Below are 57083 nucleotides of genomic sequence, written 5' to 3' on the forward strand. Positions count from 1 at the left end.
AGCCCGCTCCCACATTCGATCGAGTTCCACCTTTGGAATGCAGTCGAATGTGGGAGTGGGCTTGCTCGCGAAGGCGGCAGTAAAAGCGCTACAAAACTCAGGGCAGCGGCGAGAATGGCGAGCTGCCATCTGCGCTCTGCAGTTCCTGCAGGTAGTTGCGGAAAATCTGGCCCAGCACCTGGGTCGCGGTTTCCAATTCATTGCGCTGCATGTGCTCGGCGACTTCGTCGGCAGTGTCCAGCGCGTCTTCGGCGCCGTTGACCGCCGCCATCTTCAGCACGATATACGCCTGAACGTTATTGGCCGGCACACCTTCACCTTTGAAGAACATGGTGCCGAGCTGGAATTGCGCCTGCGCGTGGCCCTGCAACGAGGCTTTCTCGAAGTAACTCAAGGCTTTGTTGAGGTCGCGGGCGGGGTTCTTGCTGTCGTGGTAGTACTCGCCCAACTCGTATTGCGCCTGCGCATCTCCACCGTCGGCCTGTTTCTGGCACGCGCTCAGGGCTTCGGCCTGGCTGTCTGGCTGGGTATTGAGGGTGCAACGACCCATCGCTGGGATTAACAACGAGTTGCCGCCTGCTTGTGCATGTGCCAGCAGCGGCTGAAGGAGCAACAGGCAGCCCAGAACCAGGGTGCGGCCGGTGCGTTTCATGGGAATCGACTTACCTCTGACGGGGCGCGCGGATCCTCGGGGGATCCAATAAGCGCGCATTATGAAATAAGCAGGCCTCTGCTTACAAAGTCTTTACTCGTTTTTCTGCTGGTTGGGCAAGTTATCTGCCGGATTGCAGGTGGTTTCTCGAAAAAACTCGGAAATCTCTGTAAACAAAGTAGCAAATCAGACACCGCTGGGGCGGCGCCTGATTTTTTCCGTCGTTTATTTCAAGGCCGCGAAGGCGCGCTCGGCGGCATCGAGGGTCAGTTTCAGCTCGGCGTCGCCATGGGCGATCGAGGTGAAGCCGGCTTCGAAGGCGCTCGGTGCCAGGTAAACGCCGCCTTCGAGCATCAGGTGGAAGAAGCGCTTGAACAGATCGGCATCGCTGCCCATCACGTCATCAAAGGTGACGATGTCATCGGCGCCGCTGAAGTACAGGCCAAACATGCCGCCCGCCTGGGTCGTCACAAACGGGATGCCGGCGGCATCGGCACGCTGTTGCAGGCCGTCGAGCAGGCGGGTGGTGTAGTCGGTCAGCTCGGCGTGGAAGCCAGGGCGGCTGATCAAGCGCAAGGTGGTCAGGCCGGCAGCCATCGCCAGCGGGTTACCCGACAAAGTGCCTGCCTGGTACACCGGGCCCAGCGGCGCGATGTGCTGCATGATTTCGCGCTTGCCGCCGAAGCAGCCGACCGGCATGCCGCCGCCGATGATCTTGCCGAAGGTGCTCAGGTCCGGCGTGACGCCGTAGTGCGCCTGTGCGCCGCCGAGTGCAACGCGAAAACCCGTCATCACCTCGTCGAAAATCAGCACCACGCCGTGCTTGTCGCACTGCTCGCGCAGGCCTTCGAGAAAGCCCGGCGCCGGTGGTACGCAGTTCATGTTGCCGGCCACCGGCTCGACGATGATGCACGCCACGTCTTGCCCGACTTCATCGAGCATCTGCTCGACGGCCGCGATGTCGTTGAACGGCAGGGTCAGGGTGTGTTTGGCAAACGCCGCAGGCACGCCGGCCGAGCTGGGTACGCCCTGTGTCAGCGCGCCCGAACCGGCTTTGACCAGCAGGCTGTCGGAGTGGCCGTGGTAGCAGCCTTCAAACTTGATGATGCTGTCGCGACCGGTGAAACCACGGGCCAGGCGAATCGCGCTCATGGTGGCTTCGGTGCCGGAGCTGACCATCCGCACCATCTCCATCGACGGCACGATTGAGCACACCAGGTCAGCCATCTCGGTTTCCATGGCGGTCGGCGCGCCGTAGGAGAGGCCGTGTTCCAGCTGCTTGCGCACCGCGTCGAGTACGTCCGGGTGGCTGTGGCCGAGGATCATCGGACCCCAGGAGCCGACGTAGTCGACGTAGCGCTTGTCATCTTCGTCAGTGACGTACGCGCCTTCGGCATGCTTGAAGAACAGTGGCGTGCCGCCCACGCTCTTGAACGCACGCACGGGGGAGTTCACCCCGCCGGGGATGTGTTTCTGGGCATTGGCAAACAGGGTTTCGGAACGGGACATGATCGGGCTCTCTAAACTGAATATTTAAGAAGATCGTTGAAGGCGCGGGCGCGACGCGTCACTTCCTGGGTGCTGTCCGCACCGAACAGGCCGTGCACCACGGCCAGCAGGTCAGCGCCATGCGCCACCAGCGGTTCGGCGTTCTCCAGGGTGATGCCGCCGATCACGCAGATCGGCAGCTGCAGGCGCGCGCGGGCCTGGGCCAGCATCGTGACGGTGGCGGCAGAAGCGCCCGGCTTGGTGTTGGACGTGAAGAAGCGGCCGAAGGCGACATAGCTGGCGCCTTCCTTGGCGGCCTGCTCGGCCAGCTCGATCTGGCTGTGGCAGGTCGCGCCGATGATCGCCTTGGAGCCCAGCAACGCGCGGGCCGGGGTCAGCGGGCCGTCGGTCTGGCCCAGGTGCACGCCGACGCCCAGGCGCGCGGCCAGCTCGGCGTCGTCGTTGATGATCAGTTGGGTCTTGTAGCGCGAGCACAGTTCGCGCAGCTTCTCGGCCTCACGCAGGCGCCGGGCTTCGTCGCTGCTTTTGTCGCGGTACTGCAGCAGGGTCACGCCACCGTCCAGCGCCGCTTCGACGTAGGCGAGGAACTTGCCAGCCAACAGTTGGCTGTCGGTAATGGCATACAGGCCACGTAGTTTCATCGGGCAGGCCCCTTCGAGCAGAAAAAGTTACGAGCAGAAATCCAGCGGCAACCGACGCGGTACGAACTGGCCCTGACCGAGTTGTTCGGCGTCACGCAGGGTGCGCCAAGTGTAGTTGAGGGCCGATTGCACCGCGCTGACCAACCCTTCGCCCTGGGCGATCCGGCCGGCCAGGGCACTGGCAAGCGTGCAGCCCGAACCGTGATAGCTGCCGGGCAAGCGCTGGCAGGTGAAGGTCTGGCGCGTGCCGTCACGGCTGTACAGGCGGTTGTGCACTTCATGCTCGTCGCCATGCCCGCCGGTGATCAGCAGGTGCTTGATGTACGGCAGCAGCTTTTCGGCGCATTCGTCTGCCGTGCCCTCGGGCAGTTCGGCGAGGATGCGCGCTTCGGGCAGGTTCGGCGTGGCGATCAGCGACAGCGGCAACAGCCGCTCGCGCATGGCATAGCCGACTTCGTCCTTGCCCAGGCTGCCACCGCCGCCGGCGCGCAGCACCGGGTCGCAGACGACCGGCAGGTGCGGGTGCGCCTGCAGCAGTTCGACCACGGTGTCGACCATCGCGGTGGAACCGAGCATGCCCAGCTTGACCGCCGCCACTTCGGAGTCGCCGAGCACGGCATTGGCCTGGGCCAGCACCCACTCGCGGTCGAGCACGCGGAAATCGCTGACGTTGACGGTGTTCTGCACGGTCAGGGCGGTGACGGCCGGAGCCGCATGGCAGCCCTGGGCGAGCAGGGCTTCGATATCTGCCTGCAAGCCGGCGCCACCACTGGGATCATGGCCGGAGAGACAGAGGACAACGGGGCGAGAGCTGTAGATATTCATGGTGCGCGAGCTTACCACCAAACGCTTTTTGCGTGGCTGTCGGGTGAGGGTTGAATGTTGCCGTGGTTGTGACGCTTTTTTGGCGCTTTTTCACTCGAGAAAACCCGCTGAAACCCGCGTCCTAGAGCCTTTCAAAAAATTATTTCAATGGTGTCCAATGGCCTTTAGCGGCTATGCTAAAGTGGATCCAAACAACTTAATGTACCGCCGGTGTACGTCTTCTCAAAAGGAATGGGGGGCTTTTGACATAACCGGACACGCCACGCTGGGGCTCTATGCGCTATTTGCTGATTTTATTGTTGTGCGGGCTGCCAATGCTCGCCAGCGCCATCGAGTTCAACCAGGACACGCGAAGCCTGCCGCTGGGCCGAGTCATGCAAGTGCTCGAAGACCCCACCGATGCGCTGACCATCGCCGACGTCAGTTCACCCGCCTACGCCGCCCAATTCAAGCCCCATGACAAAGCCACCCTCAACGCCGGCTATTCGCGCTCGGTGTTCTGGCTCAAGGTGGACCTGCATTACCTGGCCAAGGACCCGCGCGCGCCGCGCACCTGGTTTTTGGAGTTGGCCTACCCACCGCTGAATCACCTGGACCTGTACCAGAACGACGGTACCGGCACCTACCGGCTGACCTCCCGCACGGGCAGCGCATTGCCGTTTTCCAGCCGTGAAGTACGCCAGAGCAACTACCTGTTCAAGCTCAACTTTGTGCCCGATCAACAGCAGACGGTCTACCTGCGCCTGCAAAGCGAAGGCTCGATCCAGGCGCCCTTGACGCTGTGGGCCGGCACCGCTTATCTGGAACAACAACCCCTGCGCCTGTCTGTGCTCGGGGTGATCTACGGCGTGCTGCTGGGGATGCTGGTCTACAACCTGTTTATATACCTGAGCGTGCGCGACACCAGCTACCTCTATTACATCCTTTATATCGCCTCGTTCGGCCTCTACCAGCTGTCGGTCAATGGCGTGGCGGTGGAGTACTTCTGGCCGAACAACCCGTGGTGGGCGAACGCGGCGGTGCCGTTCCTGATCGGCTCGGCGGCGCTGTTCGGCAGCCTGTTCGCCCGCAGTTTCCTGCACACCGCGCAGCACAGCCGCTGGCTCAACCGCATCCTGCTGGGGCTGGCGGCCTGCGGCGCGGTCGTCATGGCGCTGGCGCTGCTGACCAGCTATGCGGTGGCCTTGCGCCTGGCCACCGGCCTGGCGCTGGTGTTTACCGTGACCATCTTCGTGGCTGCCATCAAGGCCTGGTATTGCGGCCAGCGCATGGCGCGCTATTTCATCATCGCCTGGTCGGCGTTCCTGCTAGGTGGGGTGATCAATACCCTGATGGTGCTGGGCTACCTGCCGAATATGTTTCTCACCATGTACGCCAGCCAGATCGGTTCGGCGATCGAAGTGGCGCTGTTGTCCCTGGCGTTGGCCGACCGCATCAATTCCATGCGCGAGCAGCAGGCGCAGATCCTGTTCGATGCCAGCCAGAAGCTTGAAGTGCTCAACCAGCAGTTGGCCCGCAGCAACCGGCTCAAGGATGAATTCCTTGCGACCCTGACCCATGAATTGCGCACGCCGATGAACGGCGTGATCGGCTCCCTCGAACTGATGCAAACCGTGCCGCTGGGCGACGACCTGGCGCAGTACCAGCAAACCGCCGCCGGTTCGGCGCGGGACATGATGCGCATGGTCAACGGCATTCTGACGCTGACCGAATTGCAAGCCGGACGCCTGACTCCCCAGCCCAAGGTCTTCAGCCTGCGCGGCGCGCTCGACGGGTTGCGCCAGCAATTCAATGCCAGCGCCCAGAGCAAAGGCCTGGCGTTTTCCATCGACGTGGCGGACGAGTTGCCGGACCGCGTGATGGGTGATGCCGACAAACTCCTGCAGTGCCTGGATTGCCTGCTGGACAACGCTTTCAAGTTTACCCATGAGGGCTCGGTGCGCCTGCGGGTGGTGGGCGTGCCGCAGAGTGACGGTGGCGTGCGCTTGAGTTTTATCGTCACCGACACCGGTATCGGCTTCGCCTTCCTCGACGAGGCCACGCTGTACCAGCGTTTCTTCCAGCTTGATGGCTCGACCACCCGCGAATACGGTGGCCTGGGGATTGGCCTGGCGATTTGCCGGCAGTTGATCGAACTGCTGGGCGGGCGCCTCACCCATCACTCCGAGCCGGGCAAGGGCAGTCGCTTCCAGTTGGAGATGCAGGTCAGCCTGGTGGCGCCGGAGCCAAAGCGGACACCCGATCGGCAGCGTGGCCCGCAGGAGTGCACGGTGCTGCTGGTGGATGACAACAGCGTGGGCCAGCTGGCTGTGCGCGGCATGTTGCTCAAGCTCGGTTATCGGGTAAAAACCGTGGACAACGGGCCTTCCGCATTGGCGAGCCTGCAGGCCGAGACATTCGACGCAGTATTGTTGGATATACCTGAAGGCGGTTTCTCGTTGTGCTGTCAGATTCGTGCACTGCCTGGCTGCGCTGAGTTGCCGGTGATTGCCTTGAGTACGTCGCTGAATGTGTCCGAGCGCGAGCATTGCCATGGCATCGGCGTCTCCGAGCGCCTGGCCAAGCCCGTGCGTTTCGACGCTTTGCAGGCGGTGCTGGAGCGTCGATTGTTGGGGCAAGTAGAGGGCGAAAGCGCCGTACATTCGGCGGGTATGCCACTTTTTTAAGCCCGGTGTCGGTGCTTAACTGAAATTCAGGCCTCAAATCGACGTGGCCTTTTTTCCAGGAGGCCCGTCATGAACCTGCACTCGTTCGCCGAAACCCACGACGTCACCAACCAGCCGCCATCTCTGGATGGCACCAACCTCTACCGCATCGACCTGCCCCTGCAAGAGTGGTCGCGCCGCTTCGGCGCCGGCTGGGCCGAGACGCGCATCGATGCCTACGGGGAGCTGGCCGGCGGGCCGTTGATGGCGGCCGGATTCCTGGCGAACCAGAACAAACCGGTGTTCAACAGCCATGACCGTTATGGGCATCGCATCGACCTGGTGGAGTTTCATCCGGCCTACCACGAACTGATGCGCACCGCCGTCGAACACGGCCTGCCGTCGCTGCCGTGGGCCCATCCGCAGTCCGGCGCGCATGTCGCCCGCGCGGCCATGACCTACCTGCACAGCCAGGCCGAAGCCGGCACCGGCTGTCCGTTGACCATGACGTTTGCCTGCGTGCCGGCCCTGCGCCTGCAGCCGGATCTTGCGCAGACCTGGTTGCCGAAAGTCCTCAGCACCGAATACGACCCGCGCAACGTCGGCATTGCCCACAAGGGCGGTGCCACCATCGGCATGGCCATGACCGAGAAACAAGGCGGCACCGACGTGCGCGCCAACACCACCCGCGCCTATCCGGTAGGCGCCGGTGGCCCGGGGCAGGCCTACGAGCTGGTGGGGCACAAGTGGTTCTGCTCGGCGCCGATGTGCGATGCGTTCCTGACCCTGGCGCAGACTGACAAGGGCCTGACCTGTTTCCTCCTGCCTCGGCACCGCCCGGATGACACGCGCAACGAGTTCTATATCCAGCGCCTGAAAAACAAACTCGGGAATTGCTCCAACGCCTCCAGCGAAGTCGAATTTCGCGGCGCCCTGGCCTGGATGATCGGCGAAGAGGGCCGTGGCGTACCGACCATCATCGAGATGGTCGCCATGACCCGCTTCGACTGCATGGTCGGCTCCAGTGCCCTGATGCGCCAGGCGTTGACCCAGGCCAGCCATCATTGTGCCCATCGTTCCGTGGGCGGGCGTGTGCTCAGCGAGCAACCGCTGATGCAAAACGTGCTGGCCGACCTGGCCTTGGAAAGCGAAGCCTCGCTGGCCTTGAGCATGCGCATGGGCCGGGCGCTGGATCATCTGGATAATGAGCAGGAAGCCAAGTTCGCCCGGCTGGTGACGGCGGTGGGCAAGTATTGGATCTGCAAGCGTGCGCCGGCGATGATCAACGAAGCCGCCGAGTGCATGGGCGGTGCCGGCTATGTGGAGGACAGCATCCTGCCGCGCCTGTACCGTGAGGCGCCGGTGAATTCCACGTGGGAAGGTTCCGGCAACGTGCAATGCCTGGACGTGCTGCGCGCCCTGTCCAAAGAGCCGGGCGTGCTCGAGGCGCTGTTCGTCGAATTGGGCGACGGGCACGGCGACAGGCAACTGGCGCGGCATATCGAGCAACTGAAGTCGGCGTTCATGGACACCCAGGACATCCAGTACCGCGCGCGGCAACTGACCGAGGACATTGCCGTGGCGCTGCAGGCCAAGCTGCTGCTGGAGGCCGGGAATGCGGCGGTCAGCGATGGGTTTATCGCCAGCCGGCTGGGTGAATCGTCCGGCCGCGTGTATGGCACCTTGCCGCGAGGTGTCGATGTGGAGGCCATCGTCGCGCGCTCAACCCCGCAATCCTGATCACCGTCCCGTGTAGGCGCCGGCTTGCCGTCGATAGCGGCCTTGAGACATGTATTGAATTCAAGGGCCTTATCGCCGGCAAGCCGACTCCTGCAAGGTAATGTGTTTCCAAATCGGTGTTTCGGTGTGGCCGGGATACAGGCAAGATAAAGGCCTGCACGTCAGAACACAGGATGCTTACCGTGACCGAAGCTTTTGTTGTCGTTCAAACCGCTGAAGAAGCCGTGGATCGGCTGGCGGCTCTGCATGAGCGTGCTACCGGCGCCCTCAACCAAGCCCTCAAGCAATACCTCAAAGACCGCGTCGAACCCGACGCCGAACAACGCGCGCTGTTTCGCTATCCGGAACTGCGCTTGACCTACCACTGCCACGGCGAAGTCCCACAGACCACCCGGGCGTATGCCAAAGTCCAGTTGCCGGGTACCTACAGCGTTACCGTCACCCATCCGGCGGCGTTCCGTAAGTACCTGCTGGAACAACTGGTGCCGCTGATGCATGACTTCACCGTGACGGTGGAAGTCGGCGTCAGCCAACAGAACATCCCGTACCCGTATGTGGTGGAGCAGGGCGACGAACTGGCCGGCTCCGGCGTGACGGCCGCGACCCTCGCCCGTGTGTTCCCCAGCACCGACCTGTCGGCCGCCACCGATGGCATCGCCGATGGCCTGTACGACTGGGAAAACACCGACCCGCTGCCCTTGGCGTTGTTCGACGCGGCGCGCGTGGACTTTTCCCTGCGCCGCCTGGTGCACTACACCGGCAGTGACTGGCGCCATGTGCAGCCGTGGATCCTGCTGACCAACTACCATCGCTATGTCGACCAGTTCATCTTGCATGGCCTGGAGCAACTGCGCAGCGACCCGCGTTTCATCCGCATGGTGCTGCCAGGCAACGTGGTGATCGACAAGAGCATGGACCACGGTGAAGCATCGGCGATTGCCGCCGGCGTGGTGTGGCATCGCTACCAGATGCCGGCCTATCACCTGCAGGCCACTGATGGCCACGGCGTGACCCTGGTGAATATCGGCGTCGGCCCGTCCAACGCCAAGAACATCACCGACCACCTGGCCGTGCTGCGCCCGCATTGCTGGCTGATGATCGGTCACTGCGGCGGCCTGCGCCAATCGCAGACCATCGGTGACTATGTATTGGCCCACGCCTATATGCGCCGCGACGGGATTCTCGACCGCGTGGTACCGCCGAATATCCCGATCCCGGCCCTGGCCGAAGTGCAGCTGGCCTTGCAGCAAGCGGCGGCCAATGTCACCGGCGAAAAAGGCGAAGAGCTGAAAAAACGCCTGCGCACCGGCACCGTGCTGACCTACGACGACCGCAACTGGGAACTGCGTTGGGCCCAGGAGCGCCCGTTGATCAACCTGTCCCGCGCAGTGGCCGTGGACATGGAAAGCGGCACCATCGCCGCCCAGGGTTATCGCTTGCGCGTACCGTACGGCACCTTGTTGTGTGTGTCGGACAAACCGCTGCACAGCGAAATCAAGCTGCCGGGTTCGGCCAACGCGTTCTATGAACGTGCGGTCAGCCAGCACTTGAAGATCGGCATCGAGGCGGTCGACCTGTTGCGCACCGAACTCAACTCGCTGCACTCGCGCAAACTGCGCAGCTTCGACGAGCCGCCGTTCCGCTAAGCGGTTGGGATGGTCATTTAGCGGTCAGGCCACTAGCATTGTCGGTCCTGACCGTTAGATGTTCCTTTTGCCATGTCCCGTCCTGCTCGTCCCGATTCGCGCCGCCCCGGCGTGAAACCCCCGTATTCCGCTGCGCGTCGAGTCGCCAAGGCGCCACCCGCGGAGCCGAAGTTGATCCTGTTCAACAAGCCTTTCGATGTGCTGACCCAGTTCAGCGACGAAGGCGGGCGGGCGACCCTCAAGGATTTTATCGACATCCCCGGCATCTACCCCGCCGGCCGCCTGGACCGTGACAGCGAAGGCCTGTTGCTGCTGACCAACGACGGCCAGTTGCAGGCACGCATCGCCGACCCCAAGCACAAGCTGGCGAAGACCTATTGGGTGCAAGTCGAAGGCGAGCCGACCGAGGAGCACCTGCAACGCCTGCGCAATGGCGTGGAACTCAACGACGGCATGACCCTGCCCGCCGAAGCCCGGCGGCTGGATGAGCCTGAGTTATGGCCGCGCAACCCGCCGGTACGCTTTCGCAAAAACATACCGACTTACTGGCTGGAGCTGGTGATTCGAGAAGGGCGTAACCGTCAGGTTCGGCGCATGACCGCCGCGGTCGGGTTGCCGACCTTGCGCCTGGTGCGCGTGCGAATTGGCGATTGGTCGATCGATGGCCTGGATCAAGGCCAGTGGAAGGAAGTGCCGGCGCGCTTATAAGGCGCCGGACTCGATCAGGCCGATCACCACGCTCTTGATGATGAATGCAGCCACGCCCAGGCCGAGCACGAAGAACAGGATGAACGAGCCAAAGCGCCCGGCCTTGGACTTCTTTGCCAGGTCCCAGACGATAAAGCCCATGAAAATGATCAGGATGGTGACCAGGCCAGTCATCATCCATTCTTCAAACAGGGCGGGATCGATGTTGTTCATGGGCTCTTCCGACGGGGCAGGCGGCAAGTATAAGGCAGCGTCTTCAACACAACATTGATTTGGATCGAGGTACGGTCCAAATGTGGGAGCCGGTTTGCTCGCGAAAGCGCAGTGTCAGTCAACGCATGTATTGACGGAATCAGCGCTTTCGCGAGCAAGCCCGCTCCCACAGGGGATTTTCAGTGTTGTTGAAATCAGGTACGCAAATGAGTCAGCGGCAATTCGGTGCTGTTGAGCACCTGGTTCAGCACGAAGCTGGAGCGCACGCTGGTCACGCCTTCGATGCGGGTCAGGTGACCCAGCAGTAGCTTCTGGTAGTGATCCATGTCCGGCACCACCACTTTCAGTTGATAGTCGGCGTCCATGCCGGTCACCAGGCTGCATTCCAGCACTTGGGGCAGGGTGCGGATGGCCGCTTCGAAATTCTCGAAACGCTCCGGGGTGTGACGGTCCATGCCGATCAGCACATAGGCGGTCAGGCTCAGGCCGAGCATCTTGCGGTCGAGCAAGGCGACCTGGCGTGCAATGTAGCCGTCGTCCTCCAATTGCTTGACCCGGCGTGAGCAGGGCGAAGGCGACAGGCCGATACGCTCGGCCAACTCCTGGTTGGAGATCCTCGCGTCGCGCTGCAATTCCGCCAAAATACTCAGGTCGTATCGGTCAAGCTTGCTCATTGGGTCGGCCTTTGTCGTAACTATTGCGGTGAATTATCCATGAAGGGTTAAAAATTGCGCAAGCACTGTTTATTGACGCAATCTTCGCAATCATCTGTCGGACGTTGGCGGGTATCGTTATCAACAGAATCACCGCCTGGACAACAGTCCACAGCAGCTCGCCCAATCAGGCCCGCTGCGGCCGCCACCCCAGCAGGGTTGAGTTGGCCTCCAGGCTGCACACTGTCCACAAGACGGCGTGAGGTGAGCCAACGTCAAAAGCGTTGAGCCAGGACGAAGTTCTCAAGGGGTGGCCGACGGGTCACCCCTTTTCTTTTGCCTTGATAAAATTGTTCTCGTGACTGATAACCTGTCTCAGAACCGGGCGCGGCTTTTCCAGTCTTATCTATGAGGCCGGACGTTCTAGGCCCTTATCCGCAGTGAGGAATAGCATGAAGCGCATCTGGCGTATGGCAGGTGTAGGTTTGCTGATGGTGACCGTCGGCACGCAAGTGATGGCAGATGACCCGCGCCCTGAAGGCGGCGGTCAGCATGAACGAGGGCCGGAAGGCGGTCGGCAAGGTAACGAACAGCCGCGACCGCAAAACAACCAGCCTCGCCCGCAGAACAATCAACCACGGCCGGAAAACACTCAGCCGCGTCCGCAGAACCAGCACTTCGAGAACAACCAGCCGCGTCCCCAGAATCCGCATTTTGATCGCGCCGAGCAGCAGCCGCACGGTGGCGGGCAATGGCAGGGTCGCCCGCAAGGGGCAGAACAGCCTCGGCCAGCGCCGCAGCCGGCGAATAACCTGCCGATCCAGGGGCGTCCGGATACCGTGCGCCAAACCCAGGAACCGCGCCAGGGCAACTACCAAGACATCCCACGTCGCAATGATGGCAATCAGCACTGGCAGGCCGGCAATGGTCCCGGCCAACGTCCGGGCGGTGGCTTCAACAACGGTCACCCGAATGACAATCGCTGGCCGGGTCGCCCCGACGGGCATGGCAATGGTTGGGGGCCCGGCCCGCAGTATCGTCCCGGTTATACCGTCGACCGTTTTCCCGACCGCAATTACCGCGTGCCGTACCGTGGCCAGGATTACTTCTTCTCCGGCGGCTACTGGTATCGCCCGCAAGGCCCGCGCTACGTGGTGGTAACGCCGCCGTATGGGATTCGCGTGCGCTACCTGCCGGACTACGCGCGTGAAGTGTGGGTGGGCAGCGCGTTGTTTTTCCTCGCGGCCGGTGCCTACTACACCTACGAAAGCACCTCCCAGGAATACGTGGTGGTGCAACCGCCGACCGCAGTGCCTGGGCCGCAGCCGGCGCCGCAAGGCAACGGGTATGACGTGGTGGCCTACCCCGCCAACGGCCAGTCACCGGCCCAAGTGCAGCAGGACGGTTATGACTGTTATCGCTGGGCGGTGCAGCAAAGCGGCTTCGACCCGCAGGCCGTCACCTACGCGCCCGATCCGGCGGTGGTGCAAACCTACCGCCAGGCACAGGGCAACTGCCTGAGCAGTCGCGGGTATCAAGTGCAGTATTGATAAGCTGCAAGCTGCAAGCTGCAAGCTACAAGCCGCAATCTTCACTCTTGAGGCTTGAGGCTTGAGGCTTTCCGCTTATAGCTTATAGCTGGCTTCTTGGGGTTGATCTGCGGGGTCCGCGTGTACCAGCACTTCGGCACGGGGGTAGGCTTGGTGAATGGCATCGGCGGCCTGGTCGCTGATGCCGTGGGCGACTGACAGGGTCAAATCCCCCGGCAGTTCCAGGTGCAGTTGCACGAACCAGTGGCTGCCGGAAATTCGCGTGCGCAAATCGTGCGCACCCAGCACGCCGGGCACGCCGCGCGCCAGTTCCAGCATATGCTGGCTAACCTCCGGCGGCAGCTCCTCGTCCATCAATACCGCGAAGCTTTCCCGGGCGATCTGGATCGCACTCCACAAGATGTAGGCGGCAATGCCCAGGCCGAACCAGGCGTCGACCTGATGAAAGCCCATGCCCGCCAGCACCAGTGCCACCAGGATGCTGCCGTTGAGCATCAGGTCCGAACGGTAATGCAGAGAATCCGCGCGTACCGCGTTGGAGCCGGTTTCGCGCACCACCCGGTGTTGCAGCATCAGCAAGGCCACGGTCAGCACCAGGGAAAACACAATCACACCAATGCTCAGCCACGGCGCGCCCACTGGTTCCGGGTGTTGCAGGCGCTCGTAGGCCTGGAACGCGATCAGCACCGCACTGCCGCCGATAAACAGCGCCTGGGCCATGCCTGACAGCGATTCCGCCTTGCCATGACCATAGCGATGATCGTCATCGGCCGGGCGCAGGGCGTAGTGCACGGCCAGCAGGTTCAGCAGCGAGGTCACGCCGTCGAGCAGTGAGTCGGTCAACCCGGCGAGCATGCTCACCGAGCCACTGAGCCACCAGGCGATGGCCTTGGTGATAATCAGCGCACAGGCCACGCCGACCGAGGCGCGGGTGGCCAGGCGCAGGAGCCGCGCGTGTTCGGGGCTGGTGGTCATGGGCAGTCCTTAGGCAGCGGGTTGCAGGCCCAGGGACGCGAGCTGTTGCACGCTGCCCTTGAACTGGATCATGCGCGGGTCATCCAGCGGCAGGCTGCGGCCGGTTTCCTTCTGGATGATGCTTTGCAGCTTGGCGTTGTCGACCTTGCCGTCCGCGCCGATGGCCTCGTGGAGTTTTTCCGGGGCGACCTGGGCAGTCTTGCCCGGTTCGAAGTAGATCGCGCCAGTGGCGAAGTCCACGCCGAACGCGATCAGGCCAGGGATCACATAGAACAGCAGGCCCACGGCGTCGAGCACGGCAATCGCAGGGTCGATCTTGCCGTCGATCTGGCCGCGGCGGTCGGGGTAGAAAATCGAGCCGCAGGCCGTCAACTGGCTCAGCAGGGTGACGGCGAGGACACCGCCAATGACACGGGAAGCGATACGCATGAAGACTCTCCTGAACACGGTTGATACGAAACTATAAGCCAGCGCCCACCTTTGAGCGCATCCACAGCGAAAGAGCGGGGTGCTTGTGAGACCAGCACCGGCATCCGGCAGTTCGCCGTTATACTCGCCGCTCTGCTTTGGAGCCAGTATGAATTCGTTGCCGATCGATGATGTTTTACCCGCCCTGCGTGACGCCTTGGCGAATCGCCATGAAGCCGTGCTGGAAGCACCGCCCGGCGCCGGTAAAACCACCCGTGTGCCCTTGGCCTTGTTGAACGAGCCCTGGCTGGCCGGGCAGACCATCCTGATGCTCGAACCGAGGCGCCTGGCGGCGCGTGCTGCGGCTGAACGGCTGGCCAGTGAGCTGGGCGAAAAGGTCGGTGAAACCGTCGGCTATCGCATCCGTCTCGACAGCAAAGTCGGCCCCAATACACGGATTGAAGTGGTCACCGAAGGCATCCTCACCCGTCGCTTACAGGATGACCCGGCACTCGACGGCGTGGGCCTGCTGATCTTCGACGAATTCCACGAACGCAGCCTCGACGCCGACCTGGCGCTGGCCCTGAGCCTGAACGGGCGCGAGCTGTTTCGCGATGAGCAGCCGCTGAAAATCCTGCTGATGTCCGCGACCCTCGAAGGCGAGCGCCTGGCCAGCTTGCTGGACGACGCGCCGATCCTGCGCAGCGAGGGACGTATGTTCCCGGTGCAGACGCGCTGGGGCCGGCCGTACCAGCCGGGTGAATTCATCGAGCCGCGTGTGGTGAACACCCTCCTCGAGGCCCTGCACGACGAGTCCGGCAGTGTGCTGGTGTTTTTGCCGGGGCAGGCGGAGATTCGCCGGGTCCATCAACAACTGGCCGACGCCCTGGGCGACCGCAGCGATGTGCTGCTGTGCCCGCTGCATGGCGAGTTGGACCTCAACGCCCAGCGCGCCGCCATCGACCCGGCCCCGGCCGGCAAACGCAAAGTGGTACTCGCCACCAACATCGCCGAGACCAGCCTGACCATCAATGGCGTACGTGTGGTGATCGACGCCGGGCTGGCGCGCGTGCCGCGTTTCGACCCTGGCAGCGGCATGACCCGCCTCGATACCCAACGCATCTCCCGCGCCAGTGCCACCCAGCGCGCCGGCCGGGCAGGGCGCCTGGAGCCGGGGGTGTGTTATCGCTTGTGGTCCGAGGACCAGCATGAAGGCCTGGCCGCGTATGGCAGTGCGGAAATCCTCGCCGCCGATCTCGCCGGCCTGGCGCTGCAACTGGCGCGTTGGGGTGTCACACCCACGCAACTGGTGTGGCTCGATGTGCCGCCGACCGCCGCCTATGCCCAGGCCCAGGATTTGCTGCAGCGCCTGGGGGCGTTGAATGACGATACGCTGACCGCGCATGGCCAGAAAATGGCCGAGCTGCCGGCCCATCCGCGTATCGCCCATCTGCTGTTGCGCGGCCAGGATCTGGGCCTCGCGGCGACCGCGTGTGAGGTCGCCGCGCTCTTGGGGGAGCGCGATATTTTGCGCGGCGCTGGCGCGGATTTGCACAGTCGCCTGGCGTTGCTGTCCGGTGAAGAACGCGCGCGCGGCACCCAAGGCGGCGTGCAGCGGGCCAAGCAACTGGCGCGGCAATACCGTGGCTATCTAAGAGGCAAGGCCACCCAGCCGGTGGCCGATCCCGACCACCCACGCTGGCTCGGTGCCCTGCTGGCGCTGGCCTACCCGGACCGTGTCGCCCAGCAACGTCGCCCCGGTGGCGCCGAATATCGCCTGGCCAACGGCCGAGCGGCGCTGTTCGCCGAGGCCGACAGCCTGATGAAACAACCCTGGCTGGTGATCGCTGACCTCGGCAGTCGCCAGGGCCAGCGTGAAGAACGTATCTACCTGGCGGCCGATTTTGATCCGGCACTGTTCGACACGGTGCTGGCCGAGCAAGTGCGCACCGTGGACCAGCTGGATTGGGACGAGCGTGAAGGCGTATTGCGTGCCGAACGCCAGCGCAAAGTCGGCGAACTGGTGCTCAGCCGTGAACCGCTGACCGGCCTGGACGAGTCCGCCCGCAGCCAGGCGCTGGTCAACCTGGTGCGCCGCAAAGGCCTGGAGTTGCTGCCCTGGACGCCTGAACTGCGCCAATGGCAGTCCCGCGTCATGCTGCTGCGCCAGCTGGACGCCGGCAAAACCAGCGAATGGCCAGATATCAGCGACACCGCCTTGCTCGCCAGCCTCGAACACTGGCTGATGCCCTACCTGGGCAAAGTCTCGCGCCTGAGCCATTTCGCCCACCTGGATATTTCCAGCTTCCTGCATAACCTGTTGCCGTGGCCGCTGCCCCAGCGGCTCGACGAACTGGCGCCGCAACATGTGAAGGTGCCGTCGGGCTCGTCAGTGCGTTTGGACTACAGCGAACAGCCGCCGATTTTGGCGGTGCGTCTGCAGGAATTGTTCGGCCTGGCCGACACCCCGCGCATTGCCGGCGGGCGCCAAGTGGTGAAGCTGCACCTGCTGTCCCCGGCACGGCGGCCGGTGCAGGTGACCCAGGATCTGGCGAACTTCTGGCGCAGTACCTACGCCGAAGTGAAGAAGGATCTGAAGGGTCGTTACCCCAAGCACTATTGGCCGGATGACCCGCTGGTGGCGGAGGCGACCGCCAGGATCAAGCCGAGAAAGTAGCGACCGCCGGGATCAAATGTGGGAGCCGGCTTGCCTGCGACTGCGGTGCAGCCGACACACCGCGTCGTCTGCATCGCCGGCAGGCCGGGCTCCTACAGGTGTTGGTTATTGCGCGGCGGGCAGCAGGAACCGTGCGATCACCGGCAGATGGTTGGAAATACGCAAGGTATCCTCCTGTCGCACCTTGGCCTGCACCCGTTTGATCCGTGGGCTGTAGAACAGGTAATCGAGCGTGCGATCCGGGCCTTCGATGCCGGGATCATTCGGAAAGTGCGTCAGCCATTTCTCACGATCAATCCCGCTCGATTCGCTGTTACTCGGGATCATCGGGTACTTGTCCCACAGCAGGTGCAACTCGCTGTCCGGCGAATACCGTCCGCGTTTGCCCGCGTCCAGGCGCAGGAATTGCCCCAGGGGCAGCAGGTTGAAATCACCGCCGATCAACCAGGGCGTGCCGCGACCTTCGAACTTATCCAGCAACTTGACCGTGGTTTGCACCTGCGCCTGCACCGCGCTGCGGCCCGGGGCGTCGCCGTCCAGGCGGGTGTTGAGCACTGCCAGCTGGCCGCCATCACTCAGTGGCAAGTAGGTCAGCAGCAAGGCGGGCTTGGGCTGGAACTGACGGCTGATGAAGTTGGCGTCCGGCGCCGGCAATTGCAGGCGCTCGGCGTGTTCGATCTGGTAGCGGCTCAGGGTCGCCAGCTTGCGGCCGACGCTGCCGAAGATATGCCGGTCGGGGACGAAGTCGGCTTTCCAGTCGAAGGTCTGGGCGCTGCAGGGGTAGAGGTCGACCAGGCGTTCCTGGAGCAGGGCCAGTTGGTCCTGGTAGTGGGAGGGCTTGGCGTTTTCGTCGAGTTCCTGCAGCAGCAGGATGTCGGGTTGTTCGTCGCGGATCACCCGCGCCACTTCGTCGAGGCTGGCGGCCATGTCTTCCACGGTGGGGCGGTCGTCGGGGCCGCTGCCGTCGGTGGTGTCGTACCAGAACACGTAGTTCTTGCCGGCCAGGTATTGCACATTCCAGGTCATGACCTTGAGCGCCTGCCCTGGCAACAGGGTCGGCGCACGCGGCGCAACACAGCTCACGGGCAGGATTTCCTTGGGCTCGGGGCGCCAGGTCAGGCTGTAGATCAGGGCCGTCAGCAGGCCTGCAATGATCAACAGGCCCAGCAAGGTTATGCGCAATAAACGGGTCATCGGCTCGGCTTATAGCGTTTCGGGAGTGGCACGGAGCATATCACCGCGCGTCGGCATCGCCACCGATCAGCATGAATAAACGAAACAGCACCACACTGGTAAACAGCTGCAGGAAGCTGTGCGCGCTGTCGATCAGCACGCCGAGCAACGGCGCAGGCTCGGGATAGGCCGCCACACTGGCGCCCTTGAGCAGCCACAGCGGTGTCATCACGCACAACAGGCACACCAGGATCCGCCAGAAATGCCCACGGGTCAGGCGGAAGCTTTCCTTCATTGCCTCCAGCGCCGGCATGCTGCGCAGTACCAGCAGGTACTCGGCAAACGCCAGCACCACCATCAACCACAGGCCCGGCAGGAAATACAGCGACAGGCCAAGCAGAATCAGCAAGGTGCTCATGGCCGTCAGCAGGGCGAAGCGCGGCCACAGGGTCAGCGCCATCGCCCACACATCCTTGGTGCGCGGCGATTCGCCCCGGGTGCGGGCGTCGAGAAACAGGATCAAGGCGCCGGTGTACAGCGGGTACACCAGCAATCCCACCACCACGCTGTAGCCGGGGAAGGCATCCGGGCCCAGCGTGTGGTCGAGCACCTGTTGCAGCAGGGCCTCCAGGATGACCAACGGCAGGCATAGCTGAACGATGGCACCCAGGTTGTTCCGGGTAAAACGGAAAGAGTCGCGCAATACGTCTAACGGATTCATCAGGTTCATCGCAGGCCTGGAAACAAGGGCGACACTTTAACCGATCAGGGTTGCAGGGACGCAAACGTAAACCTTGAGTAAAGACCATTGAAACAACTGGTAACAGCCCCATAACTAGAGTGCACCTGGCCTGATCACAGGCAGGACCACGATTTCTACCGGCAATCTAACGAGGTCGCCATGAACAGCGAAGAGCAAACCCTGATCGATGGACTGTTTTCACGGTTGCAGCAAGCCGAAACGGACTCAGCCCCCCGCGATGCGCAAGCAGAAGCGCGGATCAAGGAGCACATGACTCGCCAACCGGCCGCCGGGTACTACATGACCCAGTCGATCCTGGTGCAGGAACACGCGCTCAAGAGCCTCGACGCGCAGAACAAGCAGCAGGCGCAGCAGATCCAGCAATTGCAGGAGGAGCTAGAGCGCGCCAAGTCGTCGCAGCCAGCCCCTGCAAGCGGCGGCGGCTTCCTGTCGAGCATCTTTGGCGGCGGTTCCCGCGACCCGCAGCCAAGCCAGAGCGCCCCGGCTTCGTCGGGTGGCTGGCGTGAACCGGGCAGGCCTGCGTTTGGCCAGCCTGCGCCGCAGCAGAACTATGGCGCGCCCCAGCAGAACTATCAGCAACCGCAGCAGGCGCCTGCGGCCCCAATCGGCAGCGGCTTCCTCGGCGGCGCACTGAAAACCGCTGCAGGCGTGGCCGGTGGTGTAATGCTGGCCGAGGGCATCAGCAGCCTGTTCCACCACAACCAGCAGCCGCAGGTAGTGGAAGAAATCATCGAGCAACCGGCGCCGGCCAGCGACCAGGGCGGCTGGGGCAACGATGACCAGCGCTTTGCCGGCAATGACAGCGACAGCTGGGGCAGCAACAACTCGGACAGTTTTGCCGACAGCGACTATTCCGACGACTCTTCTTCCTTTGGCGACGACGATTCCTTCGTCTGACCTGCACTCAACCGGGGCGCTGCGTCGCCCCGGTCTGATTTTTCCCGGAAACGTTCTCGCGACTGGCATACTGGCACCCTTTCCGGGCGCTGGCGCCTGGCTGTCATGAGGAAGTGCGGTGAAGAAAATTGCAGTGTTCGCCGATGTACAAAACCTCTATTACACCGTCCGCCAGGCCTATGGTTGCCACTTCAACTACGCCGCCCTGTGGGCTGATATCAGCGCGCGCGGGCAGATCGTCGAGGCCTATGCGTATGCCATCGACCGAGGCGACAGCAAGCAGCAGCAGTTCCAGCAGATCCTGCGCAACCTGGGCTTCACGGTGAAACTCAAGCCGTATATCCAGCGCAGCGACGGCTCGGCCAAGGGCGACTGGGACGTGGGCATCACCATCGACATCATGGACGCCGCCGACCACGTCGACGAAATCGTGCTGGCCTCCGGCGACGGTGACTTCGACATGCTGCTCGACCGCATCATCCACAAGCACGGCGTCGAAGCCGTGGCGTATGGCGTGCCGGGGCTGACGGCCAACTCGTTGATACGCGCTGCCAGCCGCTACGTGCCGATCGAAGGCGCGTTGCTGCTCAAATAAGCGCTACGGCGCAATAAATAGTTAGACGGAGTTGGAACAGGTTTGGAACGTATAGCGGTCATCGACTTTGAAACCACCGGCATCACCCCGAGCAGCCACTGCCGGGCCACGGAAATCGCCGTGGTCATCCTCGAACGTGGCCAGATCGTGGACCGTTACCAGAGCCTGATGAACGCTGGCGTGCGCGTGCCCGGCTTTATCGAACAGCTCACCGGCATCAGCAACGCCATGCTGCGCAGCGCGCCGCCGGCTGAGCGGGTGATGAACGAGGTGAATGAATTCGTCGGCACCACGCCGCTGATGGCGCACAACGCTGCGTTCGACCAGAAATTCTGGGATTACGAACTGGGCCTGATCCGCCGCACCCGCCTGCAGAAATTCGCCTGCTCCCTGCTGCTGGCGCGCCGCCTGATGCCGTCGGCGCCGAACCACAAACTCGGCACGTTGAATTCCTTCGCCAAGCTGCCCCACACCGGCCAGGCTCACCGGGCGCTGGCGGATGCGGAAATGGCCGCCAACCTCACGGCGCACCTGGCCCAGGAACTGCGCCGCACCCACGGATTGCGCGAACTGTCCCACGACCTGCTGTGCACCTTGCAGAAAGTCCCGGCGGCGAAGATCAATGAGCATCTGAAGAAACATCGCGGGTTCTGATAGAACAACGCCGTTCAAATGTGGGAGGGGCGGTGTTCATCGAGGCTGCACACACTCCAGCGCCCGATCCACCACCCCCTTCGCCATCTCCAACAAATGCATCATCGCCCGCTGCTGCACATCCATCGCTTTGCCCGACGAGTGCGCAGAGCCCACCGCGTAATGCAGCACATCCGCCGCGCAAATGAAAGGGAGTGGTCTTGCTGGCCATTGAAGCAACCGCTCTTTTTGGGGGCGCTTATCTGCTTTCTGAATAGTCAGTAGGCTTGGCCTTGCTGTCCTGTCGGACCATTCTGGATTTTCCCTTCTCCCGTCTATACCCCTTCGCTGCGACCTAAGATCCCGGCTGTCATTTACGTACAGGGACTACGTCATGCAGGAAAGCGATCTTCACACAGCAATCAGGCGAAGCCAGTTTGAGCTCCAAGGCACCGGCATCGATTTCGGCTCAACTTCAAGCATGGCGTTTCATTTGGGAAACACGATGACAAGTTGCCCGGCAGTCATGGTTTTACCTCATTCGCCAGGCTGGACCCATGGCGCCAGTTACCAGTTACTCAAGCCCCTTCATGCGGACTCCTCGGTGCCGAGCACCACGTTTGACGAACTCTGGAAATGTACCCAGCAACACTATGGCTTGACGGCCGCAACGGTTCTCACTGGCGTCGCCGGCATACCTATAAACAAAATTGCCGTGGGCACTTGGGTTCATGTTGGTTCTAGCAAAACGACGAACCTGGCGAGTCTCATCGGAATGCGCTTTTTCCCTCGTACATTGATCAGGCAACCCACGGTGGCCAGAATGGCGAAAGCAACGTTTGGCACCGTCCGGGTATTTGGCATTATTGGACGGGGCATTCCTTTCGTTGCTGCGGGGTTGGCTGTCTTTGATCTAATCAGTATTGGTAAGTGCGCCTATGAGGCAAGAAATGGCAGCTAGCCCGACTAGAGCCGAGATCAGCGAAAAGGTGATTCAGCTATTCGTCGATATCATCGGTTTCATCGACCGAAGTCAGGTCACCGAGCAAACGGACTTCATCCATGACTTCAAGATTATTGATGATGATTTGACCTGCTTTGTCATGCAGATCAAGTGGCAATTCAACTTGCAAGCGACGCAGAAAGATTGGGATCACATCACCACCATCGAGCAGGTGGTCGATTTGATTGTTCAACGCTCACAGCTGTGTTGAAGCAACTGACGTCATCGCGGGCAAGCCCAGCTCCCACAGTTGACCGAGTTGCCCGGACTGTATGCGGTCTAGTGTGGGAGCTGGCTTGCCTGCGATGGCGTCGGTAGGGCCTACCTGCAAGTCAGGGAATAAACGCCATCACTGATGCTGGTGATCCCGAACCGCCTTCCAGTCCTAGTACACCTATCACTAACGTGGCGCCCTTGGCCGGAAGCCGGTCGAGGTGGGTCAGGCACTCCAGCACAATCCCGTTTCCCGCCAACACGGCATGGTTTGTCGCGAAGGCGGTGCTTTGCCCTGGATCAACCCCGTGGGTATCAATGCCAACCCCGGCAATCTGGCGCTGTTCGAGCAAAAACCGAATCGCCGCTTCACCAATCCCAGGGAAGTGTGAGCCTTGCGCGTCCTGCCCAAAAAACGCTATCGGGTCGTTCCAGAGGTGTTGCCAGCCGGTGTACATCAGCACCACCGAGCCAGGTTCGATAAGCCCGTGCTGACGTTCCCATGCTTCAATATCCAGTGGGCTGATTTCGTAGTCTGGATTGCTCTGGGTTTTACCGTGCACATCGATCACTACGGCGGGCCGCACCAAGTCTTCGGGTCGATAACCATCAATCCCCATTCCACCAGCATAAAAACTGTTCGGCGCATTCATATGCGTGGCGCTATGTTCACCCATGCTGAACCGACGAAGGAAATAGCCGTCCTTGTCCCGTGACGCGACGTCTTCAAACGCCACCGGCGGGTCCCCCGGCCACAGCGGAATACGCGGGGAGATCGGGTGACTGAGGCTGAAGACCTTGCTGGGCTTATCCACCATTTTTGCCCTCCAACTGCCCCAACGGCACCCGCCGTTCTATCGCGCTCGACAAGATGATCGAGGTCTTGCTGAACCCGAACTTCGCCACCCGGTTGATCAAATTCTCCAACTCCGGCATCGAGCCCACCGCTGCCTGCATGATCACGCACGGATCGCCCGTTACACGATGGCATTCGGTCAGTTCGGGGATTTCGGCCAGGGCATCGTAGACCTTCTGGCTGCCGTGGTTGGTCAGTCTCAGTTCCATCACGCACTGAATCGGCAGGCCGACTTTGGATAAGTCCACCTTGGCCTGATACCCGGTGATCACGCCGCTGGCCTCCAGCTTGGCCACGCGTTCGGCGACGGCGGGGGCGGAGAGGTTTACCGTGCGCGCCAGTTGCGCGTAGGAAGCGCGGCCGTCTTCGAGCAGGGCGCTGAGGAGCATGCGGTCGTATTTGTCCATGATAAGGCTCCAGGAGCGCGTGGCTTTCGAAAGTAGGGGTTATAGCCCTGATAACCATGTTTTGAAAAGTGTACTGGCGGATTAAACAGGTTTTGTAACTTATGTTTAGGCGCCTCCCTTTTTAGAATAAGCCTCTCTCATTTCTGCCATAGAGCTGCCCAATGCCAGGCCCACGTCGCTTTCCCTTACCGTTGATCGCCGCTTTTTTTGCGTTGTATGTGATTTGGGGCTCCACCTACCTGGTGATCCGCATCGGCGTGGAATTCTGGCCGCCGCTGATGCTGGGTGGGATTCGCTTCCTGGTGGCGGGGGCGGTGATGTATGGCTTCTTGCGTTGGCGCGGGGCGCCAGCGCCGACCTGGGAGCAATGGAAAGCAGCTGCCAAGATCGGCATTTTGCTGCTGACCTTCGGCAATGGCGCGGTGAGTGTGGCCGAGCACACCGGCGTCTCGTCCGGTGTGGCGGCGCTGGCGGTGGCGACCGTGCCGCTGTTCACCTTGCTGTGCGGTTATTTCTGGGGCGCGCGTAATACCCGCCTGGAATGGGCGGGCGTAATCCTGGGGATGATCGGCATCGCCATGCTCAACATGGGTAGCACATTGCAGTCGAGCCCGATGGGCGCCGCTTTATTATTGTTTGCAGCGGCGTCGTGGGCGTTTGGTTCGGTGTGGAGCCGGCGTCTGCCGTTGCCGCCGGGGGCAATGGCCAGTGCGGCGGAAATGCTGGTGGCCGGCGTGACGCTGTTGATCGCCAGCGCGCTCACCGGTGAACACCTGCAAGCCATGCCGCCGCTGGAAGGCTGGCTGGCCCTGGCGTACCTGGCCGTGTTCGGCTCGATCATCGCCTTCAACGCCTATATGTACCTGCTCAAGCATGTGCGTCCGGCGGCGGCGACCAGCTATGCCTACGTCAACCCGGCGGTGGCGGTGTTGCTGGGGATCGTGTTCATCGGCGAGACCATCGGCCTGGAAGAAGCCCTGGCGATGCTGGTGATTATCAGCGCGGTGCTGTTGATCAGCCTGCCCCAGTGGCGCAAGCCCAAGCCGGAAATAAGGTAAACTGCCGCGCATTACGCCCTTGCGCTGAATTTTTCCTACGGTAAACACATGACTTTCGCCACACTTGGCCTGATCGAACCCTTGCTGCGCGCCCTTGAGACGCTTGGCTACCAGACCCCGACGCCGGTGCAGGCGCAAGCCATTCCGGCGGTGCTGGCCGGTCGCGACCTGATGGCTGCGGCCCAGACCGGCACCGGCAAGACCGCCGGTTTCGCCGTGCCGCTCCTGCAATTGCTGACAATGGAAGGGCCCAAAGTCGCTGCCAACTCGGCCCGCGCACTGATCCTGTGCCCGACCCGTGAACTGGCCGAGCAGGTTCACGCCAGCGTTGCCGAGTACGCCCAACACCTGCCGCTGACCACTTACGCGGTGTACGGCGGCGTGAGCATCAACCCGCAGATGATGAAGCTGCGCAAGGGTGTCGACATCCTGGTCGCCACGCCGGGCCGGCTGATCGACCTGTTCCGCCAGAACGCGCTGAAACTCAACCAGCTGCAGACCCTGGTGCTGGATGAAGCCGATCGCATGCTCGACCTGGGCTTCTCCGAAGAACTGGCGAACATCTACCGCATGCTGCCGAAGAAGCGCCAGACACTCCTGTTCTCGGCGACCTTCTCCGATGACATCCGCGTGCTGGCCGGGCAGATGCTCAACGACCCGCTGAGCATCGAGGTCAGCCCGCGCAACGTCGCCGCCAATACCGTGAAGCAATGGGTGGTGCCGGTCGACAAGAAGCGCAAGCCCGAGCTGTTTGTGCACCTGATGCGCAAAGGCCGCTGGAAGCAGGTGCTGGTGTTCGCCAAGACCCGCAATGGCGTGGATGCGCTGGTGGATAAGTTGCAGGGCCTGGGCATCAATGCCGACGGCATCCATGGTGATAAACCCCAAGCGACCCGCCAACGCGCGCTGGACCGTTTCAAATCCAGCGAAGTGCAGATCCTGGTGGCCACCGACGTTGCGGCCCGTGGCCTGGACATCGAAGACCTGCCGCTGGTGGTCAACTTCGACCTGCCGATCGTGGCCGAGGATTACATCCACCGCATTGGCCGTACCGGCCGTGCGGGCAACACCGGCGAGGCGATTTCGCTGGTGTGCGCTGATGAAGTGAACATGCTGTCGGCCATCGAGATGCTGACCCGTCAGACCTTGACCCGCAAGATGGAGCCGGATTTCGAACCGGAACACCGCGTGCCGGACACCGATGCCAGCGGGCAGGTAGTGAAGAAACCGAAAAAACCGAAGAAGCCCAAGACTTCCGGTGGTGGCGGCAAGCGCAACCTCGGCAAGTGGGTGGACAGTGGTGAGGTGGCGCCGGCGGAGCCGTCGATCAAGCCGGTGCGCAAGGTCCCGGTTTTTAATACCGGGCCGCGTAAGAAGAAGTAACTGACCTTTGTGGTGAGCGGGCTCGCCCCGCGTTGGGCCGCGAAGCGGCCCTAAAACCTGCAAGCGCGGTTTATCTGTTAAAACCCTGCGGGTTTATTGGGGCTGCTTCGCAGCCTAACGCGGGGCAAGCCCGCTCGCCACAAGCCACTCCAACATCCCGCGCCCGGCTGCTCGTCCGCTGGCAAAACACCCCGTCAGCAAATACCCGCCGGTCGGCGCTTCCCAGTCGAGCATCTCCCCTGCGCAAAACACCCCCGGCAATTGCTTGAGCATCAACCGCTCATCCAACGCCTCGAACGGCACGCCACCGGCGGTGCTGATCGCCTCGTCCATCGGCCGGGTTTTCACCAGGGTCAGTGGCAGCGCCTTGATATCAACCGCCAACTGCGCCGGATCATGAAAGTGCTCGGCCGGGGTCAGCTCGCGCAGCAGCGCCGCTTTCACTCCATCCAACCCCAACTGACTGTGCAAATGCTTGCTCATCGAGCGCGAGCCACGTGGCTTGGCCAGGGCGGCCTGGACCTTGTCCAGCGGCTTGCTCGGCAGCAGATCGATATGCACGGTGGCCGCGCCGTCACGGTTGATGGCTTCACGAATCGGCGCCGACAGTGCGTAGATCAGGCTGCCCTCGATGCCCGTCGCGGTGATCACGCACTCGCCCAGTCGAGGCTTGTCATCCGCCACGCCGATAGCGACGTTTTTCAGCGGCGCGCCGGCGAATTTGCTTACCATCAAATCGCTCCAGGCCAACACCTCGAAGCCGCAGTTGCTCGATTGCAGCGGGGCGTAGGGCACGCCACGGTCTTCCAGCAACTTGAGCCACGCACCATCGGAGCCCAGGCGCGACCAGCTGCCGCCGCCCAGGGCCAGTAGCACGGCATCGCTGTGGATAGTTTTTTCGCCGTCAGGGCTGTGGATAAGTAAGTCGCCCTCGGCATTCCAGCCGAGCCAGCGATGGCGGGTGTGGATAACCACGCCCTGGTCACGCAGGCGCTTGAGCCACGCACGCAGCAGCGGTGCGGCTTTCATGTCGGTCGGAAACACGCGACCGGAGGTGCCGACAAAGGTCTGGATGCCCAGGCCGTGAATCCACTCGCACAACGCCTCGGCGCCAAACGCGCGCAGTAACGGCGCCATCTGCGGCGCGCGCTCGGCGTAACGCGACAGGAACGCCGGGTACGCCTCCGAATGGGTGATGTTCATGCCGCCCACGCCCGCCAGCAGGAACTTGCGCCCCACGGAGGGCATGCCGTCATACAGGTCGACCCGCACGCCTGCCTGGCTCAAAACTTCGGCGGCCATCAGCCCGGCGGGGCCGCCGCCGATAATGGCAACGTGGGAGGGAGCAGTAGCGGACATCAGCAGGCCTGGTGAAAACAAAAGGGCGCCCATTGTAAGCAATGGCGCGCAATTGTGGGGGGGAAGGATCGTTGTGATCGGCGAGCACGCTTCCTGTGGTGAACACCCTTCCTGTGGCGAGCGGGCTTGCCCCGCGTTGGGCTGCGAAGCAGCCCCAAACCCTAAACCCCCGTTCTAACTGACAGAACGCGACGCCCCAAAAAGGGGCTGCTACGCAACCCAACGCGGGGCAAGCCCTCTCACCACAAGGAACCCCCGCATGTCTGATCAGAAAACGTACAGTTTCCTACACGCCATGCGTGGGTTAGCTTTCAGACGCTTACGCTCAACTTATCCACAGGCCGTTCCACAGGCATTGTGGGTAACGCTCACACTTCAATGACAGCCTGATGACGTCCATACCCGTTGTGCGCTGTGATGCAGGATGCCGTGACGACGCGCCAGGGCAGGGCGGTCTTTGCTGTAGCCGCCGCCGATCACGCCCATCACCGGGATGTCGCGGCCCAGGCAGTGGCGCATCACGGCTTCATCGCGGGCGGCGACGCCGGTGTCTGTCAGCTTGAGGTAACCGAGGGCGTCGTCCTTATGCACATCGACGCCGGCGTCGTACAGCACCAGGTCGGGTTGGTACAGCGGCAGCAGGTAGTTGAGGGCGTCATCGACCACCTTGAGGTAGTCGGCATCGCCCATGCCCATGGGCAGTGGAATGTCCCAATCGCTCTGGGCCTTGCGCGCCGGGAAGTTCTTTTCGCAGTGCAGCGACACGGTGATGGCATCCGGGGTGTCGTGGAGGATGCGGGCGGTGCCGTCGCCCTGATGCACGTCGCAGTCGAAGATCAGCACGCGGTTGACCCGGCCGCTGGACAGCAGGTAATGGCTGATCACCGCCAGGTCGTTGAAGATGCAGAAGCCCGCCGGGTAATCGTAATGGGCGTGATGGGTGCCGCCCGCCAAGTGGCAGGCAAGGCCATGTTCGAGTGCCTGCTCGGCCGCGAGGATCGAGCCGCCCACCGCGCGCACGGTGCGTCGGGCCAGGGCTTCGCTCCAGGGCAGACCGAGGCGCCGCTGGTCTTCGCGGGACAACTCGCCACTCATGTAGCGTTCGATATAACCCGGTTCATGAGCCAGGGCGAGAATATCTGCCGGACACAGCTGCGGGCGCAGCAGTTGGCTGTCCTCGGTCAGGCCGCTGGCCACCAGGTGGTCACGCAACAGACGGAACTTGTCCATCGGGAACCGGTGGTCCGCCGGGAACTCGGGGCTGTAGTCATCGTGGTAGATCAATGGCAAAGGCATGGGATTTTCTGACAGGAATCTGCGAAGGATCTTAACAGCGCTGTACACTCACGCACATGGCAAGGGAGGGGACCCATGGAGCCGATACTCGAACTCGAAAGTGCACGCCTGCTGATGCGCCCATGGCGTGACAGCGACCTGCCGGACTTTGCACGCATGTGCGCCGACTCGCAGGTGATGCGCTATTTCCCGGCCAAATTGAGCCACCTGGAAAGCGCTGCGCTGATCGGGCGGATTCGTGGCCATTTCGCCGAATACGGCTTTGGCCTGTGGGCCTTGCAGCGCAAGGACACTGGCGAATTCATTGGCCTGACCGGGTTGCAGAATGTCAGCTTCGAGGCGGCTTTCACCCCGGCGGTGGAAATCGGCTGGCGCCTGGCGCGCGAGCACTGGGGGCTGGGCTATGCCAGCGAGGCGGCGTGGACGGCATTGCGCTGTGGGTTCGACCGCTTGCAGCTGGATGAAATTGTCGCCTTCACCACGGAGGCCAATCTGCCATCACAAAAAGTCATGCAGGCCATCGGTATGCATTACGATCCGCTGGCAGATTTCGAACACCCCAAGGTCGCAGCCGATGACCCGCTGTGCCCGCATGTTTTGTACCGCATCACCCGCGCCCAATGGTTGGACACGCTGCACGGGTAGGAGCTGGCTCCTACAAGTAGAAAAGAATTGCTCTGAGGAGAGTGTGAATGAGCCAAGTATTGGAAGATCTGGTGGACTTGCTGACCCTGGAGCCGATCGAGGAAAACCTCTTTCGCGGCCGCAGCCAGGACCTGGGTTTTCGCCAACTGTTCGGCGGCCAGGTGCTCGGCCAGTCCTTGTCGGCCGCCAGCCAGACGGTCGAAGAAGCGCGGCACGTGCATTCACTGCATGGCTACTTCCTGCGCCCCGGCGATGCAAAATTGCCAGTGGTGTATTCGGTGGACCGCGTGCGTGACGGCGGCAGTTTCAGCACGCGCCGCGTGACCGCGATCCAGAAGGGCCACCCGATCTTCACCTGCACCACCTCGTTCCAGTACGACGAACAAGGCTTCGAACACCAGACCACCATGCCCGTTGTGGTCGGTCCGGAAAACCTGCCGTCGGAGTTGGAACTGACCCAGCAGCGTGCGCACCTGATCCCCGAGCACATGCGCGACAAGCTGCTGTGCCCCAAGCCGATCGAAGTGCGCCCGGTGACCGAGAAAGACCCGTTCAACCCGCAGCCGTCCGACCCGGTCAAGTACGTGTGGTTTCGCGCCGACGGTGCCCTGGCTGACGCGCCGGCGCTGCACAAATACTTGCTGGCCTACGCCTCGGACTTCGGCCTGTTGACCACTTCGCTGCTGCCTCACGGCAAGACCGTTTGGCAGAAAGACATGCAAGTCGCCAGTCTTGACCACGCGCTGTGGTTCCACGCCGACCTGCGTGCCGATGACTGGTTGCTCTACGCCATGGACAGCCCGTGGGCCGGCAACTCACGGGGTTTCTCGCGCGGCAGCGTGTACAACCGCGCCGGGCAATTGGTGGCTTCCGTGACCCAGGAAGGGTTGATTCGCCATCGCAAGGATTGGGCATGAGCCTGACGGACGTTAAGCATTGGGTATTCGACATGGACGGCACCCTCACGGTGGCCGTGCATGACTTTGCGGCCATTCGCGTGGCCCTGGAGATTCCGCCCGAGGACGACATCCTCACTCACCTGGCTGCATTGCCTGCCGACGAGGCAGCGGCCAAGCATGCCTGGTTGCTGGAGCATGAGCGCGAGCTGGCGCTGGGTTCCGTCGCAGCAGAGGGTGCGGTGGAGCTGGTGCGGGAATTGGCGGGACGCGGTTATCGCCTCGGCATCCTTACCCGCAATGCGCGGGAGTTGGCGCATATCACCCTGCAAGCGATTGGCCTGGCCGACTGCTTTGCCGTCGACGACGTGCTGGGCCGCGATGATGCACCGCCCAAGCCCGATCCAGGCGGCCTGCTGAAACTGGCCGCAGCCTGGGATGTGGTACCGAGCGAGATGGTGATGGTCGGCGATTACCGCTTCGACCTCGACTGCGGCCGCGCAGCGGGCACGCGCACGGTGTTGGTCAACTTGCCGCAGAACCCGTGGCCGGAATTGGCAGATTGGCATGCCACAGACTGTGCAGTGCTGCGCCAAATGATCCAGCCCTGAGCCCTGTTGAAGCCAGCTTGAGCCGGGGATGGCGGCGTGTCAGTCGATCTGTTTTCAACTGGCCCACCGCTTTCGCAGGCAAGCCAGCTCCCACATTTTGACTGTGGTTGTCAGGTAGAAAATGGCTCGCCACAGATCTTACAAGCAGCCCCGCGATCCCCTGTGGGAGTTGTCGAGCCCCAGCGAGGCTGCGAAAGCGGCCGCATGGGCGATAGAGGGGTTGGCTGGTCCACCGCTTTCGCAGGCAAGCCAGCTCCCACATTTTGACCGTGGTTGTCAGGTAGAAAATCGCTCGCCACAGATCTCACAGCCCGCCCCGCGATCCCCCGTGGGAGTTGTCGAGCCCCAGCGAGGCTGCGAAAGCGGCCGCATGGGCGATAGAGGCGTTGGCTGACCCAACGCCATCGCAGGCAAGCCAGCTCCCACATTTTGACCGTGGTTGTCAGGTAGAAAATCGCTCGCCACAGATCTCACAGCCCACCCCGCGATCCCCTGTGGGAGTTGTCGAGCTTTAGCGAGGCTGCGAAAGCGGCCGCATGGGCGATAGAAGGGTTGGCTGACCCACCACCATCGCCGGCAAGCCGGTTCCTACAGGGATGTGGGGTTATTGGAAGAGTACTTTCTGGCCTTCAGGCGAGGTAAACATGCCGTCGCCGTTATGCCCAACGCCCGGCACTTCCACCAGTTTCTGGCTCAACTGTGGGTGCCGCTGCTTGAGGTAGTCAAAATAGTTGTGCCCGCGAATCAGGCGATACGCGCCTTGGGTCTCGGCGGCGCAGCTTTTATCCAGCGCCGGGTGGTTCGGGTCGGTGTCCTGCTGGCCCAGCAGGTAGGTGATGTTGCGTGACACGTAGGCCTGCTCAAGCTGCTCGGCGCTCTGGCCCTTGGCGTAATCCGGCAGGTTTTGCATGCCGTATTTCCAGTCGTTGAAGCCTGGGCAACTGGCGGTGTCGAACTTCACCGGACGCTGTGGCGTGAAGTACGCATAGGACGATGGGTTGGCGACCACGTAACGCAGGCTGATGCCTTCGGTCTGCAGCATCGGGTGGTCGTGGCCGGTCAGGGCAAACCGCTGGACCACTTGACCACCGCCGGAATGGCCGGCGACGACGATCTCTTTCAGCGCCGGAAACAGCTTGCGATTGCCCAGGTGCTTGATGATCTGGTCCAGGGCACCGTAGGAACTGACCTGGCCTGGGCCGACGGAGGACTCGCCGGCCATCCAGTCGTTGCCGTTCCAGCGCAGCACCTGGTTGTCCAGGTGGTTGCGCTTGATGTCGGACTCATTCAGAAACTGTGGCGCAATCACCAGCGTGTTGGTCGCCTGGCCCGCGTGCTCGGCGGCGTCTTCACCGCTTTGCAGGTAGGTCTGCGCATTGCGCAGGCGGCCGTGCACGATGATCAGCGCGCGGGTGACCTGGGGCAGTGGCTGGCGCCAGTCCTGGCTCAAGCCCAGGCTGAGGTCGCCGGCATCCAGGTGAAAACGATCGGGACTGACCACCTTGACCCCATGTTCTTTCTCGGCGGCCCAGGTGGATGAGGAACAGGTAATCAACAAGCCCAGCAGCAATCCCAATCGTTTATTCATCTAAAGACTCTTGGCGGTAAAAGTGTCGCATTGAGTGATCTGGCCCTGGGCAAAGCCGGTCTTGAACCAGCGAACCCGCTGCGCCGAGGTCCCGTGGGTAAACGAGTCCGGCACGACGCGCCCTTGACCCTGTTGCTGCAAACGGTCATCGCCGATGGCGTTGGCCGCATTCAGTGCTTCTTCAATATCACCCGGCTCCAGCCAGTTCAGGCGCTTTTGCGCGCGGTTGGCCCAGACCCCGGCGAAACAGTCGGCCTGCAGTTCCTGGCGTACCAGCAGGCCGCCATCGCCTTGCAGTTGCCGGCCCTGCTGGCGCGCGGCCTGGATCTTGGCCGAGATGCCGAGCAGCGTCTGCACGTGATGCCCGACTTCGTGGGCGATCACGTAGGCCTGGGCGAAATCACCGGCGGCCTTGAAGCGTTGCGACATTTCCCGGAAGAAATCCAGGTCCAGGTACACCTGTTGGTCGGCCGGGCAATAGAACGGGCCGCTGGCCGAGGTGGCGCCACCGCAGGCCGAATTCACCCGACCGCGGAACAGAATCAGTTTCGGATTCTTGTAGGCCAGGCCATTTTCCTGAAAGACCTGGGCCCAGGTGTCTTCGGTATCACCCAGCACCGCGCGCACAAAGTCCGCTTGCTCGTCGTTGGCCGGCGGTGCCTGGCGTGGCTGCGTGCTCACGGAGGGCGCCTGTTCCATCTGGCCAGTCAACTGGCCGAGGATCTGCAGCGGATCCTGGCCGGTCAACCAACCGATGCCGACGATCAGCACAATTGCCGTCAGGCTCAGGCCCTTGCCGCCACCAAACCGCATGCCGCCACCGCCGCCGCCACTGTCATCGCGGGCATCCACCACGTTGTCGCTGCGTCGGCCTTTTTTCCATAGCATGGGGCAATCCTCTCGATGAACTCTGAAACAGTGTTGTTGGTGCGTGGGAATGGCGCCAGCCCGGCTGTCCGACAGGTTCGAGAGCTGCGTAGTATCGCTGCTCTCAGCCCGTGCTGGCAGGGGCGCCAGATGAAAGTTGTGTCAGGTTGGACGGCTCAATCGCGGCAGTAGCCTTCACCGCTATCAACCACCAGGCAGTCCTTTTTCTCCGCCAGCCATTTCAGCCCGGTGGCCTCGCCGTTGCCAGCGCGCAGCAGTTGCGGACCATCGGGGCGCGTGAAGGCGATGCCGTCTTCGGCGGCTTCACCTTTGAAGGTGCCGGAGTCGTCGGCGTCGAGGCCGTATTGCATGGTGAGGATGTAGTGACCACGGCCGACGCTGTCGTCCTTGGCGATGGTCAGGTTCAGGCCTTCGACGCCGATCCACTTGCCGACCCACTTATCGGTGGGCGGGGTTTCGGGCACCAGCGTGGCTTGCACAGACGGTGGCGCAGGCTTGGGTGCCTCCTTGGACTCCTGGTTGCAGGCGGTCAGCAGGGCGAGGGCAGAAAGAATAAAGAGGGTTTTCTTCATAGCAGCAAGGCCTTGGTTAAAAAGTGTGCAACGCTGGGACTGAGGTGCAGCGTTGGACTCGAATCCCGTGATTTAGTGCGCTGTTCGCACGGTGTTTGGTTATGCTCTGCGGGCAGACGCATGCCCGGCTGCTAGATTACCGGGTTGAGTGCCACCGCGTTCAGCTCGCCACGCAAGAGAATTCAATGACTGTCAGCACCCCCCTTTCCGGCGTCAACCATCCTTTCAAAGGCATCCTGCTGATTGTGCTGGCGACGTTCCTGTTTTCCAGCCACGACGCGTTGTCCAAATACCTGGCCGGGTTCTACCCGATCGTGATGGTGGTGTGGGCGCGTTACCTGGTGCATACCGTGTTGATGGCCGGGATTTTCCTGCCGCAATCCGGCTTGCGCGTGCTGCGCAGCAAGCGGCCGGGGATGCAGGTGGTGCGGGCGTTGTGCCTGTTGGGCACGAGTTTGTTTTTCACTGCGGCGCTGCATTACATCCCGCTGGCGGAAGCCACGGCGGTGAACTTCCTCGCGCCGATCCTGGTGACCGCACTCTCGGTGCCGCTGCTCGGCGAGCACGTGACCCGAGGCCAGTGGCTGGCGGTGATCTGCGGGTTTGTCGGGGTACTGATCATCATCCATCCCGGTGGCGAGCTGTTCACCCCGGCGGTGCTGCTGCCGCTGTGTTCGGCGCTGTTCTTCTGCTTCTACCAATTGCTTACGCGCATCCTCAGCCAATACGACACGCCCACCACCAGCAACTTTTTTGCCGGGCTGTGCAATACCCTGGTGATGAGTGCGCTGGTGCCGTTCTTCTGGCAGGTTCCGACGCTGTGGCATGGTGCGTTGATGCTGGCGCTGGGCACCTGCGGGATGACCGCCCACTTGATGCTGACCCAGGCGTTCCGCTTTGCGGCGCCGGCCTTGCTGGCGCCGTTCGGCTATTGCCAGATCGTCTTTGCGGGGTTGTTGGGCTGGCTGGTGTTCAGCCATACCCCCGACGTGACCACGGTGGTCGGCATCGGGGTGATCTGCATGAGCGGGTTGGCCGCTGCCTGGCAGCAGCGGCGCAGGTGATCAGACGTCTACGGTGGGAATCTTGCGCGGCGCCATGAAGTACATCCAGGCCAGTGCAATGAAGTACATCGCCGGGATCAGGGTGAACAACACCGTGTAGTTGTTGTTGGTGACCGTGAGGATATGCCCGACGATCTGGGTCATGAACATGCCGCCGATGGCCGCGCACATCCCGCCAAAGCCGAACACCGTGCTCATCATGTGCTTGGGCGTGTAGTCCATCACCAGGCTCCAGATATTCGCGGTCCAGGCCTGATGCGCGCCGATGGCCAGGGAGATGGCAAACACCGCGACCCACAGCTGGCTGGAGCCGGCCGCCATGATCACGCCGACGATGCAGCAGGCAAACAGCAGCATCGACAGCAACCGCGCCTTGATCGAGTTCATCCCACGGCCGATCAGGAACGACGAGAGAATCCCCCCACCCACACTGCCGAAGTCGGCGGTCAAATAGATGATGATCAGCGGGATGCCCATCTGCGTCACGTTGATGCCCAGGTTGTATTGCTGGTTCAGGAACGGCGGCAGCCAATACAGGTAGAACCAGAACACCGGCGCGGTCATCGAGTAGGCGAGGGCGAAGGCCCAGGTGCCGCGCATGCGCAGGATGCGGCTGAACGGTACGCGCGGTTGTTCCGGTTCGACTTCCTGTTGCACGTAGTCCAATTCGGACTGTTTAACCGTCGGATGGTCTTCCGGGTTGTAGTACTTCAAGCCCCAGAACAGCAGCCAGATCCCGCCGAGTGCCGACATGCACAGGAACGCCGCCTGCCAGCCCCACACGTGCAGGATCAACGGCAGCAGCATCGGCGTCATCATCGCGCCGACGTTGGTGCCGGCGTTGAAGATGCCGGTGGCCACCGCGCGCTCGCCGGCCGGGAACCACAGGCGGGTGGTCTTGACGCAGGCCGGGTAGTTGGCGGCTTCGGTCAGCCCGAGGATAAAGCGGCAGACCATAAAGCCGACGGCCGAGGTCGCCAGGCCGTGGGCGCCGGTGGCCAGGCTCCACAGCAGCACCGCGCAGAAGAACACGCGCTTCACGCCGACGCGGTCGATCAAGCGCCCTTGCAGCACAAAGCCGATGGCGTAGCCGACCTGGAACCAGAAGTTGATGTTGGCGTAGTCCATCGCCGTCCAGCTCATCTCCTTGGCGAGGATTGGCTGCATCACGCCCAGGGCGGCGCGATCAATGTAGTTGAGGGTGGTGGCGAAGAACACCAGGGCCAGCATGCCCCAGCGAGTTTTACCCACGGCCAGGGCGCCGCGAATCTTGTCGCCGATGCCGGCGTGCGGGTTGCCCGGGCGCGCGGCCAGGACGGAGTTTTGCGAAGGCATGAGGTCGTACCCGTTTTTTGAAATTTTTATGGTGTGTTCTGGGTCTTGATACGGAATCGATGGTGCGCAGCGGTTAAAAAATCGTCAATTCGTCAACAGCCATTGTGTTCGATAATCGCACTGAAAACTAACCGGTTCGTACATTTCAATTGCTGTGAACAGTTTAGCGGCGAATAATTTGCCGTAAATAAGACGAGCCTCAAATGCCGGGAGTCGCCCCATGCAACGCTCTATTGCCACCGTTTCCTTGAGCGGAACCCTGCCGGAAAAACTCGAAGCCATCGCGGCTGCCGGGTTTGATGGCGTAGAAATCTTCGAAAACGATCTGCTGTATTACGACGGCAGTCCTCGGGAAGTTAGGCAAATGTGTGCCGACCTGGGCATTGCCATCACCCTGTTCCAGCCCTTTCGCGACTTTGAAGGCTGCCGCCGCGACCGCCTGGCGCGCAACCTGGAGCGCGCCGAGCGCAAATTCGACTTGATGCAGGAACTGGGCACCGACCTGGTGCTGGTGTGCAGCAACGCCTCGGCCGATTGCGTCGGCGATGAACGCATCCTGCTGGATGACTTGAGCCTGCTGGCCGAACACGCTGGCCGGCGTGGCTTGCGCATCGGCTATGAAGCGCTGGCCTGGGGCAAGCACGTGAACACCTGGCAGCAGGTGTGGAACCTGGTCCGCCAGATTGATCACCCCAGCCTCGGCGTATTGCTCGACAGCTTTCACACCTTGTCGCTGAAGGGCGACCCGAGTGGCATCGCCGAGATTCCCGGCGACAAGATTTTCTTTGTACAGATGGCCGACGCGCCGATCCTGGCCATGGACGTGCTGGAGTGGAGCCGGCATTTCCGCTGCTTCCCCGGCCAAGGCGAATTCGACCTGGCGGGGTTTCTCGCACCGGTCATAAAAAGCGGCTACACCGGGCCGTTGTCCCTGGAGATTTTCAACGACGGCTTCCGCGCCGCGCCCACTCGTGCGAATGCGGCGGATGGCTTGCGGTCGCTGCTGTACCTGGAGGAGAAGACCCGCCAGCGCCTGGCGCAGGAGCAACCTGCGGTGCCGGTGGAGATCCTTTTCGAAACCCCGGCGGCCAGCGAATACGACGGCATCGAGTTCCTCGAGTTTGCGGTGGATGAAAGCCTCGGCGCCAAGCTGACTCACTGGCTGGAGCGCCTGGGTTTCGTCAAGGCCGGCCAGCACCGGTCCAAGAGTGTCAGCCTGTTGCGCCAGGGCGATATCAACCTGATCCTCAACTGCGAGCCGTATTCCTTCGCGCATAACTTTTTCGAAGCCCATGGACCGTCGTTGTGTGCCACGGCGATTCGGGTCAAGGACAGCGCCAAGGCCCTGCAGCGGGCAGTGGCCTACAAGGGCCAGCCCTATCGCGGCCTCGTGGGCCCGAACGAGCTGGAACTGGCCGCCGTGCGCGCGCCGGATGGCAGCCTGATTTACCTGGTGGACCCGAGCGAGGGCGGTCTCTACGACACCGACTTCAACCTGCAACCGGCCACTGCCGCCAGCGGTGGCTTGTTGCGCATCGACCATATGGCCATGGCGCTGCCGGCCGACAGCCTCGACAGTTGGGTGCTGTTCTACAAGAGCCTGCTGGATTTCGAAGCCGATGACGAAGTAGTGCTGCCCGACCCGTATGGCCTGGTGAAAAGTCGCGCACTGCGCAGCCGCTGCAGCTCGATTCGCCTGCCGCTGAATATCTCCGAGAACCGCAATACCGCGATTTCCCACGCCCTGTCGAGCTATCGCGGCTCAGGCGTGCACCACATTGCCTTCGACTGTGCGGACATTTTCGCCGAGGTACGCCGCGCGAAAGAGGCCGGGGTGCCGCTGCTGGATATTCCGCTGAACTATTACGACGACCTCGCCGCGCGTTTCGATTTTGACGACGAGTTCCTCAGCGAGCTGGCGTACTACAACGTGCTGTACGACCGCGACGCGCAGGGCGGTGAGTTGTTTCACGTGTACACCGAACCGTTCGAGGGACGGTTTTTCTTCGAGATCATCCAGCGCAAGAACGGCTATGCCGGCTATGGCGCGGCCAACGTGGCGGTGCGCCTGGCGGCGATGGCCAAATCGCGCAGCGGTGCAGTGCGTCAGGCACGCTTATGACGGCGGGCCAGGTGCTTCCTTCGGGGAGCGCCGCGGCCCATAATCACCGCCTGCATAACAATGGCCGTGAGCGCACCATGACCTCGAGTCCCGAACTCCCCGCGGTGTCAGACGCACCGCGCAAGAGTCGCAAGAACAATCCGGAAAAGACCCGCGAAAACATTCTCCAGGAAGCCATCGTCGAGTTTGTCCAGCAGGGCCTGTCCGGCGCTCGCGTGGATGCGATCGCCGAGCGCATCCACACCTCCAAACGCATGATCTATTACTACTTCGGCAGCAAGGAGCAGTTGTACGTCGAGGTGCTGGAGAAGCTCTACGGCGATATCCGCAACACCGAAACGCGGATGAACCTCACCGCGCTGGAACCGCGCGAAGCAATCCGCCGACTGGTGGAGTTCACCTTTGATCACCACGACCAGAACGTGGATTTCGTGCGCATCGTCAGCATCGAAAACATCAACAACGCCGAATACGTGAAGCGCTCCGATTCGATCAAGGCGATGAACAGCAACATCCTCGAAGGGCTGGGCGCCACCTTGCAGCGCGGGGCTGAGTTGGGCGTGTTCCGCCAAGGGCTGAACCCGCTGGACGTGCATTTGCTGATCAACTCATTCAGCTTTTACCGCGTGTCCAACCGCCATACGTTCAGTGAGATTTTTCAGATCGAGCTGTCGGATGAGGCGATCAAGCAGCGGCATCGCGAGATGATTTGCGATTCGGTGATGCGGTACTTGCAGGCCTGAATACGCGCGATATTCGGGAAGGAATGCAGTCCCTGTGGGCTTGCTCGCGAAAGCGGTGGGTCAGTCGCTGAAGAGGGTGGCTGATCTGGCGCCTTCGCGAGCAAGCCCGCTCCCACCTTTGGGATGTATTACAAGGTTGGAATCGGGTTGTGCCGCCTGCTCAAATGCCGCAGCACCTCGAATCCCAAGTCAGAACAGCGATCAAGACTGTGGGAGCGGGCTTGCTCGCGAAAGCGGTGGGTCAGTCGCTGAAGAGGGTGGCTGGTCTAGCGCATTCGCGAGCAAGCCCGCTCCCACCTTTGGGATGTATTTCAAGGTTGGAATTGGGTTGTGCCGCCTGCTCAAATGCCGCAGCACCCCGAATCCCAGCCCAAACAGCGATCAAAACTGTGGGAGCGGGCTTGCTCGCGAAAGCGGTGGGTCAGTCGCAGCAGGAGGTGACTGATCTGGCGCCTTCGCGGGCAAGCCCGCTCCCACATTTGGGATGTATTTCAAGGTTGGAACCGAGTTGTACCGCCCGCTCAAATGCCGCAGCACCCCGAATCCCCAGCCCGAACAGCGATCAAAACTGTGGGAGCGGGTTTGCTCGCGAAAGCGGTGGGTCAGTCGCTGAAGAGAGTGGCTGATCTGGCGCCTTCGCGAGCAAGCCCGCTCCCACATTTGGGATGTATTTCAAGGTTAGAGCCGAGTTGTGCCTCCCGCTCAGATGCCGGCGCAGCACCCCGAATCCCAAGCCCAAACAGCGATCAAAACTGTGGGAGCCGGGCTTGCCCGCGATGGCGGTGTGTCGGGTAGACAGCGATCGGCTGGCAAACCGCTATCCCCGGCAAGCCGGCTCCTACAGTTGATCGTGTTTCGACAGTCAGCTATTCATGCGCTGAAAGTGCGCCAGCATGCGCTGCGCATCCGGCACCTCGCCGCTGAACAATTCAAACGCCTTGACCGCTTGAAACACTGCCATGTTGCCGCCATCCAGGGTGCGGCAACCCAAGGCGCGGGCGTCGCGCAGCAGCTCGGTTTCCAGGGGGAAATACACAATTTCCGCCACCCACAGTTGCGCTCGCAACAGCGCAGCGGGCACCGGTGTGCCCGGTAGCTTGGCCATGCCCATGGGCGTGGTGTTGACCAGGCCATCCGCTTCGGCCATGGCGTTTTCCAGGTGATTGCCGACTTGGGCGCGACCGGCGCCGAAGCGCTGCGTGAGGTTATCCACAAGGTCGCGGGCGCGGCGGGCGTCCACATCGAACACACTCAATTGCTCCACGCCTTCGGCCAGCAGTGCGTGGGCCACTGCCGCGCCCGCGCCGCCGGCGCCCATTTGCACTACGCGCTGGCGGGCAACATCACTCAGGTTTCGCCGAAACCCTTCGGCAAAGCCCAGGCAGTCGGTGTTGTGGCCGATGCGTTTGCCGTCCTTGAACACCACCGTATTGACCGCCCCAATGCCGCGGGCCTCGTCGGATAATTCATCGAGCAAGGGCAGGATCGCCTGCTTGCACGGGTAGGTAATGTTCAGGCCGGTGAAGTGCATCAGCTCGGCGGCATCGAGCAAGTCGGGGAGGGCGTTGAGGTCCAGCTTCAGCGGTTCCAGGTCGATCAGCCGATACAGGTAGCGCAAGCCTTGGGCGTCACCTTCGTGCTCATGCAGGGCCGGCGTACGGGAAGCCTGGATGCCGGCGCCGATCAGGCCGGCGAGAATGCGCGGTTTCATTGCGTCGATCCCTTCAGCAACTGGCTGAAATGCTCCAGGGCCAAGTGGTAGCCATGGCTGCCGAACCCGGCAAGCACGGCCTTGGCGATAGGCGACACAAACGAGTGATGCCGAAACGCCTCGCGTGCATGCACGTTGGATAAATGCACTTCGATCACCGGTACTTCACTGGCCACCAGCGCGTCGCGAATCGCCACTGACGTGTGGGTCCAGGCTGCCGGGTTGATCACGATCCCGGCGCAGCGGGCGCGGGCGCCGTGGATCCAGTCCAGCAGCTCGCCTTCGTGGTTGGTCTGGCGAAATTCGATTTTCAGCCCCAGTTGCTCAGCGCTGCGGCCGCACAGGGCGGCGACATCGGCGAGGGTTTCATGGCCGTAGGTGGTCGGCTCGCGGGTGCCGAGCAGGTTGAGGTTGGGGCCGTTGAGCACCAGCACGATGGGCGGCATAAGGGGTGTCTCCACACTTATTGTTAGTTGTGCGGATAAAATGTACTGGATGGTTAATTTGGTCAATTGATGGCAGCGGATGTGTTCGATTACCGAACCGTTAATCAGACCTTGAGACGCGAAGGATCAGATTAGATTTCAATTGAAAATCATTCTCGACAACGCTTAAGATGCCCGCCTGTTTCCTTAACATTCCAGGGAGTCGGTTTGTCGGACGTGGATCTCAAAGGCCTGTTTCTCAAGCACGCCGATACCCTGCGCGGGTATCTGGCGCGCAAGGTACGGGACCCGCAGTTGGCCGCGGACCTGGTGCAGGAGAGCTTCCTGCGCCTGGCGGAAAAGCCGGCCGGCGAGCGCATCGACAACTCCCAGGGCTATCTCTATCGAACGGCGAGCAATCTGCTGATCGACCATATTCGCCAGGAAGCGCGGCGCAAGACAGACTCCGTGCCCCACGAGGCGCTGGCCGAGATTGAAGATGAAGTGGCCGGGTTGGAGGCTCAGGCAATGGCGCAGCAACAGCGACAGGCATTGAAGCAGGCACTGGCGGAGTTGCCGGAGCGCACCCAACAGATTTTCCGCCTGAACCGCATCGAGGGCATGACCCACGCCCAGGTTGCCCGGCACCTGGACATCTCCGACAGCTCCGTGCAAAAGCATCTGGCCAAGGCCTTGGCCTACGTAATGCAGCGCCTGCAGGACGGCGAGGTGGCGCCATCCGACGAATGAATTACCGAAAAACGCCAGGTCAGTCGTCACAGCGTTATATAACGAAAAATTCGAGATTCACACGTGAATAGCCAGGGTCCGCAACAGCACAGCATTACCGAGGTGGCCGCCGAGTGGGCGGTGCGCCTGCACGCCGGTGCCCTGACCGCCCAGGAGCAGGCCGAGCTGCGCCATTGGATCGCCTGTGACAGTCGCCACGAAGCCGCGCTGCGCTTTGCCGAGCAGACTTGGGCTGCGTTGGGCGAGGTGCATAAGGATGAGGCGGTACACCGCCAAAGGCCCCCTGCGGCGCTGCTGCCGGTGCGCCGCTCGGCGCGGCGAAGGCCGTGGCAGCGGGCGGCGGCCGTCGCGCTGGTCGTGATGGCGGCGGGTGTCGGCTGGGTGCGCGGGCCGGATGCCTGGCTACGCCTGCAGGCCGACTATGTCACCCAGAAAGGCGAGGTGCGCACCGTGCACCTGGCCGATGGCAGCACGGTGGAGCTGGATTCCGCCAGTGCGATTCGCCTGGATTACGACGGCGTGCAACGGCGCATCAGCCTGCTCCAGGGCTCGGCGATCTTCGATGTGGCGCCGATGGTCGGCAAGGAGACTCGGCCATTCGTGGTGCAAAGCGCCGGCGGGCAGACGCGCGCGCTGGGTACGCGGTTTGTGGTGGACCGCGAGGAAAGCAGCCAGGCCTGGGTGGGCGTGTTGCAGCACAGCGTTGCGGTGTCCTTGCAAGCCTCACCGAAAAAAGGCCCCAGCGACCGTGTGCTCCAGGAAGGCCAGGCCGCGCGCTACAGCCCTCAGGAAGGCATCGTGCGCCTGGATCAGTTCGATGTGGAGCGCGCCACCAGTTGGCGTCGCGGCGTGTTGATCTTTGATCGCCAGCCCTTGGCCAAAGTCATCGAACAACTCAACCGCTACCGCCCGGGGCGCGTGGTGTTGACCAGTGCGGACCTGGGCGATCGCGAAGTCAGCGGGGTCTTCCGCCTCGACATGCTCGACACCGCCCTCGGTACCCTGACCCAGGAATTGCAAGTGCAACGCCTGGACCTGGCAGGCCTCAGCCTGATCTATTAACGCCCTGCTGGTGGTGGCGTTCGCGAGATCTTTCCCACGCCATCGCCGGCAAGCCGGCTCCTGCGCGTGTCTTTGCCTGCCAATCCCCCTCATTTAAAAACTTTGAAAAAAATCTTACTGACTTCCTGCGCGTCGCACGTCTTGCTAGGTGAGAAGCATTCGCATAAACAAAAACGCTTACGCAGGGAAAAACACAAATGTCAGCACTCAACAAGGGGCGTATCACCGGTACCCGGTTAGCCCTGGCCATTCACCTGGGCCTGTTCGCGGCAGCGGCGCCGGTGTTCGCCGCACAGCCGCAAGTGGCAGCGGCCCAGCCTGCAGTGCTGACGTTCAATATTCCCGCGCAAGCGCTTGGCAGTGCGGTATTGGCCTTCGCCGATCAGGCCGGCCTGCAGGTGTTGTTCGACAGCCAGCGCCTGCAAGGCTTGAACAGCACCGCGCTGCAGGGCAGCTTCGGGGTGCAGGAAGGCCTCGGCCGCCTGCTCGGCGCCGCCCCGGTGGACTACCGCTTTACCGGCGAGCGCCAGGTCACCCTGACCCGCGTCGAGCAGCCGAGCACCCCGGCACTGTCGCTGGCAACCACCACCATCACCGGCCAGCACGCCCAGGATTGGGTGTACTCCTCGCCACGCTCGGTCAGTGTGGTCGGGCGTGAACAGCTGGATCGCAACCCGCCGCGCCATGCCGCCGAAATGCTCGAGGAGGCGCCAGGCGTCTACTCGGCGGTCAGTCAGCAGGACCCTGGCCTGTCGGTGAATATTCGCGGGATCCAGGACTACGGCCGCGTCAACATGTCGGTCGACGGCATGCGCCAGAACTATCAGCAAAGTGGTCACCAGCAACGCAATGGCACCCTGTATGTCGACCCGGAGTTGTTGTCCGAAGTCGTCATCGAAAAGGGCGCTACCTCCACCATGGGCGGTGCGGGCGTGATTGGCGGGGTTGCCAATTTCCGTACCGTGGAGGCGGCTGACCTGCTCAAGGACGGCAAGGAAATCGGCGGGCGCATTCGTCTCACCACGGGGCTGGGCGGGCGCAGCAACGGCACGCACTTTATCGGCAGTTCGGCGTTTGCCGTGGGGACCGACGTGTGGGACATGCTGGTGGCCGCCAGTGAGCGCCACCTCGGTGATTACAAACCTGGCACCCAAGGCAGCATCGGCGATCTGCGCACCGGCAGCTCCTTCCTGCCGAACAGTCAGGAACGGATCAAGAACACCCCCGTCGCTTATTCGGGCTCGGTGATGCGTTCGCGCCTGCTCAAGCTCGGTATCAATCTGCCGGTGGACCAGCGCTTGCAACTGAGCTATCTGACCACCGAGGTTGGCTACGACGACGTGAACATGATGACCGCCGAAAAAGCCCAGTTATGGGAAAAGCTCGGCAGCAGCAATGTCACGGCGCAGAACTTCGCGCTGGACTACAGCTACACGCCGGACAACCCGCTGATCGATTTCAAGGCCAAGCTCTACTACGTCGATACCCGCAATGACCAGAGCACTCCGACCCGTGGCAGCAGCAAAGGTTACGAGGTCACCTACCAGACCAACACCTACGGTTTGCAGGCCCAGAACATCTCGACCTTTGCCTTGGGCGAGCTGTCCGTGCTCAAGGCCAACTATGGGCTGGAGTTCTTCTACGACAAAGTCCGCCCGGACTCCAACCAAATGGTGGAGGCAGGCTCGGCGGTGACCGCTTCTGCGGCGGAAAGCATCACCCCCGAGGGGGACCGGGCACTCGGCAGCCTGTTCGCGCGCCTGGATTACGACTATGACAACTGGCTGAGCCTCAATGCCGGCTTGCGTTACGACCGCTATCGGCTGCGCGGCGAAACTGGCTTGAACACGCGTACCTTCATTATTGGCACCACCCGGCAGGTCGGCTTGCCCATGACCTATGACGTGGACCGGGAAGAGGGGCATTTCTCGCCGACCTTCGGCCTGTCGATCAAGCCTGGCGTGGATTGGTTGCAACTCTTCGCCACGTACGGCAAGGGCTGGCGCCCGCCGGCAGTCACCGAAAGCCTGGTCAGCGGCCGGCCCCATGGCGGGGGCTCGGAGTCGATTTTCCCCAACCCCTTCTTGAAACCGGAGACGTCCACCGCCTGGGAAGTCGGCTTCAACGTGCTGAAGGAAGACCTGGTGTTCGCCGATGACCGCGTGGGCATGAAGGTGTCCTACTTCAACACCCGCGTCGACGACTTTTCCTACATGGCCCTGGGCGTGCAGCCGCCCGGTTATGGCATCGCCAATATCGGCAATGCGGCGTATGTGAACAACCTGGAGACCACGCGTTTTCGCGGTCTCGAATACCAGTTGGATTACGACGCCGGGTTTGCCTATGGCCAGTTCAACTACACACGCATGCTCGGCAGCAACAAGTTCTGCAGCAAGACCGCATGGCTGGGCGGTGTCACCAAGATCCAGAAAGGCCCGGGTAGCCGTGCGCCTGTAGACGCGATGGTGCCGGACGACGTGGCCAATGCGGGGCAGAGCTGCAGCGCAATCCTGGGCTCCTCCGAACATATGCCGATGGACCGCGGCACCGCGACGCTGGGTGCGCGCTTCTTCGAGCGCAAATTGGATGTGGGCGTTCGTGCCCGCTACAGCGGCGGTTACTACGTAAAAGGCGGCGTCGGCGTGACCACGTCGCAAACCGGCGTTTATCCGGCCGACTGGAAGCCCTACACCGTCTACGACCTTTACAGCAGCTACCGCGCCACCGACCAACTGACCCTGCGACTGGCCATGGAAAACGTCACCGACCGCGCCTACCTGGTGCCGCTGGGCGACGTGTTGGCCTTTACCCTCGGGCGTGGGCGCACGTTGCAGGGCACCGTTGAATACCAGTTCTGACCGATTTTGCCCAGTGACGGGCAAAACCACAGCAGGCACTGGCTTGCTGTGGAGATACCACCCCATGACTTGGAGTTTTGCATGAGCATTTCTATTTCATACAGCACGACCTATGCCGCCAACACGGTTGCCGAGTACCTGAGCGACTGGTCCGCTTACTTTGGTGACCTGAACCACCGCGAAGGTTCGGTCAAAGAGGGTTCGAACACCGGTGGTTTCAATCCTGGCCCGTTCGACGGCACCCAATATGGTGTGTCGAGCACGGTCAGCAACGCGGCGGTGGTCGCCAACGGTGACCTGCACTACACCTTGTTCAACCCGCCGTCGCACACCCTGTGGGGTTCGATCGACTCCCTGAACCTGGGCACTATCCTGTCGGGCGGCGCCAGCAGCGGTGGCTACACCCTCACCGAGCAGGAAGTCAGCTTCACCAACCTGGGCCTGTCGAGCCTGCAGTCCGAGGGCCGTGACGGCCAGGTGCACCAGATCATTTATGGCCTGATGAGCGGCGACAGCACGGCACTGGCCTCGGCGATCGACTCCCTGCTCAAGGACATCGACCCAAGCCTGTCGGTCAACTCCACCTTCGATCAACTGGCGGCTGCCGGTGTTGCTCATGTCGACTCGGCGTCGGTCGCCGCTGCCGATGTGGCGCTGGTGGGCGTCCAGGATGTGCCTCAGGACTTCGCCCTGGCAGCCTGATGCCATGAAAAAAGCGAATGGAAGATCGCTCTCCCATTCGCCGCATTACACCGCTGTCGCCAAGCCTTCTAACTCTTCAAGCGACGGCGGTGCCGAATTCTGCGCAGCGTCGCATGGCCTGTCAACGCAACGACGCTGCCCGCTCAACCCTTTGAGAATCCCCAGATGCGCCACGCCGGCAACGAAACCCTGGCCGCCCTCGCGGCTTATAAAAGTGGCTTCTTCAACATCGGCCTGTTCTCGGCGGTGATCAACCTGCTGATGCTGGCCCCGGCGCTGTACATGCTGCAGGTGTACGACCGGGTGCTGGCCTCGGGCAATCAGATGACCCTGCTCATGCTGACGCTGATGATCCTCGGCCTGTTCGGCCTGATGGGCGCATTGGAGTGGGTGCGTAGCCAGGTGGTGATCCGCCTCGGCACGCAGATGGACATGCGCCTGAACCAGCGGGTGTACGACGCCGCGTTCGAAGCGCAACTCAAGGGCGGCACCCAGGCGGCGGGGCAGGCGCTGCATGACCTGACCACCCTGCGCCAGTTCGCCACTGGCCAGGCGCTGTTCGCGTTTTTCGATGCGCCGTGGTTTCCGGTGTACCTGCTGGTGATTTTCCTGTTCCACCCCTGGCTCGGCCTGCTGGCCCTGGGCGGTGCGGTGATGCTGATCGCGCTGGCCTGGCTCAACCACCGCGTCAGCCAGGCGCCAATGGCCCAGGCCAGCCAACTGTCGATCAGCGCCAGCCAGCAGGCCACGGCGAACCTGCGCAATGCCGACACCATCGAGGCCATGGGCATGCTCGCCACCTTGCGCGGGCGTTGGTTCCGCCAGCACCAGGCGTTTCTTGCGCAGCAGAACCTGGCCAGTGAAAAGACCGCGGCCGTCACGGCCTGGTCCAAGGGCGTGCGCCTGGCGTTGCAGTCGCTGGTGCTGGGCCTCGGCGCGTTGCTGGCGGTGCAGGGCGAGATCACGCCAGGGATGATGATTGCCGGGTCGATCCTGATGGGCCGCGTGCTGAGCCCCATCGACCAACTGATCGGCGTCTGGAAGCAATGGGGCTCGGCGCGCCTGGCCTACGAGCGCCTGTCGCAGATGCTTGAGGCCAACCCGGCGCGCCCCGAGCGCATGAGCTTGCCGGTGCCCAAGGGGCAACTGAGTGTCGAGCAGGTCAGCGCCTGCGCTCCAGGCAGTCGGCGCCCGGCGCTGGCCAACCTCGGCTTCAACCTGCCGGCAGGCGAAGTGCTCGGCGTGATCGGCCCGTCGGGGTGCGGCAAGTCCACCCTGGCGCGGGTGCTTGTGGGGGCCTGGGCGCCGCTGGCCGGCAAGGTGCGGCTGGACGGCGCCGACCTGAGTCACTGGGACAAGCAGCAACTGGGGCCGCACATCGGTTACCTGCCCCAGGACATCCAGCTGTTCGCCGGCAGCATCGCGCAAAACATCGCGCGTTTTGACGCGGTGGACGCCGACAAAGTCCTCGCCGCCGCACAAATGGCGGGCGTGCATGACTTGATCCTGCAACTGCCCCAGGGCTACGACACCCCACTGGGGGAGGGCGGTGCCGGCCTGTCCGGTGGCCAGAAACAGCGAGTGGCCCTGGCCCGCGCGCTGTACGGCTTGCCCGCGCTGATCGTGCTGGATGAGCCCAACGCCAATCTCGACGAGGTGGGCGAGCAGGCCCTGCTGCAGGCGATCACCCAGCTCAAGCAGCAGCGCCGCACGCTGATCCTGATTACCCACAAACCCAACGTGCTAACGCTGACCGACCAGTTGCTGATCCTCAAGGACGGCCAGTTGCAAGCCTTTGGCCCGACGGCGCGGGTGCTGGAGGCGCGGCAGAAACCCGCGGCGCCCAAGCCGGTGTCGACCATGAGCATGAGTTACCGCCTCGGTGAAGGAAAACAGGCATGAGCAGCAGTAAACCGGTGTTGGTCAGTGATCAGCCGAACAATGTGCTGGCGCTGGATGACAAAAAATACTCGCGCCTGGGGTGGTGGCTGGTGCTGGGTGGCTTCGCCGGCTTCCTCGGTTGGGCGGCATTGGCGCCGTTGGACAAGGGCGTGGCGGTGCCGGGCAAGGTCATGGTCTCGGGTCATCGCAAGACGGTGCAGCATCCGGCAGGCGGTATCGTCGAACGCATCGAAGTGCGCGACGGTGATGTGGTCAACGCCGGCCAGGTGCTGCTGCGTTTGAAGGAAACCCCGTTGCGTGGGCAGATGCAGTCCCTGCGCAGCCAGTACCTTGCGTCCCTGGCCAGCGAAGCGCGCTTGAGTGCGGAAAGCGAAGGGTTGGCGGCGGTCACCTTTGGCCCCGAGCTGCTTGACGATCCCGAGGCTGCCAACACCCTGGACCTGCAACGCCAGCTGTTCAGCAGTCGCGCCCAGGCGCTGGCGACCGAGCAGCAAGGCCTGCGCGAAACCATCGCCGGGATCGAGGCGCAGCTACGTGGCACGCGCGACTCGCAGGCCAGCAAGGTCCAGCAACGTGCAGCGCTGAGTGAGCAACTGCAGGGCCTGCGCGAGTTGGCGCGCGACGGTTACATCCCGCGCAATCGCCTGCTCGACAGCGAGCGCCTGTATGCCCAGATCGACGGCACCATCGCCGAGGACTACGGCCGTATTGGCCAATTGCAGCGCCAGGTCCTGGAGCTGCGCCTGCGCATCCGCCAGCTCGGTGAAGACTTCCAGAAAGACCTGCGCGGCCAATTGGCCGATACCCGTACCCGCAGTGATGACCTGCGCAATCGCCTGGCCTCGGCCGAGTTTGAGCTGGCCAACAGCCTGGTGCGTGCGCCTGCGAGCGGTGTGGTGGTCGGCCTGGATGTGTTTACCGAAGGCGGGGTGATCAAGCCTGGCCAGGCATTGATGGACATCGTGCCCCAGGGCGAGCCGTTGCTGGTGGAGGCGCGGGTGCCGGTGCAGATGGTCGACAAGGTGCACCCCGGCTTGCCGGTGGAGTTGATGTTCTCGGCCTTCAACCAATCCACCACACCACGGGTGGCCGGCGAGGTCACGCTGGTGTCAGCGGATCGCCAGGTCGATGAGCGCACCGACGAGCCTTACTACACGCTGCGCGCGCAGGTCAGCGCGGCCGGCATGCAGCAACTGGACGGCGTGCAGATCCGCCCCGGCATGCCGGTGGAAACCTTCGTCAAGACCGGTGAGCGCTCGATGCTCAACTACCTGTTCAAACCGTTGCTGGATCGCACCCACATGGCCCTGGTGGAAGAATGAAGGCGTTGTTGTTCACCCTGTGTTTCAGTTGCGCACCGGCGGCGCAGGCCCTGGGTTTGTTGGATGCGTACGACCTGGCCCTGCGCAATGACCCGACCTTCCAGGCCGCGATCCAGGAGCGCGAGGCCGGCGAGGAGAATCGTGCGATCAGCCGCGCCGGGCTGCTGCCGAACCTGTCCTGGAGCTATAACAATTCGCGCAATGAATCCGAAGTAACCCAGAGCACCGCCGTGGGCAATGTCACCAGCGACCGCGATTACCGCAGCTATGCGTCGACCCTGACCTTGCAGCAACCGCTGCTGGATTACGAAGCCTATGCGCGCTTTCGCCAGGGCACTGCCCAGGCGCTGATGGCCGATGAACGGTTTCGCGGCAAGAGCCAGGAACTCGCGGTGCGCGTACTCAGTGCCTACAGCCAGGCGTTGCTGGCCCAGGAGCGTATCGAGCTGAGCCGCGCACAGAAACGCGCGTTTGCCGAACGCCTGCAACTCAATGATCGCCTGCTCAAGGGCGGGGAAGGCACGCGCACCGACGTGCTGGAAACCCAGGCCCGCCTGAGCCTGGCCCAGGCCGAGGAAATCGAGGCGCTGGACACCCAGGACAGTGCCCTGCGCGAGCTGGAAGCCATCGTCGGCCAACCGTTGCAGATCGAAGAACTGGCACCGCTGGCTCGCCAGTTCGCGATTCCGCCGCTGGAGCCCAACCGTTTCGACACCTGGCGCGAACTGGCGATGGCCAACAACCCGGAGCTGAAGTCCCAGCACCACGCGTTGGACGTTGCCGAATATGAAGTGGAGCGTAAACGCGCCGGCCACATGCCCAAGGTCAGCCTCTACGCCAGCAGCCGCCAGACCAGCTCCGACTCCGAAAGCAGCTACAACCAGAAGTACGACACCAACAGTGTCGGCATCCAGGTCAGCCTGCCGCTGTTCGCCGGTGGCGGCGTGTCGGCGTCCACCCGCCAGGCGGCGCACCAACTGTCCCAGGCCCAATATGAACTGGATGCGCAAACCTCGGCGACCCTGGTGGAGCTGCGCAAGCAGTTCAACCTCAACACCAGCGGCGCGGCGAAAGTGCGTGCCTACGAAATGGCCGTCAGCTCCGCCACCGCCTTGGTCACCGCTACCCAAAAAAGCGTCAGCGGCGGCGAGCGCGTCAACCTCGACGTGCTCGACGCCGAACAACAGCTTTACACCGCCCGCCGCGACCTGGCGAACGCGCGGCATGCGTATCTGCTGGCGCGGATTCAATTGAAGTATTACGCAGGATTGCTCAACGAGCAGGACTTGCAGGCGTTGGCAGGGTATTTCCAGCCGCCACCTTTGCCTTGAAATGCAAGCCCCCTGTGGGAGCGGGCTTGCTCGCGAAGGCGTTGTGTCATTCAACACATATACCGACTGACACCCCGCCTTCGCAGGCAAGCCAGCTCCCACAGGGAATATGTGTGCGCGGTGCGATTGCATGCAGCTCGAACCTGCTGCTCGGATGTGGGAGCTCTCGATCCAGAGCGAGGCAGCGATGGCGGTGGTTCAGCCAACCCATATACCAACTGACCCTGCGCCTTCGCAGGCAAGCCAGCCCCCACCTTTGCCTTGAAATGCATGCCCCTGTGGGAGCGGGCTTGCTCGCGAAGGCGTTGTGTCAGTCAACACATATACCGACTGACACCCCGCCTTCGCAGGCAAGCCAGCTCCCACAGGGGATATGTGTGCGCTGCGCGATTGCATGCAGCTCGAACCTGCTGCTCGGATGTGGGAGCTCTCGAGCCAGAGCGAGGCAGCGATGGCGGTGGTTCAGCCAACCCATGTACCGAATGACACCCCGCCTTCGCAGGCAAGCCAGCTCCCACAGGGGATAGGTGTGCGTTGTGCGATTGCATGCAGCTCGAACCTGCTGCTCGGTTGTGGGAGCTCTCGAGCCAGAGCGAGGCAGCGATGGCGGTAGTTCAGCCAACCCATATACCAACTGACACCCCGCCATCGCAGGCAAGCCAGCCCCACCTTTGCCTTGAAATGCATTCCCTTGTGGGGCTTGCTCGCGAAGGCGGTGGCTCAGTCAACACATCTATCAACTGACACCCCCCATAGGCAAACCAACCCCCACAGGCGATCTACGCTGTCCTGCCGACTTATCGGCGGGTCAGCAGCACGCCGGATTCCATATGGTGCGTCCACGGGAACTGGTCAAACAGGGCGCACTTGGTGATGCGGTGGGTGTCATGCAGTTGCGCGATGTTCGCCGCCAGGGTCTCCGGGTTGCAGGAGATGTACAGGATGTTGTCGAAACGCCGGGTCAGTTCGCAAGTGTCCGGGTCCATGCCGGCACGGGGCGGGTCGACGAACACGCTGCCGAATTCGTAGCTCTTCAGGTCGATGCCGTGCAGGCGACGGAACGGGCGCACTTCGTTGAGCGCCTCGGTGAGTTCCTCGGCAGACAGGCGCACCAGCGTGACGTTATCCACCGCGTTTTCATCAAGGTTGCTCAGCGCGGCATTCACCGAGGTCTTGCTGATTTCGGTGGCCAGCACTTTGCGCACGCGGGTTGCCAGGGGCAGGGTGAAATTGCCGTTGCCGCAATACAACTCGAGCAAATCATCCGGGCGATCGCCCAGGGCTTCGTACGCCCAGTTGAGCATCTTCTGGTTCACCGTGCCGTTGGGCTGGGTGAACGCGCCTTCAGGCTGGCGGTAGCTGAATGTGCGACCGCCGACCTCGAGCTTTTCCACCACGTAGTCATGGCCGATCACGTCGCGCTTGCCTTTCGAACGGCCGATGATGCTCACGTTCAAGTCGGCAGCCAACTGGTTCGCGGCGGTGTGCCAATGCTCGTCCAGCGGGCGGTGGTAGCACAGGGTGATCATTGCGTCGCCGGCCAACGTGGTGAGGAACTCCACCTGGAACAGCTTGTGGCTCAGCGCAGCACTGGCTTGCCAGGCGGCCTTGAGCTGCGGCATCAACTGGTTGAGGCGCTGGCTGGCGATGGGAAATTCTTCGATCAGGATCGGTGTGCGTTTGTCGTCCTGGGAGAACATCGCGTAGTGGCGTTCACCGCCTTCGCGCCACAGGCGGAACTCCGCGCGCAGGCGAAAGTGCTGCAGCGGCGAATCGAAGACCTGTGGCTCGGGCGCGTCGAACGGTGCCAGCAGGTCACGCAAGCGCGTGACCTTGTCTTGCAGTTGAGCGGTGTAGCGTGCGGCGTCAAAAGTCATGCGTTGAACCAGCCCAGCTTGATCACAAACAGAATCGACAGAATCACCAGTGCCGGGTTCAGCTCACGGTAGCGGCCCGAAAGCAGCTTGATGGCGGTCCAGGCGATGAAACCGAAGGCGATGCCGTTGGCGATGGAGTAAGTGAAGGGCATCGCCAGGGCGGTGATCACCACCGGCGCTGCAACGGTAATGTCATCCCAGTCGATTTCGGCCAGGCCCGAGGTCATCAGCACGGCGACGAACAGCAGTGCCGGCGCGGTGGCGAACGCGGGAACGCTGGCCGCCAGTGGCGAGAAGAACAGCGCCAGCAGGAACAGGATCGCAACCACGATCGCCGTCAGACCGGTACGGCCACCGGCACTCACGCCGGCGGCGGATTCGATGTAGCTGGTGGTGGTCGACGTGCCCAGCAGCGAACCGGCCATGGCGGCGGTGCTGTCGGCGATCAGGGCGCGGCCCATCTTCGGCATGTGGCCGTCCTTGCCCATCAGGCCGGCGCGCTTGGCGACGCCGATCAGGGTGCCGGAGTTGTCGAACAGGTCGACGAACAGGAAGGCGAAGATCACGCTGACCAGGCCGATGTCCAATGCACCTTTGATATCCAGCTGCAGGAAAGTCGGGGCCAGCGACGGCGGCATCGAGGTCACGCCGCCGAACGGAGTGAAGCCCATGACGATGGACACGATGGTCACCGCCAGGATGCCGATCAGCACTGCACCGCGCACGGCCAGGGCTTCCAGCGCCACGATCAGCGCGAAACCGAGGGTGGCGAGGATCGGCGCCGGTTGCTTGAGGTCGCCCAGGCCAACCATGGTGGCCGGGTTGCTGACCACGATGCCGGCGTTGTGCAGGGCGATCAGCGCCAGGAACAGGCCGATACCGGCGGCAATTGCCGAGCGCAGGGGCAGCGGGATGCTGTTGATGATCCACTCACGGATACGGAAGATCGACAGCAGGAAGAACAGCACCGCCGAGATGAACACCGCGCCCAGCGCAACCTGCCAGGTATGGCCCATGTGCAGGACCACGGTGTAGGTAAAGAAGGCATTGAGGCCCATGCCCGGCGCCAGTGCGATCGGGTAGTTGGCGATCAGGCCCATCACGGTCGAACCGATGGCCGCCGCCAGGCAGGTCGCGACAAATACTGCGCCCTTGTCCATGCCAGTCTCGCCGAGGATGCTCGGGTTGACGAACAGGATGTAGGCCATGGCCAGGAATGTCGTGATGCCCGCGAGGATCTCGGTGCGCACGTTGGTGTTGTGTGCCTTGAGTTGAAACAGCTTTTCCAGCATGCCTGCTCCCTGTGACGCTATTTTGCGTCGTGATTTGTTGACCTCTAAGTCAAAGCACAAACTGCGCCAAGCGCCTGTGGTTCCAGAGAGGATCGGAAAAAGCGGCGCATCATACCAGCAGCCGAGGCCGTGTGGCGTATAGGCTGCGTATTCTGAAGCGTGGCCTTGAGGCATACTGCGCCGACGTTTAATCCAGGGTCATCGCCAGCATGAAAAAAGCCAACGCCAGCAGTCTAGCTCTGTTCGCCATAATCGGCCTTTGGCTCAGTGCGGCACCGGCGTGGGGCGCGACTGCACCGGCGTTGAGCGAGGTGCGGGTGTTCAAGGTGCAGTCGAAAGGTTGTACTGAAACCATCCCTGAACGCGCGGCCAGCACCCAGATGTGCACGCACCGTGGGCAAACGCTGGTGTACGTGATGGAAGTCGGCTTGGGCAACAGCTCCCAGGCGTTCTTCGATGGTGCGCCGGTTTCCGGCAGCAGCACCGCGATCTGCCAGGTGGGCTCCATCAGCCAGGCGTGCAGCGGCGCGGGCACGGTGATGGGCTACATCTATGCGTTCCAGCTGAATATCACCGCGGGTGGCACCTTCCAGTACAGCAACACGTCGATCAATCCGCCGCGCAACCAACTGGTTACCACCCTCAGCATTCGCTGATCGCCACCTATCAATTGCCTTGAACGCTCAATACCCCGGGAAGTCGTACCCCTGAGACGGCGACTTTCCTGAACGCCGCGGATGTACACCAACCCGTGAGGTGTTTATGAGCGCGAACCCCAATGGCGCGGCGGCCCAACCGTTCGCCAGCCACTCCATACGCCTGAGCCTCAATGGCCAGGACCGCCAGCTGGACGTGTTGCCCTGGACCACCTTGCTCGACCTGTTGCGTGAGCAACTGGATCTGGTCGGCAGCAAAAAGGGTTGCGACCACGGCCAATGCGGCGCCTGCACCGTGTTGCGCGACGGCAAACGCGTAAACGCCTGCCTGACCCTGGCGGTGATGTGCGACGGCGCCGAGCTGACCACTATCGAAGGCCTGGCCGACGGCGACCAGCTCCACCCGATGCAGCAAGCCTTCATCAAGCACGATGCCTTCCAGTGCGGCTACTGCACCCCTGGCCAGATCTGTTCCGCTGTCGGCCTGGCCAATGAAGGCCGTGCCCACGACACCGCGCAGATCCAGGAACTGATGAGCGGCAACCTGTGCCGTTGCGGCGCCTACACCAATATTCGCGATGCCATCGAAGACGCGTTGCCCCGCTGCCGCGCCGGGGGAGATCAGTCATGAACCCCTTCCATTACAGCAAGCCTGCGGATGTGCACGAGGCCGTGCACCTGAGCAGCGCCGCATCGCGCTTTATCGCCGGCGGCACCAACCTGCTGGACTTGATGAAAGAAAACCTCACGCGCCCCGAGCACCTGATCGACATCACCGGCCTGCCGTTGCAGGGTGTTGAAGAAACCGCAGAAGGCGGCCTGCGCATCGGCGCGCTGGTCAGCAACGCCGACCTGGCCTGGCACCCGCTGGTCGAGGCGCGCTACCCGTTGCTGTCGCAGGCGATCCTCGCCGGTGCCTCGCCGCAATTGCGCAATATGGCCAGCACTGGCGGCAACCTGCTGCAGCGCACCCGGTGCTATTACTTCTATGACGCCGCCGTGCCCTGCAACAAGCGCGAGCCCGGCAGCGGTTGCCCGGCGCGCACCGGCTTGAACCGTATCCATGCGATCCTCGGCGCCAGCGACCAGTGCGTGGCCACCCACCCGTCGGACATGTGCGTGGCCCTCGCGGCATTGGAGGCACGGGTGCATGTGGAGGGGCGTGGCGGCGCGCGGGTCATCGAGTTTGCCGACTTCCACCGCCTGCCCGGCGATGCGCCGCAGCGTGATAACCAATTGGCCGATGATGAACTGATCACCGCCATTGAGCTGCCCGCCGACCACCTGGCGCGTCACAGTCACTACCTGAAAATCCGCGACCGTGCGTCCTACGCTTTCGCGCTGGTCTCGGTCGCCGCAGCCCTGGAGTTGGACGGTGACCGGATCGTCGACGCGCGCCTGGCCCTCGGCGGTGTGGCCCATAAACCGTGGCGGGATCGCGCGGTGGAAGCTGCGTTGATCGGCCAGGCGGTCAGCCGCGAAACCTTCAGCAACGCCGCCGATGCCTTGCTGCAAGACGCCGAGCCGTTGGAACACAACGGCTTCAAGATCAAATTGGCGCGCCGTGCAATCATCCGCGCCCTGAGCGACGCCGCCGTCGCCGGAGAACGCCCATGACCGCTCTCGGCAAACCCCTGGACCGTGTCGACGGTCTGCTCAAGGTCACCGGCCAGGCGCGCTATGCCGGCGAGTTTCCCGAGGTTGGCCTGCTGCATGGCAGTGTGGTCTCCAGCACCATCGCCAAAGGACGCGTGGTCAACATCGACGCCTCCAAAGCCTTGGCGCTGCCGGGCGTGGTCATGGTGCTCGATCACCGCAACCGGCCCAGACTCGCCAGCTATGACGATGCCTTCGCCGACGATGATGCCGCCGATGGCTCGCCGTTTCGTCCGCTGTACAACGACCGCGTGCTCTACAGCGGCCAGCCGCTGGCCCTGGTGATCGCCGACAACCTCGAACTGGCGCGGCATGCCGGCTCACTGGTGCAGATCGAGTACGCCAGCGAAACCTTCGAAACCGACCTGGTGGCCCAGCAGGAGCAGGCTCACCCGTCACCGCAAACCCCGCCCAAGCCACGCGGTAATTTCCAGGCCGAATGGACCGGCGCCGCCGTGAGCCTTGACCTGCACTACAGCACCCCCATCGAACACCACAACCCGATGGAGCCGCACGCCAGCACCGTGCTGTATCAGCCGGACGGCACCCTGCATATCCACGACAAGACCCAGGGCCCGCAGAACTGCCAGGCCTATG

At 62.6% G+C, this 57083-nt stretch carries 52 protein-coding genes and 1 pseudogene (1 of these 53 running past the window's edge); 30 read left to right on the forward strand and 23 right to left on the reverse strand.

Annotated elements, in window-relative coordinates:
* Positions 1–97: 97 nt before the first annotated feature.
* From QMX97_RS10500 to QMX97_RS10515, 4 genes are all read right to left on the reverse strand, one after another.
* On the reverse strand, positions 98–652 hold the full coding sequence (locus QMX97_RS10500; RefSeq protein WP_106802542.1) for a tetratricopeptide repeat protein: 555 nt from the start codon (positions 650–652) through the stop codon (positions 98–100).
* A gap of 225 nt (positions 653–877) precedes the next feature.
* Complete coding sequence (gene hemL, locus QMX97_RS10505; protein ID WP_065910103.1) at positions 878–2161, reverse strand: glutamate-1-semialdehyde 2,1-aminomutase; 1284 nt, start codon at positions 2159–2161, stop codon at positions 878–880.
* A gap of 11 nt (positions 2162–2172) precedes the next feature.
* Positions 2173–2802 carry a thiamine phosphate synthase gene (gene thiE / locus QMX97_RS10510; RefSeq protein WP_120450075.1) on the reverse strand — a complete coding sequence of 210 codons (630 nt, stop codon included), beginning with the start codon at positions 2800–2802 and terminating at the stop codon, positions 2173–2175.
* Between the two features lie 27 nt (positions 2803–2829).
* Complete coding sequence (locus QMX97_RS10515) at positions 2830–3627, reverse strand: hydroxymethylpyrimidine/phosphomethylpyrimidine kinase (protein WP_049711392.1); 798 nt, start codon at positions 3625–3627, stop codon at positions 2830–2832.
* Between the two features lie 275 nt (positions 3628–3902).
* On the opposite strand from QMX97_RS10515, the gene QMX97_RS10520 reads away from it, so the two are divergent.
* The 4 genes from QMX97_RS10520 (at position 3903) to QMX97_RS10535 (ending at position 10366) form a co-directional block, all read left to right on the forward strand.
* Positions 3903–6293 (forward strand): hybrid sensor histidine kinase/response regulator, encoded by a 2391-nt coding sequence (locus tag QMX97_RS10520; RefSeq protein ID WP_282396879.1) that lies wholly within the window; start codon positions 3903–3905, stop codon positions 6291–6293.
* Positions 6294–6362: 69 nt separating this feature from the next.
* The gene (locus QMX97_RS10525; RefSeq protein WP_282396880.1) at positions 6363–8012 is read left to right on the forward strand and encodes an acyl-CoA dehydrogenase family protein; all 1650 of its coding nucleotides are present in this window, start codon (positions 6363–6365) and stop codon (positions 8010–8012) included.
* A gap of 173 nt (positions 8013–8185) precedes the next feature.
* The gene (gene amn, locus QMX97_RS10530; protein ID WP_161630243.1) at positions 8186–9658 is read left to right on the forward strand and encodes an AMP nucleosidase; all 1473 of its coding nucleotides are present in this window, start codon (positions 8186–8188) and stop codon (positions 9656–9658) included.
* 72 nt (positions 9659–9730) lie between these two features.
* Positions 9731–10366, forward strand: coding sequence for a pseudouridine synthase (locus tag QMX97_RS10535; protein WP_120450069.1), 636 nt, complete (start codon positions 9731–9733; stop codon positions 10364–10366).
* On the opposite strand, the gene QMX97_RS10540 is transcribed toward QMX97_RS10535, so the two are convergent.
* Positions 10361–10570, reverse strand: a complete 210-nt coding sequence (locus QMX97_RS10540; RefSeq protein WP_025999909.1) for a DUF2788 domain-containing protein — start codon at positions 10568–10570, stop codon at positions 10361–10363. The two genes, QMX97_RS10535 and QMX97_RS10540, sit on opposite strands and share 6 nt — an antisense overlap.
* Positions 10571–10773: 203 nt before the next feature.
* Complete coding sequence (locus QMX97_RS10545) at positions 10774–11253, reverse strand: Lrp/AsnC family transcriptional regulator (RefSeq protein WP_003194418.1); 480 nt, start codon at positions 11251–11253, stop codon at positions 10774–10776.
* Between the two features lie 431 nt (positions 11254–11684).
* Here QMX97_RS10545 and QMX97_RS10550 point away from each other — a divergent pair, with 431 nt between their 5' ends.
* Entirely contained in the window at positions 11685–12782 is a 1098-nt protein-coding gene (locus QMX97_RS10550; RefSeq protein ID WP_282396881.1) for a DUF6515 family protein, read from the forward strand.
* A gap of 75 nt (positions 12783–12857) precedes the next feature.
* On the opposite strand, the gene QMX97_RS10555 is transcribed toward QMX97_RS10550, so the two are convergent.
* On the reverse strand, positions 12858–13757 hold the full coding sequence (locus QMX97_RS10555; RefSeq protein ID WP_065910114.1) for a cation diffusion facilitator family transporter: 900 nt from the start codon (positions 13755–13757) through the stop codon (positions 12858–12860).
* Between the two features lie 9 nt (positions 13758–13766).
* The gene (locus tag QMX97_RS10560; RefSeq protein WP_106802549.1) at positions 13767–14186 is read right to left on the reverse strand and encodes a polyribonucleotide nucleotidyltransferase; all 420 of its coding nucleotides are present in this window, start codon (positions 14184–14186) and stop codon (positions 13767–13769) included.
* 148 nt (positions 14187–14334) lie between these two features.
* On the opposite strand from QMX97_RS10560, the gene hrpB reads away from it, so the two are divergent.
* On the forward strand, positions 14335–16842 hold the full coding sequence (gene hrpB / locus QMX97_RS10565) for an ATP-dependent helicase HrpB (RefSeq protein WP_282396882.1): 2508 nt from the start codon (positions 14335–14337) through the stop codon (positions 16840–16842).
* Between the two features lie 105 nt (positions 16843–16947).
* On the opposite strand, the gene QMX97_RS10570 is transcribed toward hrpB, so the two are convergent.
* On the reverse strand, positions 16948–18036 hold the full coding sequence (locus tag QMX97_RS10570) for an endonuclease/exonuclease/phosphatase family protein (protein WP_213552418.1): 1089 nt from the start codon (positions 18034–18036) through the stop codon (positions 16948–16950).
* Between the two features lie 40 nt (positions 18037–18076).
* Positions 18077–18736, reverse strand: a complete 660-nt coding sequence (locus QMX97_RS10575) for a YciC family protein (protein ID WP_065910342.1) — start codon at positions 18734–18736, stop codon at positions 18077–18079.
* A gap of 180 nt (positions 18737–18916) precedes the next feature.
* On the opposite strand from QMX97_RS10575, the gene QMX97_RS10580 reads away from it, so the two are divergent.
* The 3 genes from QMX97_RS10580 (at position 18917) to QMX97_RS10590 (ending at position 20924) form a co-directional block, all read left to right on the forward strand.
* The gene (locus QMX97_RS10580; protein WP_106802552.1) at positions 18917–19675 is read left to right on the forward strand and encodes a DUF2076 domain-containing protein; all 759 of its coding nucleotides are present in this window, start codon (positions 18917–18919) and stop codon (positions 19673–19675) included.
* 118 nt (positions 19676–19793) lie between these two features.
* Positions 19794–20270: an NYN domain-containing protein gene (locus QMX97_RS10585; RefSeq protein ID WP_034117765.1), complete on the forward strand. Its 477-nt coding sequence runs from the start codon at positions 19794–19796 to the stop codon at positions 20268–20270.
* A 42-nt stretch (positions 20271–20312) separates the two neighbouring features.
* Positions 20313–20924 (forward strand): 3'-5' exonuclease, encoded by a 612-nt coding sequence (locus QMX97_RS10590; RefSeq protein ID WP_282396883.1) that lies wholly within the window; start codon positions 20313–20315, stop codon positions 20922–20924.
* A gap of 36 nt (positions 20925–20960) precedes the next feature.
* Here QMX97_RS10590 and QMX97_RS10595 read toward each other — a convergent pair.
* Positions 20961–21104, reverse strand: a pseudogene (locus QMX97_RS10595) (DUF3077 domain-containing protein); the annotation flags it as partial.
* A gap of 193 nt (positions 21105–21297) precedes the next feature.
* Between QMX97_RS10595 and QMX97_RS10600 the strand changes: the two are divergent.
* Both QMX97_RS10600 and QMX97_RS10605 read left to right on the forward strand, forming a co-directional pair.
* On the forward strand, positions 21298–21864 hold the full coding sequence (locus tag QMX97_RS10600) for a hypothetical protein (RefSeq protein ID WP_282396884.1): 567 nt from the start codon (positions 21298–21300) through the stop codon (positions 21862–21864).
* Entirely contained in the window at positions 21854–22117 is a 264-nt protein-coding gene (locus QMX97_RS10605) for a hypothetical protein (RefSeq protein WP_065910128.1), read from the forward strand. Before QMX97_RS10600 ends, QMX97_RS10605 begins: the two co-directional genes overlap by 11 nt.
* Positions 22118–22238: 121 nt before the next feature.
* Here QMX97_RS10605 and QMX97_RS10610 read toward each other — a convergent pair whose 3' ends face one another.
* Together QMX97_RS10610 and QMX97_RS10615 are read right to left on the reverse strand one after the other, a co-directional pair.
* Positions 22239–22937 carry a cyclase family protein gene (locus tag QMX97_RS10610; RefSeq protein ID WP_282396885.1) on the reverse strand — a complete coding sequence of 233 codons (699 nt, stop codon included), beginning with the start codon at positions 22935–22937 and terminating at the stop codon, positions 22239–22241.
* On the reverse strand, positions 22927–23382 hold the full coding sequence (locus QMX97_RS10615) for an Lrp/AsnC family transcriptional regulator (protein WP_065910132.1): 456 nt from the start codon (positions 23380–23382) through the stop codon (positions 22927–22929). The genes QMX97_RS10610 and QMX97_RS10615 overlap by 11 nt, the downstream gene beginning before the upstream one ends.
* A 161-nt stretch (positions 23383–23543) precedes the next feature.
* Between QMX97_RS10615 and yedA the strand changes: the two genes are divergently transcribed.
* A complete protein-coding gene (yedA, locus tag QMX97_RS10620) occupies positions 23544–24440 on the forward strand; it encodes a drug/metabolite exporter YedA (protein WP_201145945.1) in 897 nt (298 codons plus the stop codon).
* Positions 24441–24488: 48 nt separating this feature from the next.
* Positions 24489–25823: a DEAD/DEAH box helicase gene (locus QMX97_RS10625; RefSeq protein ID WP_065910135.1), complete on the forward strand. Its 1335-nt coding sequence runs from the start codon at positions 24489–24491 to the stop codon at positions 25821–25823.
* Between the two features lie 114 nt (positions 25824–25937).
* Here the strand turns inward: QMX97_RS10625 and QMX97_RS10630 are convergent, their stop codons facing one another.
* A complete protein-coding gene (locus QMX97_RS10630; protein ID WP_282396886.1) occupies positions 25938–27182 on the reverse strand; it encodes a TIGR03862 family flavoprotein in 1245 nt (414 codons plus the stop codon).
* A 375-nt stretch (positions 27183–27557) separates the two neighbouring features.
* Complete coding sequence (locus QMX97_RS10635) at positions 27558–28478, reverse strand: histone deacetylase (RefSeq protein ID WP_282396887.1); 921 nt, start codon at positions 28476–28478, stop codon at positions 27558–27560.
* Positions 28479–28553: 75 nt separating this feature from the next.
* On the opposite strand from QMX97_RS10635, the gene QMX97_RS10640 reads away from it, so the two are divergent.
* The 3 genes from QMX97_RS10640 to QMX97_RS10650 are packed head-to-tail and all read left to right on the forward strand — an operon-like array spanning position 28554 to position 30630.
* On the forward strand, positions 28554–29123 hold the full coding sequence (locus tag QMX97_RS10640) for a GNAT family N-acetyltransferase (RefSeq protein ID WP_282396888.1): 570 nt from the start codon (positions 28554–28556) through the stop codon (positions 29121–29123).
* 47 nt (positions 29124–29170) lie between these two features.
* A complete protein-coding gene (gene tesB, locus QMX97_RS10645) occupies positions 29171–30040 on the forward strand; it encodes an acyl-CoA thioesterase II (RefSeq protein ID WP_065910141.1) in 870 nt (289 codons plus the stop codon).
* Positions 30037–30630, forward strand: a complete 594-nt coding sequence (locus QMX97_RS10650) for an HAD family hydrolase (RefSeq protein ID WP_282396889.1) — start codon at positions 30037–30039, stop codon at positions 30628–30630. Before tesB ends, QMX97_RS10650 begins: the two co-directional genes overlap by 4 nt.
* Positions 30631–31234: 604 nt before the next feature.
* On the opposite strand, the gene QMX97_RS10655 is transcribed toward QMX97_RS10650, so the two are convergent.
* The 3 genes from QMX97_RS10655 to QMX97_RS10665 all read right to left on the reverse strand — a co-directional run bounded on the left by QMX97_RS10655 (position 31235) and on the right by QMX97_RS10665 (position 33678).
* A complete protein-coding gene (locus tag QMX97_RS10655; protein WP_065910145.1) occupies positions 31235–32218 on the reverse strand; it encodes an alpha/beta hydrolase in 984 nt (327 codons plus the stop codon).
* Entirely contained in the window at positions 32219–33106 is an 888-nt protein-coding gene (locus QMX97_RS10660) for a neutral zinc metallopeptidase (protein ID WP_065910147.1), read from the reverse strand.
* Positions 33107–33261: 155 nt separating this feature from the next.
* Positions 33262–33678 (reverse strand): membrane lipoprotein lipid attachment site-containing protein, encoded by a 417-nt coding sequence (locus QMX97_RS10665; protein WP_065910149.1) that lies wholly within the window; start codon positions 33676–33678, stop codon positions 33262–33264.
* A gap of 185 nt (positions 33679–33863) precedes the next feature.
* Here QMX97_RS10665 and QMX97_RS10670 point away from each other — a divergent pair, with 185 nt between their 5' ends.
* Positions 33864–34742 carry a DMT family transporter gene (locus QMX97_RS10670; RefSeq protein WP_065910150.1) on the forward strand — a complete coding sequence of 293 codons (879 nt, stop codon included), beginning with the start codon at positions 33864–33866 and terminating at the stop codon, positions 34740–34742.
* On the opposite strand, the gene QMX97_RS10675 is transcribed toward QMX97_RS10670, so the two are convergent.
* On the reverse strand, positions 34743–36077 hold the full coding sequence (locus QMX97_RS10675; protein WP_282396890.1) for an MFS transporter: 1335 nt from the start codon (positions 36075–36077) through the stop codon (positions 34743–34745).
* 220 nt (positions 36078–36297) lie between these two features.
* On the opposite strand from QMX97_RS10675, the gene quiC reads away from it, so the two are divergent.
* Both quiC and QMX97_RS10685 read left to right on the forward strand, forming a co-directional pair.
* Entirely contained in the window at positions 36298–38199 is a 1902-nt protein-coding gene (gene quiC / locus QMX97_RS10680) for a 3-dehydroshikimate dehydratase QuiC (protein WP_282396891.1), read from the forward strand.
* 77 nt (positions 38200–38276) lie between these two features.
* Positions 38277–38942, forward strand: a complete 666-nt coding sequence (locus QMX97_RS10685; RefSeq protein WP_065910346.1) for a TetR/AcrR family transcriptional regulator — start codon at positions 38277–38279, stop codon at positions 38940–38942.
* An 862-nt stretch (positions 38943–39804) separates the two neighbouring features.
* Here QMX97_RS10685 and QMX97_RS10690 read toward each other — a convergent pair.
* Positions 39805–40653, reverse strand: a complete 849-nt coding sequence (locus tag QMX97_RS10690) for a shikimate dehydrogenase (protein WP_282396892.1) — start codon at positions 40651–40653, stop codon at positions 39805–39807.
* A complete protein-coding gene (gene aroQ, locus QMX97_RS10695) occupies positions 40650–41099 on the reverse strand; it encodes a type II 3-dehydroquinate dehydratase (protein ID WP_065910157.1) in 450 nt (149 codons plus the stop codon). The genes QMX97_RS10690 and aroQ overlap by 4 nt, the downstream gene beginning before the upstream one ends.
* 207 nt (positions 41100–41306) lie before the next feature.
* On the opposite strand from aroQ, the gene QMX97_RS10700 reads away from it, so the two are divergent.
* From QMX97_RS10700 to QMX97_RS10730, 7 genes are all read left to right on the forward strand, one after another.
* The gene (locus QMX97_RS10700) at positions 41307–41828 is read left to right on the forward strand and encodes an RNA polymerase sigma factor (protein ID WP_028618031.1); all 522 of its coding nucleotides are present in this window, start codon (positions 41307–41309) and stop codon (positions 41826–41828) included.
* Between the two features lie 63 nt (positions 41829–41891).
* Positions 41892–42890, forward strand: coding sequence for a FecR family protein (locus QMX97_RS10705; RefSeq protein WP_282396893.1), 999 nt, complete (start codon positions 41892–41894; stop codon positions 42888–42890).
* 197 nt (positions 42891–43087) lie between these two features.
* Entirely contained in the window at positions 43088–45748 is a 2661-nt protein-coding gene (locus tag QMX97_RS10710) for a TonB-dependent receptor (protein ID WP_282396894.1), read from the forward strand.
* Between the two features lie 81 nt (positions 45749–45829).
* Positions 45830–46450, forward strand: coding sequence for a heme acquisition protein HasA (locus tag QMX97_RS10715; protein ID WP_065910164.1), 621 nt, complete (start codon positions 45830–45832; stop codon positions 46448–46450).
* A 165-nt stretch (positions 46451–46615) separates the two neighbouring features.
* Positions 46616–48352, forward strand: a complete 1737-nt coding sequence (locus QMX97_RS10720) for a type I secretion system permease/ATPase (protein WP_282396895.1) — start codon at positions 46616–46618, stop codon at positions 48350–48352.
* Positions 48349–49674 (forward strand): HlyD family type I secretion periplasmic adaptor subunit, encoded by a 1326-nt coding sequence (locus QMX97_RS10725; protein WP_065910166.1) that lies wholly within the window; start codon positions 48349–48351, stop codon positions 49672–49674. The genes QMX97_RS10720 and QMX97_RS10725 overlap by 4 nt, the downstream gene beginning before the upstream one ends.
* The gene (locus QMX97_RS10730) at positions 49671–51005 is read left to right on the forward strand and encodes a TolC family outer membrane protein (protein WP_106802571.1); all 1335 of its coding nucleotides are present in this window, start codon (positions 49671–49673) and stop codon (positions 51003–51005) included. Before QMX97_RS10725 ends, QMX97_RS10730 begins: the two co-directional genes overlap by 4 nt.
* Positions 51006–51802: 797 nt before the next feature.
* Here QMX97_RS10730 and trmA read toward each other — a convergent pair.
* Complete coding sequence (gene trmA, locus QMX97_RS10735) at positions 51803–52882, reverse strand: tRNA (uridine(54)-C5)-methyltransferase TrmA (RefSeq protein ID WP_282396896.1); 1080 nt, start codon at positions 52880–52882, stop codon at positions 51803–51805.
* Positions 52879–54174 (reverse strand): NCS2 family permease, encoded by a 1296-nt coding sequence (locus QMX97_RS10740; RefSeq protein WP_034100857.1) that lies wholly within the window; start codon positions 54172–54174, stop codon positions 52879–52881. The genes trmA and QMX97_RS10740 overlap by 4 nt, the downstream gene beginning before the upstream one ends.
* A 209-nt stretch (positions 54175–54383) precedes the next feature.
* Between QMX97_RS10740 and QMX97_RS10745 the strand changes: the two genes are divergently transcribed.
* The 4 genes from QMX97_RS10745 to QMX97_RS10760 form a co-directional block, all read left to right on the forward strand.
* Positions 54384–54830: a DUF4879 domain-containing protein gene (locus QMX97_RS10745; protein WP_201145935.1), complete on the forward strand. Its 447-nt coding sequence runs from the start codon at positions 54384–54386 to the stop codon at positions 54828–54830.
* A 106-nt stretch (positions 54831–54936) separates the two neighbouring features.
* On the forward strand, positions 54937–55461 hold the full coding sequence (locus tag QMX97_RS10750) for a (2Fe-2S)-binding protein (protein ID WP_282396897.1): 525 nt from the start codon (positions 54937–54939) through the stop codon (positions 55459–55461).
* The gene (locus QMX97_RS10755; protein WP_106802575.1) at positions 55458–56447 is read left to right on the forward strand and encodes a xanthine dehydrogenase family protein subunit M; all 990 of its coding nucleotides are present in this window, start codon (positions 55458–55460) and stop codon (positions 56445–56447) included. Before QMX97_RS10750 ends, QMX97_RS10755 begins: the two co-directional genes overlap by 4 nt.
* Positions 56444–57083 carry the beginning of a xanthine dehydrogenase family protein molybdopterin-binding subunit gene (locus tag QMX97_RS10760; protein WP_282396898.1) on the forward strand. Its footprint extends 1544 nt past the window's final position, so only the first 640 of its 2184 coding nucleotides appear in the window; its start codon is at positions 56444–56446; its stop codon lies off the right edge, out of view. Before QMX97_RS10755 ends, QMX97_RS10760 begins: the two co-directional genes overlap by 4 nt.

It is taken from the genome of Pseudomonas sp. PS01298 (assembly GCF_029959745.1).
Classification (GTDB): Bacteria; Pseudomonadota; Gammaproteobacteria; order Pseudomonadales; family Pseudomonadaceae; genus Aquipseudomonas; species Aquipseudomonas aylmerensis.

Bases quoted from the DNA above. Each gene is read 5' to 3' on its own strand.
- QMX97_RS10500 (WP_106802542.1), bottom strand. From the start codon at position 652: ATGAAACGCACCGGCCGCACCCTGGTTCTGGGCTGCCTGTTGCTCCTT.
- hemL (WP_065910103.1), bottom strand. From the start codon at position 2,161: ATGTCCCGTTCCGAAACCCTGTTTGCCAATGCCCAGAAACACATCCCC.
- thiE (WP_120450075.1), bottom strand. From the start codon at position 2,802: ATGAAACTACGTGGCCTGTATGCCATTACCGACAGCCAACTGTTGGCT.
- QMX97_RS10515 (WP_049711392.1), bottom strand. From the start codon at position 3,627: ATGAATATCTACAGCTCTCGCCCCGTTGTCCTCTGTCTCTCCGGCCAT.
- QMX97_RS10520 (WP_282396879.1), top strand. From the start codon at position 3,903: ATGCGCTATTTGCTGATTTTATTGTTGTGCGGGCTGCCAATGCTCGCC.
- QMX97_RS10525 (WP_282396880.1), top strand. From the start codon at position 6,363: ATGAACCTGCACTCGTTCGCCGAAACCCACGACGTCACCAACCAGCCG.
- amn (WP_161630243.1), top strand. From the start codon at position 8,186: ATGCTTACCGTGACCGAAGCTTTTGTTGTCGTTCAAACCGCTGAAGAA.
- QMX97_RS10535 (WP_120450069.1), top strand. From the start codon at position 9,731: ATGTCCCGTCCTGCTCGTCCCGATTCGCGCCGCCCCGGCGTGAAACCC.
- QMX97_RS10545 (WP_003194418.1), bottom strand. From the start codon at position 11,253: ATGAGCAAGCTTGACCGATACGACCTGAGTATTTTGGCGGAATTGCAG.
- QMX97_RS10550 (WP_282396881.1), top strand. From the start codon at position 11,685: ATGAAGCGCATCTGGCGTATGGCAGGTGTAGGTTTGCTGATGGTGACC.
- QMX97_RS10555 (WP_065910114.1), bottom strand. From the start codon at position 13,757: ATGACCACCAGCCCCGAACACGCGCGGCTCCTGCGCCTGGCCACCCGC.
- QMX97_RS10560 (WP_106802549.1), bottom strand. From the start codon at position 14,186: ATGCGTATCGCTTCCCGTGTCATTGGCGGTGTCCTCGCCGTCACCCTG.
- hrpB (WP_282396882.1), top strand. From the start codon at position 14,335: ATGAATTCGTTGCCGATCGATGATGTTTTACCCGCCCTGCGTGACGCC.
- QMX97_RS10570 (WP_213552418.1), bottom strand. From the start codon at position 18,036: ATGACCCGTTTATTGCGCATAACCTTGCTGGGCCTGTTGATCATTGCA.
- QMX97_RS10575 (WP_065910342.1), bottom strand. From the start codon at position 18,736: ATGAATCCGTTAGACGTATTGCGCGACTCTTTCCGTTTTACCCGGAAC.
- QMX97_RS10580 (WP_106802552.1), top strand. From the start codon at position 18,917: ATGAACAGCGAAGAGCAAACCCTGATCGATGGACTGTTTTCACGGTTG.
- QMX97_RS10600 (WP_282396884.1), top strand. From the start codon at position 21,298: ATGCAGGAAAGCGATCTTCACACAGCAATCAGGCGAAGCCAGTTTGAG.
- QMX97_RS10605 (WP_065910128.1), top strand. From the start codon at position 21,854: ATGGCAGCTAGCCCGACTAGAGCCGAGATCAGCGAAAAGGTGATTCAG.
- QMX97_RS10610 (WP_282396885.1), bottom strand. From the start codon at position 22,937: ATGGTGGATAAGCCCAGCAAGGTCTTCAGCCTCAGTCACCCGATCTCC.
- QMX97_RS10615 (WP_065910132.1), bottom strand. From the start codon at position 23,382: ATGGACAAATACGACCGCATGCTCCTCAGCGCCCTGCTCGAAGACGGC.
- yedA (WP_201145945.1), top strand. From the start codon at position 23,544: ATGCCAGGCCCACGTCGCTTTCCCTTACCGTTGATCGCCGCTTTTTTT.
- QMX97_RS10625 (WP_065910135.1), top strand. From the start codon at position 24,489: ATGACTTTCGCCACACTTGGCCTGATCGAACCCTTGCTGCGCGCCCTT.
- QMX97_RS10630 (WP_282396886.1), bottom strand. From the start codon at position 27,182: ATGTCCGCTACTGCTCCCTCCCACGTTGCCATTATCGGCGGCGGCCCC.
- QMX97_RS10635 (WP_282396887.1), bottom strand. From the start codon at position 28,478: ATGCCTTTGCCATTGATCTACCACGATGACTACAGCCCCGAGTTCCCG.
- QMX97_RS10640 (WP_282396888.1), top strand. From the start codon at position 28,554: ATGGAGCCGATACTCGAACTCGAAAGTGCACGCCTGCTGATGCGCCCA.
- tesB (WP_065910141.1), top strand. From the start codon at position 29,171: ATGAGCCAAGTATTGGAAGATCTGGTGGACTTGCTGACCCTGGAGCCG.
- QMX97_RS10650 (WP_282396889.1), top strand. From the start codon at position 30,037: ATGAGCCTGACGGACGTTAAGCATTGGGTATTCGACATGGACGGCACC.
- QMX97_RS10655 (WP_065910145.1), bottom strand. From the start codon at position 32,218: ATGAATAAACGATTGGGATTGCTGCTGGGCTTGTTGATTACCTGTTCC.
- QMX97_RS10660 (WP_065910147.1), bottom strand. From the start codon at position 33,106: ATGCTATGGAAAAAAGGCCGACGCAGCGACAACGTGGTGGATGCCCGC.
- QMX97_RS10665 (WP_065910149.1), bottom strand. From the start codon at position 33,678: ATGAAGAAAACCCTCTTTATTCTTTCTGCCCTCGCCCTGCTGACCGCC.
- QMX97_RS10670 (WP_065910150.1), top strand. From the start codon at position 33,864: ATGACTGTCAGCACCCCCCTTTCCGGCGTCAACCATCCTTTCAAAGGC.
- QMX97_RS10675 (WP_282396890.1), bottom strand. From the start codon at position 36,077: ATGCCTTCGCAAAACTCCGTCCTGGCCGCGCGCCCGGGCAACCCGCAC.
- quiC (WP_282396891.1), top strand. From the start codon at position 36,298: ATGCAACGCTCTATTGCCACCGTTTCCTTGAGCGGAACCCTGCCGGAA.
- QMX97_RS10685 (WP_065910346.1), top strand. From the start codon at position 38,277: ATGACCTCGAGTCCCGAACTCCCCGCGGTGTCAGACGCACCGCGCAAG.
- QMX97_RS10690 (WP_282396892.1), bottom strand. From the start codon at position 40,653: ATGAAACCGCGCATTCTCGCCGGCCTGATCGGCGCCGGCATCCAGGCT.
- aroQ (WP_065910157.1), bottom strand. From the start codon at position 41,099: ATGCCGCCCATCGTGCTGGTGCTCAACGGCCCCAACCTCAACCTGCTC.
- QMX97_RS10710 (WP_282396894.1), top strand. From the start codon at position 43,088: ATGTCAGCACTCAACAAGGGGCGTATCACCGGTACCCGGTTAGCCCTG.
- QMX97_RS10715 (WP_065910164.1), top strand. From the start codon at position 45,830: ATGAGCATTTCTATTTCATACAGCACGACCTATGCCGCCAACACGGTT.
- QMX97_RS10720 (WP_282396895.1), top strand. From the start codon at position 46,616: ATGCGCCACGCCGGCAACGAAACCCTGGCCGCCCTCGCGGCTTATAAA.
- QMX97_RS10725 (WP_065910166.1), top strand. From the start codon at position 48,349: ATGAGCAGCAGTAAACCGGTGTTGGTCAGTGATCAGCCGAACAATGTG.
- QMX97_RS10730 (WP_106802571.1), top strand. From the start codon at position 49,671: ATGAAGGCGTTGTTGTTCACCCTGTGTTTCAGTTGCGCACCGGCGGCG.
- trmA (WP_282396896.1), bottom strand. From the start codon at position 52,882: ATGACTTTTGACGCCGCACGCTACACCGCTCAACTGCAAGACAAGGTC.
- QMX97_RS10740 (WP_034100857.1), bottom strand. From the start codon at position 54,174: ATGCTGGAAAAGCTGTTTCAACTCAAGGCACACAACACCAACGTGCGC.
- QMX97_RS10745 (WP_201145935.1), top strand. From the start codon at position 54,384: ATGAAAAAAGCCAACGCCAGCAGTCTAGCTCTGTTCGCCATAATCGGC.
- QMX97_RS10750 (WP_282396897.1), top strand. From the start codon at position 54,937: ATGAGCGCGAACCCCAATGGCGCGGCGGCCCAACCGTTCGCCAGCCAC.
- QMX97_RS10755 (WP_106802575.1), top strand. From the start codon at position 55,458: ATGAACCCCTTCCATTACAGCAAGCCTGCGGATGTGCACGAGGCCGTG.